Here is a 57671-nt window from a genome sequence, read left to right as displayed (position 1 = left end):
GTTTTGTGGATTTTGGATGTGGCAAGGGGAGATTTCCTTTTTACGTATATCACCATTTGCATGCCTCAGCAGTTGGGGTAGAAATGAATGGCCAACTTTATCAAGAGTCAATGGAGAACCTAGCTAGTTATATGGAGCGTGCCAAAAGCTCAAGAGCTACGATTCAGTTTGAACATTTATTTGCTGAAGGGTATAACATAGAAAAAGAAGACAATCGGTTTTATTTTTTTAATCCGTTTTCGCTACATATTTTTCAAAAGGTTATAGACAATATCCTTCGATCAGTTGAAGATTATCCTCGTTCTGTAGATGTCATTCTCTATTATCCAACCTCGGAATATAGTCACTTTCTTGAAGCTCAAACAGTGTTTGAATTATGGAAGGAGATTCGTCTTCCAGGTTTATATGAAGAAAATAATAATGAACGGTTTTTAGTTTTCCGATTGGAATAAGTAAAGCACTCCGCTGCTGCGGAGTGCTTTTGTATTCATGTGTACAATAGTTTGGAAAAATAACCCGTTCCGCAAGTAAATACAATCAAAGAGCAAGTAAGTACCTCTCGAGCGCAAGTATCGATCTTATGACCGCCAGTAGGTTTATAGACAGTGCATAGCTGCTTCCGCTTCATCCCAATAGACGGGATATCCTTTTCCTTTAGCACAAAAAATAGATGTGGACGAATATTCAGGGTCTGCTTCTTTATTATAGGCAAGCTTTTCGATAACTTCCTCCGTATTATGACAGCGATTGTATCCACCAAAAACTAAGCTAAGAGAGCCTTTGCCGTGTGTGAAGGATGCAAAAGTCGTGCTGTAATTCATAAATGTCGCCACTGGTACTCTTCCTTTTATGATAACTTTATCTCCAATGTTTTCTGGAGGTTCAAAGGTACCTGCTGCTTGTTGAATATCGGATAATACACGACCAATTAAGTCCATATGTACTTTAATCGAAAAGTCGTAAAATGGCTCGAGTAGGACATTATCTGCTTTTTCTAATCCTTGACGAAGTGCACGGTACGTTGCTTCTCTAAAATCACCGCCATGCGTATGTTCATTATGTCCGCGACCTGTGAGCAAAGTAATTTTCATATCAGTTAAGGCGGAACCTGTTAGTATACCGTGATGATCTCTTTCAAATAGGTGATGCCGAACTAAGTTTTGATTGCCAATGGACAGATCATTCGCATGGCATCTATTTTCAAATGTAATCCCGCTACTTCTTGCAGCAGGCTCGATTAATAAATGCACTTCTGCGTAATGTCTTAAAGGTTCAAAATGACCATAACCACGAACGGAGTTGTCAATAGTTTCTTTATAGAGAATTTTAGGCTCACCAAAAGACACGTGAAAACTAAAGCGCTCCAGAACAATTTGTTCAAGAACTTCTAGCTGGATAACTCCCATTACATGGACATGTATTTCTTGAAAATATTCATCCCAAAATACACGTAATGAGGGATCTTCTGCATCTAATAGTTTAAAATAACGCAATACTTCCTTTACATGGATAGAATCTTCAAAAAGAACATTGGACTTTAACGTAGGAATCATATCGAACTCTATTTTCCGGGAAATAACTCCGATTCCATCGCCAATGGAAGCATTCGTTAATCCCGTCACAGCAACGAGCTCACCAGCTGAAGCCTTATCTGCGGTTTTAAACTTGTTGCCGCTATACAAGCGGATCTGAGTTATTTTTTCCGTTTGGTCGTTGTAGGTAACACTATCGCGAACTTTTAAAGTTCCATTTACTAGTTTCAAAAAGGTCACACGGTTACCACTTTCGTCGTGCCGAATTTTATACACCTGCGCTGCAAATGCCTCATCTGATTGATAAGAGGTGGTGGTTAATAAATCTAGCTTGTCCAGAAATTCTACTATTCCTATATCCTTCAATGCTGATCCACTCGCACTAGGGAAGATTTTATTTTCCTTTATCATGCGCTGAAGTGCTTGTGTCCATATGTCCTTATCGAATCCGCTATCCATATATGTTTCTAGAAGGGCTTCATCACGCTCCGCAATAAATTCAATTAGTTCTTCGTCAAAAGTATTGGTTATATTGCATACATCCTCTGATAAGGTGGTGCGTAATTCAGCAAGAATACTTGTTGGATCAGTTCCTTCATAATCGATTTTATTGATAAAGAAAAAGGTTGGAACTTGGTGTTTTCGTAGTAATTGCCAAACAGTTTCTGTATGCCCTTCTATCCCGTCTACTGCACTGATAATGATGATGGCGTAGTCCATTACTTGAATAGCCCGCTCCATTTCTGGAGAAAAGTCAACATGCCCTGGAGTATCGATAATATAATAAGTTGAATTATTGTAGGAAAAGATTCCTTGATCAGCAAAGATGGTAATTCCTCTGTTTTTTTCTATCGTATGACTATCGAGAAATGAGTCTTGGTGGTCGACTCGTCCTCTTTGTCTAATAGTATTTGAATGATAAAGTAGCTGCTCCGAAAAGGTAGTTTTGCCAGCATCTACATGTGCAAGAATTCCAATGGTTTTGTGCATGGTGTCACCTCTGAACTTAATTATAGCAAATTACGGCGAAATGACCTGTATCGGTGTTATACTAGGTAGACTAAAACAACGTAGAAAGAGGGTACAAATCATGCAATATTCGAAATCTAAAATGGAAGAACTAGTAAAATATAGCCCAGATTTAAGCAAACGTCTAAAAGAGGTTATGAAGGAGCACGATTTAGAGAAAAGCTTTGCTTTAAAAGCTCTATATCATTCAGAAGTAAAAGACGGCGGTAAATATCAGAGGGATTATCAAGACCTATAAAACACAAAAGTGAACCGATGCAATATAAAATCGGTTCACTTTTTTATTTAATCTTCTATAATTCCTGAAATTTCACTTTTAATTTGTTTATATGCTTTTTGTAAATTGAGTGCATATATAGTTTTATCTTGTTCATGTTTTTCGGAGATAGTATCTATTTCTTTTCCGAAGGCTTCCATTATCAAATCAAGTGAGATGGATGAGCTTCCAATATGATTGGTCATCAATACATGTTTAAATCTATTTATATAATCTTCTTTCGTGCCAATAGTCATTTCCAAGTTCCTTTCTTCCACATAAAAAAGCATCCTCTTTTTAAAAAGAAGATGCTAGTAGGTATGATTGGTTGTTGTCGGGACGTTTGAAACGTAATAAAATCCACACTGAAAAAGAGTTAATTTCTCCAGGGGCTTCATTGCATTTTTTCGTACGACAGCAATTTTCAAGCATTTGCTTGTTCATAGCTGTACTTAACACCTCCTATCCGCGTAGGGTTTTGGTGTGTACTTGAAATAGGCAGGTCTCCTGGCTCATGATCGTAGCGTTTCTATCCTTCCCATAATAACTTACAGTGGATATAGTAGAATTGCTCCCATTTACAGTTGCGGGACAGCGTCGGATTTTCATCGACTTCCCTTTTAAGTTCATTTACGTTCGTAAAAGAACACCTAAATCTACACATTATTCAATTGTTCTTCTACTATAACATATAAAATTTACTATTCCGTCGGTAGAATATTTTTAACGGTGGTCTTATCATAATAATTCTATGAACGGTTTCATATAGTTTTAGTTAATGTAATATTCAAAAAAATACTGTATCCTATTATAAACAAATGGTTTTACTATAGGGGGAATGAATATTGAAGGAACTTGTGAACAAGGTTCAACAATTGATAGCACCGTCAAAAGGGATTTGGGGCATTGTTTTAGAGGATTTAGATTCAGGGGATAAATGGGAGCATAACGAACAGGAGCTTTTTTATGCGGCAAGTGTGATTAAGGTACCTATCATGGCCTCGGTTTATAGTGCAGTGGAACGGGGTGACCTGACTTTAACCGATTTAATCATTCTCGATGAAAAAGATTACGTAGGAGGCTCGGGTGTACTTCAACATTTTACTCCTGGGTCCTCTCTACCACTTCAAGACATCATTATGCTAATGATTATTCAAAGTGATAATACGGCTACGAATCTATTAATTGATCTTGTAGGAGTAGAGAATATCCGAACTACAATGAACGAAGCTGGCATGGTATATAGTACTTTTTATAACAAGCTTATGTTGAGTACCCCCAATCCGAAGGGGGCTAATCGTATAGCTGCAGGGGACATAGCTATACTTTTACATAAGATGGCTACAGGAGATTTAGTGAATGGTACAGCAAGCGTTCAAATGGTTGATGTGATGAAAAAACAACAAGTACGCGATTGTTTGCCAGAGAAATTGCCATCACCATATTCTGACTTTGATCATGGAATGACGCCATGGGAGTTAGCTAATAAGACTGGTTGGATTCCGGGAACTCGTCATGATATTGGAATTTTTTATGTTGGCAATCGGAAGTTTATTGCAACGGTTCTATCAAAGGATGAAGATGATTTACTGTCAAAACGAATTCTTTCTCAAATTGGAAATGAGATATATAAATATTTACAGTAAGGAGCATAATCATGATCACTTACAGAACTGCCAATGTTCTCCCAGAAAGTGATAGACCTAGGGCAAAAAATACAGATTAAAACACCTGTAAATGAACTATTCTTTCGTATTATTAAGAAACTAGAAAGCAATATAAAATGAGTAATTCCCAATACATCAAACCGGCCTCTAGTTAATACTATAGGTCTCTTTTTTATTTCTAATAAATTCTGCATTCTATCCACTTCTTGCAAAAATGATTTGAAAAGAAACACATGATATAATAGAGGTATTATTGGAGGGAATACATTGATAAACAACAGCCGACAATCGGCATTTATTTATACATACGCATATAACGAGGACGAACGCTCACTATGTCATCTAGAGATGCGGTCTTTTTTTGATATAGATACAGAAGCGAAAATATTAAAGAGTACTGTAAAAATAGATCCTAGTAGAAGTCCTTTTATGAAAGGGAGATTAGAGATTTTAGCAGAAGGCGACACAGTAGAAGAAATTATTACTCAAGCTCCAAGCTTTGGTTCGGAGGAAGAAACAAATAAAGTAATTTTCTTGAAAATTAATGACCGACAAGGCATTGATAAAATTGAGAATGCGGAAAGACTTCAAATAGAAAGAGCTATTGGAAGTGACATGCAAGGCGATTTCGATTTACATCATCCTGATCAATTATTTGCAGTAGTCCCTTTTGGAGGGCGTTGGTATTTTGGGTTATATACGAAAAGTGAACCTATTTGGTTTAATCATATAAAGAAACCGCGAGAGTATTCTACTGCCCTAAGCACAAGAGTAGCTAGAGCGGTGGCAAATATTGCAGTTCCTCATCCGAAAGGTGTTCAAGCTATAGATCCTTGCTGCGGAATTGGAACAGTACTTGTGGAAGCATTATCTATGGGTATAGATATTGTGGGAAGAGATATTAACCCACTTGTATGTGAGGGATCCAGAGAAAATATTGCCTACTTTGGATTAACTGGAGATGTTCGAAAGAGTGCCATTGAAGATATAGATGAGACATATGATGTAGCGATTATAGACTTGCCTTATAATTTGTATACACATTCATCCTGGGAGGAGCAATTTACTATTTTAAAGCATGCTCGTAGAATTGCTAAAAAAGTAGTTATCGTTACGATCGAATCAATGGATGACCGACTAGATACGGTAGGTTTACGAATTACAGACCGCTGTATAACGAAAAAACAACAATTTACACGCGAAATAGTAGTTTGCGATTAGGTTAACCGGGGAAGGAGGTGGAGGGGTGAAGGATTTATCCATAGTTTCCTTATTAGATGTTGTTGGAGAACTATTTTCAGATGAAGTGTCTATCGCTGTCACTGATACGGAAAAGTATATTTATTATCGACCAAGTAAGCGGATTGATTTGAAAATTACTCCAGGGGATTTGTTAAAAGAGGAGACTTTAGCTTATAAAGCACTGCAAAGTAGACAAAAGGTATCGGAATTTATCAATCGAGAGGTTTTTGGTGTCCCGTATCATGGGATGGCAGTCCCTTTTTTGCATCAAGGTGAATTAGAGGGCTGTGTGCTAGCTATCTACCCGGCATTTACAGATGGCAAATCGGTGATTACTGTAAAGACACAGGATGGGTGGATTCCCATCCCCTTTTCTGATGTAATTTATCTGGAGGCAAAAGATCGTAAAACTCATATTGTTACCAAGTCTTTCAAAGGGACACATACTAGCTCTCTTCAAGACTTTGAGTATATACTACCGCGGGAAATGTTCATCCGCTGTCATCGTTCTTTTATCGTCAATGTGCATCAAATTAAAGAGATATTCCCAGACACACATTCTACTTTTGTATTAGCAATGCTAAATGGAGAAAAAATATCTGTCAGTCAGTCTTATGCTAGTTATTTTCGAAAACTATTAGGATTTTAATATAAAACGCTTGAAAGGGGTAATTACTCCGACATTCAAGCGTTTTTTATATGTAATTTAAGTAATAAAGCTAGTAATAAAATCTATAAAATAATTTATGCTGTCCTAGTATATATATATTCTGCTTGGCGCAATTAAAAGGTGCCCTCAACAAATTTCAACAAAATTGTGACAAAAGACGGTAAAATAATTTAAATGTACTTTTTGAGGAGGATACTTATATGTGTAATAATTTAGATCGTATTAAAGATACTAGTTTACATAATTTGGTAGTAGGAGCAGAAGAAGCTGCCTCATGGATTCAACATGGTATGACATTGGGTTTAAGTGGTTTTACACGTGCAGGTGATGCGAAAGCGGTTCCATTAGCATTGGTAGAAAGAGCAGAACATGAATCTTTTAAGGTGAATATTTTTACAGGTGCTTCCTTAGGGTCTGATATTGATAAATTATTATCTGAAGCAGGAATTGTACACAAACGTTTACCATTCCAAGCAGATGCGTCAATGCGTAAGCATATTAATGCAGGAGATCATTTATTTGTCGATCAGCATTTGTCTCACACGTCGGAGTTAATTCGTTCGGGTGTATTACCAATTATTGACTTCGCAATTGTGGAAGCGATTTCAATCACTGCCGATGGGATGATTATTCCTACGACTTCTGTAGGTAATTCCACAACCTTCATCTCGCAAGCAAAGAATATAATTATAGAAATTAACGTAGAGCATTCTGAACTATTAGAAGGCATTCATGATATATATGAGCCTGCTGCGCAAGGTAGCAGACAGCCGATTCCATTAATGAGTGTTGACGATCGTATTGGTCAAAGAGGTATCCCTTTTGATGCATCCAAAGTAAAAGGAATCGTATTTACTAACTCCTCGGACTCACCATCTCCAATTGTTCCACCCGATGATGAAACAGAGGAAATGGCACAGCATTTAATCACGTTCCTTCGTCAAGAAGTGAGCGCTGGTAGATTAACTAACAAACTAGCTCCACTTCAATCGGGTATAGGTTCAGTTGCGAATGCAGTGCTTGGTGGCATGATTAACTCAGAATTTAAAGACCTACAAGTATACTCTGAAGTGCTTCAAGACTCTGTATTTGAACTAATAGATGCTGGTAAAGTAAACTTTGCTTCTGCATGCTCTATCACACTTTCACAAGAAATGATGGACAAAGTGTATGGTAACTTTGAACAATACCGAGATAAATTAGTGTTAAGACCACAAGAAATTACAAATCATCCAGAGATCATTCGTCGTTTAGGACTAATTTCTATTAACACAGCCCTAGAGTTTGATATTTATGGAAATGTTAACTCGACACATGTATCTGGTACTAAAATGATGAACGGAATTGGCGGTTCAGGGGATTTCGCTCGCAACTCTAGAATAGCAATTTTTGTAACGAAATCCATTGCTAAAGGTGGTAACATCTCTAGTATAGTTCCATTCGTAGCTCATGTGGATCACTCGGAACATGATGTGGATGTAGTCGTAACAGAGCAGGGCTATGCGGATCTTCGTGGTTTAGCACCTAGAGAACGTGCAGAACTAATCATTGAAAACTGTGTACATCCATTGTACAAAAAGCAATTACGTGATTATTATGCAGAAGCATTAACTAGAGGCGGACAAACTCCACATGTCCTAGAAAAAGCATTTTCATTCCATACGAACTTAGCAAGCAACGGAACAATGCTGGATAAAGAAATAGCATTAGTATAAAAAAGTCGACTCCATAATGGAGTCGACTTTTTCGTTATTTAGGAAATTATTGAATCTAAGATTTATACAATGATACTGCTGGTTTCCGTTTCAGGCGGAGTACAAAGGCTAAGAGGGCCACCTCGAGTGGCGACGCCTTAGTGACCAACATCCTGTTGGTCTCCGTGGGGAGAGTGATGAGCTATCACCGTCGCTAACGCGTCGTTTGTGATATCTCATCCGTCTATAGAATTAGGGCTACAATTCTGTAAGGAAGGATGAAGAAAGTAGATTCCCTTTCTTACTAGTGGAAATAAAGAGAAATAGTAAGTGTCTACTAAATAAAGAAGCGAAATAGCGAACGAAATTTCATCTTCGTGAGCTTACTCTACGAATAGGAAAGGATCTTTTCTCTAGTTATCCAGAAACGCACTAACCTGTTTCTAAGAGTTGCAGAAGGGTGACGGATAGACAAACGCCATAAGGTTATCTGAAAAAGGGAAGCCGGTAATAATATAGCAAAATGTCTGTCCAAGGCCATTTGAAAACTATAGAAACAGGTTTTAAACGTAAAGGACTGGGCGTCTTTATGCCGGATTTTTTCAAAAGATAAGAAAGTATATAAAAATACAGCATGAACACTTTCAGCTCGTGCTGTTCCCACAGAGTCCCACTTTCACTCCAATCAATTAAATGAGTAGTACTAAACTAGGGGATATTGCATAAACTCTCGCTTAGATAAGAAGAGTAGTAGGAGTTAATGTGGGGATAAAACCGTCTGTTGAATGTAGGAATGAAATTGTGTAAGGAAGGATGAAGATAGTAGATTTCCTTTTTTACTAGTGGAAATAAGGAAAAATAGTAAGTGTCTACCCAATAAAGAAGCGAAATAGCGAACGAAATTGCATCTTCGTGGGCCTCCTCAATTATTAGGATAGTATCTTTTCTCTAGTTACCCCAAAAATGAACTAACCCGTTTCTAAAAGCTGTAGAAGGGCGACGGACAGTTAATAGCCATAAGATTACCGAGAAAAAAAGATGCTGGTCGTGACTTCAGTCACGACCGGCATCTTTAAAAAATCAAATGGTAATTACATAGCAATAAATCTGTACAAAGCCCTTCGAAAACAGTAGAAACAGGTTTAGATCCTAGAGGACTGGGCGTCTTTTTGCCCGGTTTTTCTCATTAGTAGAATTAATGTATATCTTTCTTTTTAAAGCGTCCGCCTCGAACCTCGGCGATGTTGCCTACTGCTAAAAAGGCCTGGGTGTCTATTTCTTCCACAATAGATTTTAGTTTTGCTTCTTCTAATCGTGTAATGACTGTAAAGATAATTTTTTTGTTTTCTCCCGTATATGCACCTTCCCCGTGTAAATAAGTCACTCCGCGCCCCAACCGGTCCATAATAGCGTCACCAATGTCTTCTATATTTTCACTAATGATATAGACTGACTTTGACTCATCTAATCCTTGAATCACAATATCGATCGTTTTAAAGGCGATAAAATACGCTAAAAATGAATACATAGCTTGTTCCCAAGTAAATACAAAACCTGCAATTGTGAAGATGACGAGGTTTATAATCATGATGATTTCCCCAACTGAAAACGGAGTAGCCTTGTTGAACAAAATGGCAAGTATTTCTGAACCATCTAGGGACCCACCATAACGAATAACTAGACCAACACCTGTACCTAGTACGATACCGCCGAATACAGTAGCAAGTAGTAAATCAGGAGTAACAGCATCAATATTATGTAGAAAAGAAGTGCAAATCGATAGTATTGTAATGCCGAATAATGTGGATAAAGCAAAGGTTTTTCCAATTTGTTTATATCCGAGGAAAAAGAAAGGAATGTTCAGGGTGAATATAAAAATCCCTAAACGAACCCCAGTTAAGTGGGATAGGATGATGGATACACCTACAACACCACCATCTAATATCTGGTTAGGAACCAAAAATAGCTCTAATCCAATAGACATTAATATAGCACCAAAGGCAATCATGAGTAAACGGACAAACACTACATTTTTAGGGGTTCTTCTGTGGGGAGTCTTTTTGACAGGTTTCATTTCACTCGTAAAATCACTCAATGTTAATCACCTCTTTCTAGTACTCATATATGTAGTTTATAGAAAAGTTCTGTATATAGAAAGAAGGAATTAATGTGCAACGAAAGAAAAAGTAACTTAGTTGACAGAATAAATCAGTTGTAATTGTAATGGTTACATCGGAGGTGGGATAATATGAAAATAAGTAGTCGATTTACTGTAGCGATACATGTACTATCACTAATTTTATTGAATCAAAATATTGTTTCTACATTCGAATGGATTGCAGAAAGCGTAAATACCAATCCTGTTGTTATACGTAGAGTGCTGGGGAAACTGAAAAAAGCTGGTCTTGTAGATATCCGTCGTGTTCCTGCAGGCGCAACTCTTGTAAGGAACCTAGAGGACATTACCTTACTAGACGTGTATAGAGCGGCGGTTGAAGTGGTGGAGGATGGCGAACTCTTCCAAATGCATGAAAATCCTAATCCAAATTGTCCAGTAGGAGCTAATATACAAGATGTACTAGAGTTAATATTAGTACAAGTTCAGGATGCAATGGAAGCGTATTAAAAGAAATCACTATGGAAAAGCTAGTCAAAATATTAAGTAAAAAAATTACTTTAGATCCGGTTAGATTGTTTGAAGACTTTGCTACATTGGATCAGATTTCAGATGGTAGAGCAGAGATAATTGCAGGTAGGGGAGCTTTCGTTGAATCCTTTCCACTTTTCGGATATGAGTTGAATGAAGAAGAGAGACAAGTAAATAACTTTTATGAAAGTGGTTTGGGTACATGACTTATGTATTCAAACCGTTTTTATTTTTATAACCAACCGTCGTTATTGAAATATTTAGTATAATCTGTCAAAATGAAGTAGGGACTATTTTTTATTTTAATAGTTTTGAAAGCGCATACATAGTTCGAATCTAGCATACGATATGGAATGTGCTAATTAGATATGAAGGGGAGGAAATAAAAATGGTTTATGCATTTCCGAATACAGAAGGCTCGAAGGTTTCATTTAAGGACAAGTATGAAAACTATATTAATGGCGAGTGGACACCCCCGGTAAAAGGACAATACTTTGAAAACATTACACCAATTACAGGTAAAGTATTTACACAAGTTGCTCGTTCTACTTCAGAGGATATTGAGTTAGCGTTAGATGCAGCGCATGCAGCTAAAGATGCATGGGGTTCTACTTCAGTTGCGGAAAGAGCAAATATATTAAATAAAATTGCCAATAGAATAGAAGAAAACTTGGAATTAATAGCAGTGGCTGAAACTTGGGATAACGGAAAAGCTGTTAGAGAAACATTAAATGCCGATATTCCGCTCGCAATTGATCATTTCCGCTATTTTGCAGGTGCCATTCGTGCACAAGAAGGCGGCTTAAGTCAAATTGACAACGATACAGTTGCTTACCATTTTCATGAACCACTTGGGGTAGTAGGACAAATCATTCCTTGGAATTTCCCGATTCTAATGGCTGTATGGAAGCTGGCACCAGCACTTGCGGCAGGGAACTGTGTGGTCTTGAAACCAGCTGAACAAACACCAGCCTCTATCTTGGTGCTGATGGAACTCATTGGGGATCTATTACCTCCTGGAGTTGTGAATATTGTAAATGGTTTTGGGTTAGAGGCTGGGAAACCTTTAGCATCTAGTCCTCGAATTAGTAAAATTGCATTTACGGGTGAAACGACAACTGGTCGCTTAATCATGCAATATGCTTCTCAAAACTTAATTCCTGTAACATTAGAGCTTGGAGGGAAATCGCCAAATATTTTCTTCGAAGACATTATGGACGAAGATGATGCATTTTTAGATAAAGCGGTAGAAGGTTTTGTTATGTTCGCCTTGAACCAAGGAGAGGTATGTACTTGTCCGTCACGAGTTCTAATTCAAGAGTCTATCTATGATAAATTCATCGAACGCGTAATTGCACGTGTAGAAGCTATTAAAATAGGAAACCCATTAGATCCATCTGTCATGATGGGAGCACAAGCCTCCACTGAACAAATGGAGAAAATTCTTTCTTACTTAGATATCGGTAAGCAAGAAGGGGCAGAGTGTTTAATTGGCGGGGAGCAAAACAAATTAGATGGAGAACTAGCAGAAGGTTATTATATTAAACCAACTGTCTTCAAAGGAAATAACAAAATGCGTATTTTCCAAGAAGAGATTTTTGGGCCGGTCGTTTCGGTAACGACATTTAAAACAAAAGAAGAAGCACTGGAAATTGCCAATGATACATTATACGGTTTGGGGTCTGGTATTTGGACACGTGATATGAACACAGCATATCGTTTCGGACGTAAAATTCAAGCAGGTCGAGTATGGACAAATTGTTATCACCAGTATCCTGCGCACGCAGCATTTGGTGGATACAAAATGTCTGGTATTGGTCGTGAAAATCATCTGATGATGCTTAACCACTACCAACAAACTAAGAACCTTCTTGTCAGCTATAGTGAAAATAAGCAAGGATTCTTCTGAAAAAGTGAAACTTCAATCAGTGGGGGGTTCTTCATCCCCCGCTGATTGAAAAATTGAACTCAGGCAAATAACGCCGCGTCGTGCGGCAATGCCTGAGTGACCAACGTCCTGTTGGCCCGAACCATTCGGCTTTTAAGGGCAGTTAACTCCCACTTATGCCTTGGTGCTTAGACGAAGCCTTGATGTGGGAGTCTTACTGCCCGTTAATGCGGGATAATAGAAAGGGTGAGTGTAGATGGTTGAACGCGTAATTGCCACAGACGCTGCACTAGAACTCATTAAATTATTAAAAGGTAAGCATGGACCTCTTATGTTTCATCAATCAGGAGGTTGCTGCGATGGATCTTCTCCTATGTGCTATCCAGAAGGTGATTTAATCGTTGGTGATCAAGATGTACTTCTTGGAAAAATAGGGGAAGTTCCATTTTATATGCATAAAAGTCAATTTGACTATTGGAAGCATACGCAGCTTATCATCGATGTAGTGGTTGGTCGTGGTGGAATGTTTTCTTTAGAAGGTGTGGAGGGAAAACGATTTTTGACAAGATCCCGAGCATTTACATCAGAAGAAAACAACCAATTACAAGTATAAATGAAGCGAAGTAAAGAGTTTATAGCTCTCTACTTCGCTTTTTTCGGTTATACTAAAAATAATATTCCAATTGAAAGAGGGTTCTAACTTTGGTTCAAGAGTTATTAAGAAAGCATTCGTCTGTCAGAAAGTATAAAGATTATACATTAACAAAAGAGGAAGTTTACGAGCTTGTGGAGACTGCCCAACATGCTGCTAGTTCTCATTTTGTACAAGCATATAGTGTTATATGGGTAACTGATGAACAGAAAAAAGAAGAATTAGGCAGATTAGCCAAAAATCCAATACAATTTGAAACAGCTGGAGCAGCATTATTATTATGTGCTGATTTTCATCGTTTACAGGTAGCGGGAAAATTACAGCAGACAGAGATTGAGATAGATACAACTGAAAATGTGTTAGTAGGGGCTGTAGATGTAGCTCTTTTTGCACAAAATTTAGTCATTGCAGCAGAAGCTAAAGGATTTGGTATTTGTTATATCGGAGGAGTACGTAACGAACCTGCCGCTATTAGCGATTTGTTTGAGTTGCCAACAGGAGTTTTTCCTTTATTCGCCATTACTCTTGGTATTCCAGATCAGCAAAACGAAGTGAAACCTCGTTTACCAGTGGCGGCAATATTACATGAAAATAACTATGATAGTGTCAAATATGAAAAGCTTTTGCCGGAGTACGATCGAACAATGGAAAATTATTATACAAGTCGTGGATCCAATCAAAAAACAGCGAATTGGACTAAGTCAATGGCTGAATTTCTGGAGAAACCAAGAAGACCTCATATAGCTGATTTTTTAGCGAGTAAAGGCTTTCATCTCAAATGAAAAAAGATTGGACAATAAAACAAGTTAAAGGGTATTTGGAGCCTCATCGAAATGAAGAAAATGCCATTCCCATGGCTAAATATATGAAAAACCATTTTCCATTCCTCGGTATTAAAACACCAGAACGACGAATGCTTTTTAAACAGATGACGACAGAAATGGAACTTCCTCAATACGTAGATATGCAAAAAGAAGTGTGGGCTTTGTTCCAGTTAGATGAAAGAGAATATCACTACATAGCAATTGAATTATTGGCCAAATATAAAAGTCAATTAACAGTAGAGGATTTATCCTTCTGTCAACTTCTTATTGAAACAAAGTCTTGGTGGGATAGCGTAGATTCTATAGCACCTAAGATAGTAGGGGATATTGTCATGGCTGACAGAGTAGAAGGAGAAGCTGTGATGGTAGAGTGGGCAAAGGCATCGAATATGTGGACGAATAGAGCCGCTATTTTACATCAGTTAAAATACAAGGGAAAAACAAATGAAGAGCTATTATTTGCGACGATCGAGCGTCATTCAGCATCCAAGGAATTTTTTATTCAAAAATCAATTGGTTGGGTGCTGAGGGAGTACGCCAAAACACATCCGCAAGTAGTGCAAGAGTTTGTAGGAAGTCATACACTTGCTGCTTTAAGTAAGAGAGAGGCTTTAAAGCATTTCAAATGATTTACAAGAAAAGCGCAAGCGCTCAGAAGGTCAAAACCTGTTTCTATCGTTTTCGATAGGCTTTGGACAGGGCGTTTTGCTATATGATTACCGAGTGAATTTTTAGTGATATTGGTTGTGACTGACGTCACAACCAATATCACTTTTTTTCGGTAATCTTATGGCATTTGCCTATCCGTTCTTCATCCTTCATGACAGAATAGCATCCTAATTAAGCAGATGATTTTATCATTATATTAACTTTGACTACTATTATCATCTAAGCGATAGGATATGCACTATTTTAGAATGGAGTACTACACATTACATTGATTGAAGTGGAAAGCGTCCGCCTGAAACGGAAATCAGTAGTATCATTATTGCAGGTCTTATTCTTCAAAAGACCAGGATATCTGAGTTCAAGGCACAAAATTTTATACTTTCGTATCCTATATAAAAAAGAGGTTGTCACAAAAAATCAGTAAGCACTGACTTTTGGACAACCTCTTATTTTGTGAAGAAGTTCTCTGTGTAGTAAGGAGTAGATTTTTCATCAAAAGCCGTGCCAACTCCAAGATTTTCATAATGCACGCTTAGAATATTTTTCCGGTGTCCCATTGAATTCATCAACCCTTCATGAGCAAAGATACTACTAGTCTGTCCATATGCTAGATTTTCTCCAGCATACGTAAAGCTCAAACCATCTTCTTCCAATCGATTAAATGGAGATTTTCCCTCAAGGTTTTCATGACTAAAATAGTTGTGAATGGCCATATCCTCACTATGATTTCGAGCGGTATTGCTTACACTCTCATCGTAAGAGAGAACGGAAAGACCATGTACTACTCGAGCGGCATTGGTGAGATCGAAAAGTTGGAATTCAAATCCCTTTTTCAGTTCGTCCGATGGATTTCCGAAAGTTGATTCGTGATTTTTCTCAACCATTTTTTCGACTACTTGAATGGCTGTAATTGTATTATTTTCATGCAGATCATAGAAAAATGTTACGTAGTTATTATCGATTAAAAACAAATCATATTCACCTGCATTAGGTAGGAGATAGATGATATTACCTTTTTTCAGTTTCGTAATAGGCTCATCTAATTGAGTAAGTACCTCTTCCCTAGTACTATCCATTTGTAAACCTAGAAAGGAAGATTCAGAAGGTTGATTGGTAAACATGGCGTTTACCCTGTTGTTATTATCATAGGAAACCATCATGAAGTTTCGGTAATTTTCATGGTATGTATGCCATACTAAATTATATTCATTTAGACTAACTCGTTTAGCACTACCATGAATCTTCTCAATTTCACTTTTTTTCATTCCTATTTTTATTTGGTCTAACTCTATGCCTGTTCCAGTTTGTGTTTTTTGATCTGACGCAATATGGGTGGCTGGTTCATCTTTTATTTGCATCCAGTACGCTTTTGCTTCATCCCAATATTGTTCTACTTCCAGTGTATCAATCCATTCATCTACCGGCTCTAGAAATGAAAGATTAACGTATTCCACTGTATACTCTTCCCATAACGGTCTAGTAAAGAAAAGAGCTAAAATAAAAAGTAGTAACCAGCCTATTTTTCTCATGTCCAACCTCCAAACTACTTGCTAATTTCCCCACAAACAATTCGTTCTCCAGAATTTCCAGAAGGATCCGTTTTATAATCATCGGCATTTTCATGAATAATAAGCGCACTTCCGTCAGCATCTAATAAGGAATTGCTTTTCCCTGCGGCCAAAACCACTGCCGGAGAGACTGTTTCTAACTCTACTGTACCATCTTGTCCTACCTCAATGTTTGGTAAATCACCTAAATGATAACCTTTTGGGTTTTCAAAACCATGCTCTTTTCCAGTTGGATTAAAGTGAGCACCAGCTGATTTAAAAGTAGGTTTTTCGCAGCTTGCCTTTTCATGAAAATGGATAGCTTTAATTCCAGGAGTTAGACCCTCTGCTTTTAATAATATATGCACTCCTTTTGAATGCTCTGACAAAGTGGCTTTTCCTACTTCTTTACCTTCTGTGTTTAGTAATGAAACCTGTACTGCTTCTTTTAAATCAGCGTCTGCAGAAGGGAAATTACACCCTCCTAATGCTATAGCCGCTATTAGTAATGGAATTACGATTTTCTTTTTCATCTAATTGTCCTCCTTGAAATACTGTATTGGTTCAAGTATTACCAAATTAAGGACATATATATACGTGAAATAAGAAAAAGTTAATAATAAAATAACTAGGCATTAAGATTCCCGAAACTTTAAGATCAAGACTTGTTTCTATCGTTTTCGCTTTCTTTTAAAAAAGTACAATATCCCGACTAATCAGGAAGTTGTACTTTTTTTACTCGTAATATAAATAGAACAAGCGCAATCACAAGGAAAGTAATAGAGAATAGATATAAACTTTTATAGCCGAGTTGGGTGGCAACAAGTCCAAGGATGTAAGAACCTATTGCGAGACCCGTATCGAATAATGTAAAGAAAGTGGCAGTGGCATAACCACTCCGTTCATGTTTTGCAGACTGAATCGCTAGTGTTTGAAAACTCGGAACTACTGCTCCATATCCTAGTCCGATAAATGCACCGGAAAGTAGGAAAAGGAAAGGTGAATCCATAAAGGCTAACAATAAAAGTCCAATCATGAAAGAAACAAGACCAGGAATAACAATATATTTAGGTCCTCTTTCGTCGAAAATTCGACCTGTAAATGGTCTTGAAGCTAACATAACTATGGCAAACACCGCAAAGAAGCTGCTGGTTAAGTGAAGAACTCCTTTTTCTTGAGAGTAAATAGATAGGTACGAAAGTACACTGGCATAGGAAAAAGCAACTAAACTAGCGATTAATGCAATAGGTAAAGCTTTTTTCTCAAAGAGATCATTCCATGTAAATTTGGACCTTGGCAAAGATGTTCCTGATTTTTTATCTGAGGGTATTAATAATGCCGAAGCGGCACCTACTATCAGTAAAATAGTTAAAGATATAAACATGACATCGTAAGAGAAGTTTTGTAATAGGGTCAAAGCAACTAATGGACCGATTACAACAGCTAAATTCGTAGACATAGTAAAATAACCTAATCCAGCTCCACGCCTAGAGATCGGAATATTATCCGCAGCCATAGAACCACTTGCAGTGGTAGCAATACTAAAGAAAATACCTTGGATGAACCGCAGTACCAATAAAGCCCCAAAAGGTTCAACAAAATAATAAAGGCCTGTACATATTAAATACAGGAACAACGTAAGCCATAGGATCTTTCGTTTTCCAAATAGATCTAAAATTTTCCCGGAAAAAGGTCGGGTAATAATGGCAGATATTAAAAAGATTGTCATTAATAAACCGGCATCCTCGTCTGAACGCAACAATACATCTGTGGCGTAGAGTGGGAGTGCGGATACGAGTCCGTAAAAAATAATGAAAATAGAAAAGTTTGTAGTGAACAAACTTATAAAAGCTTTCGTCCATATAGGCTCTTTGATCTTCAAACGAATAATCCTCCCGTTTATTTAATTTTTTGTAAGAGTTCGAGCATTTGAGCTTCTTCATCATCTGACAAACTATCGACCATTCGATCCTCAAATTCCGTCATAGCTGCTTTGATAGCTGGAAACTGTTGTAATGCTTGTTCGGAAAGTTTTACAATTTTCTCTCGTTTATCTTTACTGGAGCATATGTCAATCCAGCCAAGTTCGGCTAATCTGTTTACAGTTCTTGTAATAGTGGGTGCTTCTACATTTAAGTATTTCCAGATCTGAGTCAATGTCATTTCTTTATGTCGTTGTATGCAGTAGAGAACCGACCACTGAGAAGCAAATAAATTATACTCTTTTAATGTATTATTAACTTCTTGTGATAAAAAACGAGATTTTTGAAAAAGCTCATGAATAAGTGGATTCATTGATGAAACTCTCCTTTGAATGTAAATGAATTTTATTTAGCTAGTTAAGTATATACTACTTTGTGGCATAACATTTGTAAATATTGCATTTTGTAGCATGCGAATTACTACACTTCTAATAATAAAAAAAACCGAGCAATACGCTCGGTAGATTTATCCTATTAAAAACATTGAAAAGAGGAAATTCTCTCTAAATCTGTTCCATAAAAAGTCCACCTGAATCCGTTCCATCTAAAACCAGAAGTGGATCTTCTGCCGACAAATGTTGGGTAAAACCAAAACGCATTACCATTATTCAACCATACATACGTATAGCGGAACAAGCATCCTCGAATTGCACCCGGATCTACAGCGAATACTCCAACACTTTGTCTTTGTGGAACGAAAGATGGTGGGGGACTAGTTGGGGCTCCCTGTTGTTGTTGTCCGCCTGATGGAAAACGCGGTGGCGATGGTGGTCCTGGTTGTTGCCCACCGGGTGGAAAACTAGGAGGGAATGATGGTCCTTGTTGTCCTCCAAATGGAGGGAACATATTCCCGGGAAACTGCTGTTGTCCGAACGGAGGCATCATACCTCCTGGAAACTGTTGAGATCCAAATTGTTGTTGCCCCTCAATGGAAGGAAATCCTTGAAAGTCTTGTGGATCTTGTTGAAAAGGAAATTGGTTCATTGCTAAATCCTCCTTTCATAAGTTATCAACTTAGTATATGTCAGGAGGATATTTGTGGAACGGTGCTTACTGAATATAGGATATTGCCTTTTCGAGTAATTGCTCACTTGTTAAATTTTTCTCTCCACCGCCTTGAGCCATACGCTCATTGCCACCGCCTTTACCGTTGATATAAAGCAGGACATGTTCTATTAGCTCTTTCATACTTTGCTCTACTTCGTCTCCTTTCGCAGCGACTATTTGTAACTTGTCCTGATTGTTGGAGACAAAGACACATATTGATTTTGGCGTTTGTTGGATTACTAATTTAGCTAGTTTTTGAAGCTCTTGCATGGATTTATGTTCAAATGTACTAGTGATCTTCGTTCCAATGGCATTCTTTATTAACTCTTGTGCTTTGTTTTCTAGTAGGGAATTTGATAAGTCTGCTATTTGTTTTTCTAAGGATTTATTTTGTACTAAAATATTTTTCGTTGCATCCACTATTTTGTTTTCAGGGGTGCTTAATGTGCTGACTAAATTTACTAGTACTTGGTGCTTCCTATGTAAATGTGTGAGGATTCTTTCTCCACAAATGAACTCTACTCGCACAAGTTTTTTTTGTTTTTCTGTTTGAAGAATTTTAATGGCTCTTACTTGTCCGGTAGATGCAGGATGAGTTCCGCCACATGCATTGTAATCGAAGTCAGGAATAATAACGAGTCTAATATTTTCTTTTAAAGATGTCGCTTTTCGGAGATTATAATTGGGTAATTCCTCTTCCGTTACCCACTTTGTTTCAATTGGACGATTCTCCAAAATAATTTCGTTTGCAAGCTGCTCAACTTCAGCTAATTGCATTTCAGACACATCGGAAATATGTAAGTCTATCGTGACAGTATCTGTTCCTAAATGAAAGCTAATCGTTTGTAGCCCAAATAATTGTTCAAAGGCTGCAGATAGAATATGCTGACCTGCATGCTGCTGCATATGATCGAAACGACGTTTCCAGTCAATCTGTCCAGTTACATCTGTCGTGTTTTCAGGTAAAGGTTTAGTAAGGAAATGTCTTATTTCTCCTTCTACTACTTCTACATTTGTCACTTCAAAACCATTTAAAAAACCAAGGTCATGTGGCTGACCACCTCCAGTAGGGTAGAAGGCAGTCTCGGAAAGTACAACATAATCATGTTGTTGTTCTATTACTTTGGCTTGAAAGGATTGGATGTTGGGATTTTCATAATAGAGTTTGTTAGTCATGCAAATGAGCTCCTTTAGGATTTGAAAGTTTTGAGCATTCTTTAAAGGCAAAATGCGTACAACCGATACAGGAATCATGATTAATGAGATTTAGTGCAAAGTCGATTGCTTCACCAGTTCTTGAGAAAAAGTGGTGCTCACCTATAAAGTCATAAATATCCGTCTTTTGGAAAGAATTTAGTAAGCTTGGTGAAGCCTCAGATACTAAAATAATTCCATTTTTGCTTTGGAAGTGTTTCATCACACTAAGTAAATTTTCCTCCGCAGTTGTATCGATAAAAGGAACATCTCCCATTCGAAGAATTAGTACAGTAGCATCGGAATGAATGGTTTCCATGATACGAGTTTCAAACAACTCGGCAGTCCCAAAAAATAGTGGGCCATTGATCGTAAACATATCAATTTGCGGGCAATCATGCCCCGTGTGAACAACGCCTTGGTGGACAGTTTGTCTTGGGCTAGAATGGTCAGGTAAAACCTTCGTCACAATTTCTGTATTAACCATTCTTTGTAAGAATAGAATAATAGATAATGCTAAACCAACGACAACAGCTGTGGTGATACTCGTAAATACAGTAAACACAAAGGTTAGTAATAAAACAAGAGATTCACCGTTTTTGATCTTTAAGATTTTATAAAAGGGTTTTCGTTCACTCATATTGAACGCAACCATCATCAGTACGGGTGCCATACTCGCAAGTGGAATTTGAGAAGCAAACGGTGCAAACAGGACGAGTGTAAGCAAGACGAAAAGCCCGTGAATAACTCCTGACGTTCTAGAAGTCGCACCGGATTGAATATTTGTAGCAGTTCGAGCAATTGCTCCTGTAGCCGGTATCCCGCCAAACAAAGGCGTTATGATATTAGCAAGCCCTTGACCTATCAATTCCTTATTACTATTATGTTTTGTGCCTGTCATCGAATCTGCAACAACTGCGGATAGTAATGATTCAATTCCCCCTAAAATAGCAATGGCAAATGCGGGAGCAATGAGCCGTTCCACACGTTCCCAAGTTATATCTGGAAATTGTAGTACGGGAAGGGAGCTAGTAATTCCGCCATATGCAGAGCCGATAGTTGCAACTTCTCCATGAAAAAAGAGACTTGCTGCGATAGTAGAGACAATTAGACCAATAATCGGTCCTGGAACTTTTGGCAATACTTTGGGAGTCCCAATTATAAAGAACAAACAAATAATGCCCACAATCAAGCTGTAAATATTGAATGTATTTATGTGAATACCAATCTCCGACATATTATCTATAAAACGCTCGTGTTTTTCAATATTTGTTAGGCCGAGTAAATTGGAGATTTGACCGGTAAATATTATAACTGCTATCCCAGAAGTAAAACCTATTGTAACAGGTCGAGGGATAAACTTAATGAGCGTACCGATTTTAAATAACCCCATTACTACTAACATGATTCCTGCAAGCAAGCCTGCTAATAATAAATCCTCGTAGCCATAGGCAATCACAATTCCTAATAGAATAGGCACAAAAGCTCCTGTAGGACCGCCTATTTGGAACTTAGATCCTCCAAAAATCGATATGATGATTCCTGCGATAATCGTCGTATAAATACCATATTCCGGTTTTACTCCTGAAGCAATTGCAAAAGCCATTGCTAATGGAATAGCAATGACCCCGACGATTAATCCAGAAAGTAAATCCTTTTGAAAATGCTGCATAGAATAATTTAATCTATTCCCTTTAAATAGAAATTTCACTGAAATCCCTTCTTCTTCCTTATTTTTGTCCTTCTAATTCCTCGTACATCGAAATTGTATCGATAAGATGATTATTAAAAAGATCACGGGCTACTTTTAATAATTCGATAATAGCTGGATCTCTCAGAGAATATAAAACTTTTTTTCCGTCTTTTCGACCAACGACAATATTTTTACCTCTAAGTACACTTAATTGTTGGGAAACGGTAGATCCCTCACTACTGAGGATCTGTTGGATATCATTGACACTTATCTCGCCCTCTGCGAGTACTTCCAATATTCGAATACGTAGTGGATGCGCTAAAGCTTTAAAAAAATCTGCTTTAAATTGCTGTAAATCATTCGACATGACTATCACTCCATTTTATACATATTCAAATATCTGAATATGTTAGTATGTGTAGTATAAGAATAAATCCACTTAATTGCAATAGTAATTAAAGGAATTGTCTAATATACTGAATTTAACGAAAAACAAAATGAATGAGGTTTTACAGATGAATGAATTAGCACAAAAGTATTGGGATACTTATTGGGAAGGAAAAGAAAAACCACTCTCAGTTACATCATGGCAGTTCGGTGGGATTCCCGACGAACTGGCTCAACTAGTTGTAAATGGGGTAAAATCTGCTACTTGCTCTTTGCATCTACTGTATGAATTAGAGAATGAGCAACTTCCAAAGACAGATGATTATAGTATTGTACTGAATAGTAAGGATGAACCGGTTTGTATAATTCGAACCTCTGATGTGAAAATAATGCCGATGAACGAAGTCGCACCGGAGTTTGCTTATGCAGAAGGCGAAGGAGATGGCACCTACGAACATTGGCGCAAGGTCCATATCGAATTTTTCACAAACGAGTTAAAAGGAACGGGTAGAGAGTTTTCACAAGAGATGCTACTAGTTTGTGAGCGTTTTGAACTGATAGACGAAAAGTAATGGAGGAGAGAATATGTTTAAGAGAGTAACTCTATATACAAATCAATTAAAACAATTGCAGGGCTTCTATGGAAATGTTTTAGAAATTCCTATTGATGAATCTACAGATGAATATTTTCAACTAACTATTGGAACTTCAACGCTTATTTTTCGACTTTCCGAATTACAGACTTCCTACCACTTTGCCATTAATATACCAGGCAATCAATTTACACTTGCTAAGCATTGGGCAAAAGAAAGAGTGTTATTAAATAGAGAAAACTCTTTAGATGAAACCTATTACGCTAGGTTTGAAGCAGATGCGATTTATTTTGAAGATCCAGCAGGTAATGTGATTGAACTAATTGCGAGACGAAACGTAGATAAATGGAGTGACTTCAGTATCGAGTCATTATTAAACCTAAGTGAGGTAAGTATTACTACCCCATTTGTAGAAGAAGCAGGAGAGAAGCTAAAAGAAATTGGTATTCCAGTTTACGGCCATGTCCAAATTGAACCGGAAGAATTAAACTTTCTAGGAAAAAAAGATACATTTATTTTATTAGTTCCTCCAAATAGACAATGGTATTTTTCTAGAAGAATGAGTGAGACTTCTCCATTAGAAATAGTGTTGGAAGATGGAAAAGAAATTCTAGTAAATAGAGAAGGTAAAATAGCGATTCAATAAAAGAAAGCGACAAATTATATCCACAGTGGAATAATAGTCGCTTTTTAGAGTTATCCACATGTGAGTAACTCTCTGAAAGTATTTTTGAAAGAGTTACAATTGTGGGTATCTTGTGGGTAACTTAAGAATTAGCTTTAAGTGCGTGCATTAATGTGGAATACGATTGCATACCGGAAAAGTTAATACCTAACGAAATCGCCGTTTGAGCAAGTTCAGGTCGAATGCCTGAGAAAATGGCATTTACACCAATAAGCTTTAGGGCAGCATGCAGCTGATGAAGTTTTTGGGCAACCGTAGTATCTAGTACTGGTACTGCGGAAAGATCAATAAAAATAGTAGTCAGCTTTTTAGCAGAACTCTGCTCTAACGTAGATTCTAAAATAGTTGTAGCACGTTCTGTATCAATATTTCCAACTAAAGGTAGTACTCCTATTCCTTCTTTAATAGGGATAACTGGACTACTTAACTCTGTGATAAGGGCTTGTTGGGTAGCAAGCAGTTTTAGGGTATACTCATGATGATATTTTCCGAAATTTTCTATGATGTAGTCAAATGCAGTATTCATTAGATTTGACCATTCAGCTACATTTTCCCCTGTAACAACCGTGGTAGACTGCTGGATGAATTTTTGAACAAAAATCCAATAGGCTATCCGGACATTGCGGAAACTGCGAATGCTTTCATACAAAGGATATTTTTCTTTTGCTCGTTTTTCTGCCACTTCTGCGGATTGAGTGTTGATATATTCTACATATTCAAATGAATCCTGGATATATACAGAAGAAATAGCCTCTATAAGAGCTCCATTTTCTTTCCTTAAATATGTATGATCTTGTAATACAGTATAAGTTGGATCATCTTTTGATTGTTGAGCTAACCATGCATCTGTTATTGCCGATTTATTCGATATAATAAAATCATATAATTCTTTGTTTAGATGACTCATTTTGTCTATCTCCTTCAATCGTTCTATTATTATTATTGTAAGGGTATAGGACAAATTATTCCAATTAAGTGGAATAATAGCTTATAAGATTACCATGAAAAATTGAAAATCGTTGTAGGAAAGTGAAGGTGAAATAGTTGAGTTGGTATAAAAAATCTCCAGAAGAAGTGTTAACAGACCTTCATCTTAAAAGTGATAAAGGAATTACGGAGCAGGAAGCACAAAAGCGATTGGAACAATACGGTCCTAATAGATTGGCTACTAATCGCAAGAAAACCTGGGTAGAGAGAATATTTGCTCAGCTTAACAATGTGCTCATTTATGTATTAATAATTGCGGCTGTGGTTTCGGCTTTTGTCGGAGAGATTGCGGATGCAATTATTATCGGACTAGTTGTCATAATTAACGCAGTTGTAGGAGTTATTCAAGAGTCCAAAGCAGAAGATGCACTTGAGGCTCTTAAAAATATGGCCACCCCTAAAGCGATTGTGCAAAGAGATGGAGAAATGAAAGAAATTGACTCAGCGGAAGTGGTGCCGGGAGACTTTATTGTGGTAAGCGCAGGCTCTTATATTCCATGTGATATACGGCTAATTGAATCTGCCAATCTGAAGGTCGAAGAAGCAGCACTTACCGGAGAGTCAGTTCCGGTCGATAAAGATGCATTTGCTCTTTTAGAAAAGGACAATCAGGATATTCCCCTTGGGGATCAGAAAAACATGTTATTTATGTCAACACTTGTAACGGTCGGACGAGGTACAGGAATAGCTGTAGCTACAGGAATGGATACGCAGATTGGTAAAATTGCTGGCATGTTAAATATGACAGTCGATGAGCAAACGCCACTACAAAAAAGCCTAGCGCAGGTCGGGAAATATCTAGGAATAGCAGCTTTGGTCATTTCACTTGTCATGTTTTTAATAGGAGTTTTACAAGGTCGAGATTTCCTGGAGATGTTCATGATTGCTATAAGCCTGGCGGTTGCTGCTATTCCGGAAGGGATGCCAGCTATAGTATCCATTGTTCTTGCTATCGGTGTTCAGAGAATGATTAAACAGCATGTCATTATTCGAAAACTACCAGCTGTTGAAGCATTAGGTTCGGTAAACGTTATTTGTTCCGATAAAACGGGAACACTCACACAAAACAAAATGACGGTAACAAAATTTTATGCCGATGGACAAATACAGGATATAACAGATTTTCAGTTAGAAAACGATATACATAATCGAATGATGAAAATTTTTGTATTGTGCAATGATGCAACGTATACAAAAGATGCGCAAACTGGTGATCCCACTGAAATAGCATTAGTGGCTGCAGGAGCTCATAATCGATTAAATAAAAGCGAATTAGAGAAAGAGTATCAACGCCTTCAAGAGATTCCGTTCGATTCGGACCGGAAATTAATGACCACAGTGCATATACACAAAAATGTATATTATCGCATGACAAAGGGCGCAATAGATCGATTACTAAATCGCTGTAACCGTATCATGACTAAAGAAGGCATAATTCCATTAACAGAGAAAATACAAACTGAAATCATGGACGCTTCTCATACTATGTCGCAATCAGCTCTTCGTGTATTAGCTGCTGCCTACCAAGTGGAGGGTCATGAAGGAGTAGAGGGAGCAGAGGAAGATTTAATATTTGTGGGGTTTGTTGGGATGATGGACCCACCAAGATTAGAAGTGAAGGAATCTATTGAGGTATGTAAAACAGCTGGTATTCGAACTGTAATGATAACAGGAGATCATAGAGATACAGCCTTTGCCATTGCTCATGAGTTAGGTATTGCAGCGCAAGAGTCGGAAGTTATGGAAGGCATAGAGCTGGATAGCTTAACGGACGAAGATATAAAAAATGCATGTAATGTGACTAACGTTTTTGCGCGAGTTTCTCCTGAACATAAGGTGAAAATCGTTCAAGCCTTAAAGGCTGTTGGTCATACTGTTTCGATGACAGGAGATGGTGTCAATGATGCACCATCACTGAAAGAAGCTGATATTGGAGTTGCAATGGGAATTACAGGAACCGATGTAGCAAAAGGTGCATCAGACATGGTATTGACCGATGATAACTTTGCCTCTATTGTAAAAGCAGTTGAGGAAGGCCGAAATATATATAAAAATATAAAAAAATCGGTTATCTTTTTGATTTCCTGTAATTTAGGTGAAATTATTGCACTATTTTTTGCGATTGCCGCTGGATGGCCCACTCCACTCCGTTCCATCCATATTCTTTGGGTGAACTTAGTAACGGATACATTTCCTGCATTGGCTCTTGGTGTAGATCCAGAGGAACCGGGTGTGATGAAAGAGAAGCCAAGAGGAAAAAAAGAGGGACTTTTTCATGGAATGCTACCATTCTTATTGTTGAACGGATTGTTAATCGGTGTAATTACACTTGCCGCTTTTGTCATAGGTTTAAATGGCGAAACATCGGATGTTCCAGAGAATGTATTAATGCATGCACAGACAATGGCATTTATTACACTTAGTTTTTCTCAGTTAATCCATTCGTTTAATTTTAGATCGATGAACCAATCAGTATTTAAGGTAGGTATATTCAAAAATAAATTTTTGTTAGCTTCTACGCTGGTTGGGATTATTATACAAGTATTAATAGTTTCCATTGGACCAATAGCCAAAATGTTTAGCGTTCAATCGTTAGGTTCTACGGATTGGATTATTGTAGCGGGACTTAGCTTATTGCCGTTAATCATTAATGAGTTGGTTAAGTTGTTTAAAGGGTCAGGGGGTAAGTAATTGCAAAAGACAATCGGTTTAGTAGTTGGCATCGCTTTTGTATTATTACTAGGAGTAGTTTCTGTGCTTAGTAATAATCAGAAACAAGTAGAGCAAGAAGATATGGAACAACTTTCTGTCGAGACTCACAACTTTAAAAAAGTACTAGCCTACGAAAATGAGTATATGGGCAATAACTCTAATATCACAAATCTATTTAATAATCTTCCTCTTTCCAATTATAGAGATTTAGTAGAATTGGAACCAGACTCACACACAGTCGTTGTCAATTACAATGCGAGTGGTGATGAAAAAACGGTTATATATAATGCGACAGCAGCTTTTGTTTTGATAAAAAATTTAGAACTAGTCGATATGCGTTTTTCGGACCAATCCTATGTAATAACGAGAGAGAATGTGGAGCAATGGTTTGGTGATGATTTTGAAAAATTAATAGACCCAGTGTTATTTAAGCAAAAACTTCAAAATCCGCTAATGGACAGCACAGTGACCGATTGGATTGATCAATATACAAAATAGGGGTGTATGGTTATGGATAATTTAACGAATCAATTAAAAAAGATTCAAACAGAAAATCAATTTTCAGGATCTATTTTTTTGAAACAAGATGAATCGGCGCATCTTCAGGCTAGTTTTGGATACGCTAATCGTGTAGACTCTATATTGAATGAAAAGCAAACTCGCTTTGGGATTGCTTCGGGGTGTAAATTATTTACTGCGGTTGCGATTGCGCAGCTTGTAGAAGCAGGGAATTTGAGTTTTGATACCCTTTTACGAGACGTATTAGACATTTCTTTTCCAGATTTCCATGAAGGTGTAACAGTTCATCATCTATTAACACATACTTCGGGTATTCCAGATTATTTTGATGAGGAAATAATGGATGACTTTGAAGAGTTATGGATAAAGACTCCGATGTACCATATCCGCCGACTGCATGATTTTTTACCTTTATTTCAAAAGGAGCAGCAAAAATTTAAACCCGGTGAGAAGTTTTATTATAATAATGCGGGATACATAGTTCTAGGTTTGATTGTAGAAAAAGTGAGTGGAATGGTATTCATAGACTATGTTCAACAGAATATTATGGACAAAGCAGGGATGAGAAACTCCGGTTATTTTGCATTAGATGCATTACCTACTAAAACAGCAATTGGTTATATAGATCATGAAGACGGTACATGGAAAACAAATATGTATTCACTTCCCGTACAGGGAGGATCAGATGGTGGAGCATTTGTCACTGCCGAGGATATGGTGTTGTTTTGGGAAGCATTTATACAAGATAAATTATTGAACGATAAAACAATACTATTGACTCCACAAGTTCATGAGGAAAATGATAGTTATTATGGGTATGGAATTTGGATAGAGAAACAAGAAAACGAAATCTATAAATATCATGTCATGGGATATGATCCTGGAGTGAGTTTTCACTCAGCCTATTATCCGCATAAGAATGTTATCGTAGCTGTATGCTCAAACAAATCTAAAGGAGCATATGCAATGATGCTAGAATTGGAAAAATCGTACTAAACAAATTTCAAAGTTATATAGCATATTGTATTAATAATGTGGAAAATGGATTATTATCTAGAAAAAATGATAAACTGTATATACGGAGGTGGACTTTTTGAAAATAACATCCTACGAGGTTGATAAGTTAAACGATCCAACAGGAATTATAACAGGCGATCGCTATGAATTTTTACTTGGTATGGAAGTACCTGAAGATGATGAACTTTTTGATGAAAATAACTCATTAGATTTACGTGTGCTTCTAGTAATAGAAGAAGCAGAAGCACGCATTGTACAATACCATTTCTTAAACCGAAGCAACGGAAAAGTATTAGATTTCGGTTTAGAAGAGGATGAAGAAGCTATTATTCTTGCTTTTTGTAAAGAACATTATAACAAAACCGTCTAGATAAAAACCAAGAAGACAAGCGCTTCTTGGTTTTTGTTTTTTAAAGAAGAATTCTGCTACTTAACAACAAAACACCGTATAAGAGTTTAATTCTTATCGTAATTGAGGTAAACTGATGGAGAAGATTTACTATAAAAGGTGGCCTTTTGATGGAAATTATAAATTTAATGAAGCATATACCTGTTTTAGAAACTAAAAATGCTGGACCAATAGATGTAACGGGACTTGCTTATAATTCACGCAAAGTGGAAAAAGGGCAGGTGTTCGTGTGTATAAAAGGATTTAAAACGGATGGACACCAATATGCAGGACAAGCTGTTGAGAATGGTGCAGTTGCTTTAGTGGTAGAAGACTTCATCGATCAAATTGAAGTACCACAATATAAAGTAGAGAATGGACGCGTGGCGCTTGCTACACTTGCCGACGCTTTCTATAATCATCCTACTCAGAAGTTGAAAACGATTGGGATCACCGCGACAAACGGAAAGACATCTACTTCGTTTATGACCAATGCCATTTTAGAAAACCATGGCTTGAAAACGGGGCTTATGGGAACTGTTGTTGTGAAGATTGGTGATTATGCAGAGCCTTCTGAACTAACAACACCTGAATCTCTAGATTTACAACGATTTTATGCGCAAATGGTGGATGAAAAGGTAAGCCATGCAACGATGGAAGTATCCTCTTCCGCTTTGGAATTAAATCGTATAGGTTGCGTAGACTTTGATATCGTCACACTAAATAATATTAGTCGTGAGCATATTGACTTGCATTCCTCTTTTGAAAACTATTTTCATCATAAATCTAGTTTAATTCGTAATGCTAGTGCTGATAAAGTTGCCATTTTAAACTTAGATGATTCATATTCAGCCTCCCTTGTGAATAAAACAAAAGCAAAGGTTATCACCATTGGCGTGGAAGAGCAATCGGCAGATGTTATTTGTACAAATTTAGACTTATCAACTGGTCGAGCAAAATTCACAGTGGAAATTCAACAAGATTTAGTGACACAGGATCTTGTTATCCCCCAGCAAAAGTTTACAGTTGAACTTTCTACTCCTGGTTTCCACTCTGTATATAACTCAATGGTCAGTATTGTCATTGGACTGTTATGTGAAATACCAGTAACTACTATCCAAAAGAGTTTGGCAGAGTTTGTAGGGGTAGAACGTCGTTTTGAAATTATTTTTGAAGATGATTTTAAAATTATTGATGACCACTTTGCAAATAGCGGGAATATAGACATTACGCTAGGTACTTTGGAAAAGATGGACTATAAACGCATCAAGCTTGTTTATGCTATTCGTGGAGATCGTGGTGTAACAGTGAACAGAGAAAATGCAGAAACAATTGCTAAATGGGCACCAAAGCTTGGTATACATGAAGTAATTGCTACATTAAGTCGTTCCCATGTGACTCAAAAAGATGTTGTTTCGAAGAGTGAGCTTGCAGTGTTCATGGAAGTTATGGAAGAGGCAGGTATCGAAGTTCAACTTTACGAGGAGTTACCGGAAGCGATAAAACGCAGTTTACATGATGTTGTAAATGGGGATTTACTGTTACTAGCTGGGTGCCAAGGAATGGATTATGGCGCAAAACTTGCACTAGAGCAATTAGAAGTTATTCGTCCGAATGTCGATAAAAAGAAATTATTCCAACCACTCGAAAAACGAGTAGCTGGAAACACATAATATATGAAAAAAGCAGTTCCATTATGAATGGAACTGCTTTTTTCAAAGTATAGAAATTTACCGTATTCTTCTGATGTACTATTACCGTTTGGGTGAATAGTTAAGCGTACGAAATAGTTCTGCTTTTTCAGTAGGTATAAGTTCTCTCCATTCCCCTATAGGAAGACCTTCAATAGATATGTTCATGATTCGTATTCGTTGTAGTCTTTTCACTGAAAAATCTAATGCTGAACACATTCTACGGATTTGACGATTTAAGCCTTGTGTTAAGACAATGTTGAACGTTTTTGGTCCAATCTTTTTTACTTTACATGGCAAAGTTGTTGTACCAAGTATGTTTACCCCAGCAGCCATCTTTTCTATAAATGTATCGGTGATTTTCTCGTTGACTGTCACTATATATTCTTTATCGTGGCTATTTTCTGCACGAAGAATTTCATTTACAATATCGCCGTCATTTGTCAGAAGTATTAAACCATCGGAATCTTTATCTAAACGACCAATATGGAAAATACGTAGTGGATGGTTAACAAAATCAACGATATTACCTTTTACATGAGTTTCTGTAGTACTAGTAATACCTACAGGTTTATTTAATACTAGATAAACGAGTGGCTGTTCAACGACAATTTGCTGACCGTCTACGTGAACATCGTCCCCAGCTTCTACTTTACTACCGAGTTCTGCCTTTTTTCCGTTAATCATTACTCTACCATCCGTAATCCATTTGTCGGCACCGCGTCTAGAAATGATCCCTGCTTCACTTAGAAATTTATTAATCCGCATATAGACACCTACTTTTCTTGTTGCATTAATTATACCAAAAGTTGAAACTAATTTAGAGTAATACCGTATAAAATAGAAAGGAGTGATTTACATGGTCGTTGAACAAAAATTAGAACAAACATTTAATGCACTGAAAAAAACAGTAGGTTGGACGGTTGATAAACGCATAACATTATCTCTTGCAGGGTATTATGTAACGTTGGAGAAGGAATTCGATGAAACTCGATATCAAGAAATCGCTACCCATTTGAAAAAAAGAGCAGGAATCTTTTCTGCTTTACGCTCCCATTTACACCCTCTTTTTGTTGCAACTTTAGATGTTTCCGGAGTAGACTCAGAACAAGCAGTAAATCTGTTAATGGAAAAAGCTGATGCTTTAAAACAGTTTGGTTTTAAAATGAATAGCTATACGTATTTAGCAGCACTTATGATGTCGGATCAAAAAGATCAATGGCCATTTGAAATGAAAATGGCACATAAATTGATGGATGATATGAAGGGACATCATCGCTTTTTAACTTCTACGGATGATTATCCATATGCCATGTTTCTCGGCAAAATGGAAGGCGATACAGCTGTTCGAGCTGAAACGATGAATCGCTATTACAAAGAATTAAAGCAACATAAATTTTACACAGGAAATGAACTACAGTGGATGTCGCAAGTTCTTACGTATTCTAACCCAGTATATGAAGAAAATATGGTGAGTAGAGCAGTAATTATTCGTAATGGATTAAAAAGCGTTAAAATAAAAACATCTCAAGCACAATACCCGATTATAGGATTTATGGCAGCATTAAAATTAGAAGAAGAACAATTAAACGAGGTTGTAGCATCCTATGAATCCATTGCTAATATGAAATTATTTTCATGGTATAAAGACTCAGCCCTCCCAATTGCTTTTGGATTGTCTTTAAGATCCTCAAAGGAAGCCTATGCAACTGCCGCAATTTCCATGGCCACTTCCCTAGAGCTTATATTACAAGCACAACAAGCGATTATGATTTCGACTATCGCAGCGACTAGTGTAGCATCAGCAAATTCTGGCTCTAATTAATGAACATGTTATACTAAACATAGATTATCTATATAAGAGGAGTTAGAGTAATGAACACCAATCCAATGAATCAATCCAGGACAATTCAAACGCATTTAATTTTGCCTCCTGATACAAATCACCACGAAACAATCTTTGGTGGGAGAGTGCTTGCGTTTATCGATGAAATTGCAGCTATTTCCTCCATGAAGCATGCACAAGGTGCCGTAGTAACAGCTTCTATAGATTCTGTAGACTTTCTTTCATCTGCAAAAGTAGGAGACGTACTGGAGCTAGAGGCAGTTGTTTCATCTACAGGCCGTTCTTCCATGGAAGTTTATGTTCAGGTAACATCCATGAACCTTATTACAGGGGAAGAAAAACTTACAACGGAGTCATATGTCACGATGGTCGCAGTCGATGGAAATGGGAAATCTGTACCTGTTCCAGGAATACATCCGGAAACGGAAGATGAAAAACGTCTATTTGAAACAGGGCCAGCTAGGCGCGCACATCGAAAGCAACGCTTAGAAATGAAGTACTAATAGAGTAGGAAGTGGCTAAGTGCTAAAACAAATTGATGATCTATACAAATATTTGATGATTATGTTGCTCGTCATATATTTAATCAATTCTATTTATCTTCAAGAAATCACCATCACTTTCACAGCAATTGTGCTCGTGATTCTCTTGGAATTCATTAAGCATCGTCACCAGATAAACCAACTAACCTATTCGCAGCTATCTATTATTGGTATCGTTTTACTAGCAGGTATTGCAGGTATCATTTATCTATTAGTTACGATCCAAATATTCATAGAGCCTATAGGTCTACCAGAAAAAATGGAAAGTGTCCTGTTCTTTGTATGTATCGTACTAGGTATATATATATTGTGGTATTTTATCGGCAAGCTATTTGGAAGAGCTTTAGAGAAACAATGAAAACCTGTACAGACTCTAGATTGTCTTTACAGGTTTTTCTGTTCAGAATTTTGGTGAAACCATTTATCAAACTCTTCGTATAGACTATTAGAGGTGAAAAATGTGAAGCATATTTACGAAAAGACAGCTAAATATACAAAATATGGATCTTTATTCTTAGTAGGTATATACATAGTTTTACTTATAGTTTTTAGAGATCTTATGTGGAACGACTATGAAAACCATATTGCTGTTGGTCTTACGTTTTTTATTTTATATTGTTCTTCCTTTTTCTTTCAACAAGTAGCGAAAAAATTACCGGACGAGCAGCAAGTAGATAGTAACTATTATTCAGCAGATTTTCCGGTTCAAGAACTTAATTTTCAACGAGATGTCTCGCTAATCCCTCTTACCTATTTAGTATCCGGTACAGGTGAACGTTTATATAAAGTCACTCCTACTGACGAACAGCCTTTTCGAATGAAACTAACCACACTAAGTATTTTCAAAATGGGAATGTTCTTTCCAATTACTTATCAATTAAAAACAATGGACGAGAAGGTAGTTTCTACATTCACCATTCAAAATAAGCTCAAATTTATGCAAATTAAAGTGTTTGAGCATAATCATACTCATGTATCTACTATTGTGATGTCGACGATATCGATTAAGAATAGAGCGATTATATTTGATGCAAATAACGAAAAGTTACTTCAAATGGAAGCGAAAAGTATGTATGGAGATATTGACGTCAAGGATATAGATGGCCATCTATTAGCAGCGTATCGTTTTGGCATATTTCCATACGCTACGCATCCCGTCTTTGAAGTGCAGGCGATGAACGTCCATGTCTCACTTGCACATAATTTAACGCACACAGAAAGACTTACTTTTACAGCACTGTTTTACTATTGGACAGCCAATCAATAAAAACGAGCAAATTCTATGTGAATTTGCTCGTTTTTATTAATTTTTAAACAGATTAAACCATCCTTTATATTTGAACCAACCAAGCATGGAAAACGCAATGAGAACCATAGCACCGAGTACCACAAAATAACTATATTTCCACTCAAGCTCGGGCATATTTGCAAAGTTCATCCCATATACGCCAACGATGAATGTCAAAGGGATGAAAATAGTCGAAACAATCGTTAAAATCATCATAATTCGGTTCATCCTACTAGAGTTTATGGACATATGACTATCTCGGATATCAGCGGTAAGCTCCCGATTAGATTCAATCATTTCCGTCAATCGTATTAAATGATCGTAAATGTCTGCAAAGTAAGTGTGCTCTTTTTGTTGTAAATTTACTCGTTCTGAATTCAAAATGCGATAAAGCAAATCTCTCATAGGAATAACTGTACGTCTTAAACGTAACAAATCTCCTCGAAGATCAAACACTGAATCCAAAGAAAAATGGCGCATATCATAAGTGAGCTTGTCCTCTACAGCATTTAAATAGCCCTCAATTTTGAAGATAATTGGAAAATAGGCATCCACCACTTTATCGATAATATGATAGGTTGCATGAATAGCACCTCTACTCCAACCTTGGGAATTTTGTCTAATATGTTCTCTTGCCTGCTCCATTTCATGCATTGGATGAAAATGAAATGATACTACATAATCCTGACCAACAAATATGTCTACCTCTTCTGCCTCTAGTGTTTCTTCGTTAAACGAATGTAAAACAAAGAAGTTATATCCATCATAATAGTCCACCTTAGGGCGCTGGAGTCTTTGTAGGCAGTCTTCGATAGCGAGTGGGTGAAAATGAAAAAAAGAACTAAGTAAAAGTTCTTCATCTTTGGTTGGTTCGGTGATATCAATCCAGTACCATTCAAACTTTTTTTGCTTTATATCCTCTAAAGGAAAGTCGCTGACTATTTTATGATCGGTTGTTATGCCAATTGTTTGAATCACAGGAATCCCACACTTTCATCACAATCTCTTTTCTTATTATCTCATAGTCTTACTCTAAAAATGTAACTAAAATACAGGAAGTGAGGAAAAGAAAAGTTATGAGCAACAAGATTTCAAAAAAATATATTCTAAATAAACGCAATATTGTAGTTGACTTATATAATTTCTATTTGTATACTAGGTATTAATCAAATAAAACAACTTTCTTATCAAGAGAGGTAGAGGGACTGGCCCTATGATACCTCAGCAACAGGCAATTTTGCACTGTGCTAATTCCAGAAGCGTGAGCTTGAAGATAAGAAGAGTATAATCACTGGTGCCGTGTAAACCTCTTCTTGTTTCTAAGAAGGGGTTTTATTTTGGTTTTAACTATAAAAATAGGAGGAGAAATCAAATATGTCATCAGAATTATTAAAAGCTTTCAACATAATAAAAGAAAAGCAGTGGGTAGATTTAACACACACTTTTGGAGCTAATTCACCACATTTTTCAGCTTTTAAAGCAGCTGAAATAGAAACGTTGTTTAATCATGACGATGGATTCTTTGCACAAAGCTTTCAATTTGCAGGACAATACGGAACGCATATAGATGCACCTATACATTTTGTGAGAGATACGCGTTACTTAGAAGAACTAGAATTGAAAGAACTCGCATTACCATTAGTTGTCATTGATCGGTCAAAGGAAGCGGCGGAAGATAACGATTTTACCTTATCGGTGGAGGACATTTTCACATTTGAAAAAGCACATGGAAAAATCGAAGAAGGCTCATTTGTCGCACTTCGAACCGATTGGAGTAAACGTTGGCCTGACGAAAAAGCATTTAACAATAAAGATGCAGATGGTAATAATCACGCACCAGGTTGGGGATTAGAAGCTTTAAAGTTTTTATTTCAAGAAAGAAAGGTTAAAGCTATAGGACATGAAACATTTGACACTGATTCAAGTGTTGATTATCTAAAAAATGGTGCATTACACGGGGAGTATTATGTGCTTGAACAAGATACTTATCAAATAGAATTATTAACAAACTTAGATAAGCTCCCTCCAAAAGGAGCCATTATATTCAACATTGTTCCGAAGCCAGAAAAAGCCTCTGGATTCCCTGTTCGATCATTTGCGATTTTACCATAAAAAGGAGAGAGATAAATTGACAGTTAAAACAGCTATTCAAGCACCATTCAGAGCGGACCATGTAGGAAGTTTGTTAAGACCTGAAAGTTTACTAACGGCAAGAAAAGAGTATAAGGCAGGAACAATCACAAGAGAACAATTAAAGGCAGTAGAAACAAAAGAAATAAATAGAATTGTTGATAAGCAAATTGAGGTGGGTCTAGAGCTTGTGACAGATGGAGAATTTCGTCGTGACTGGTGGCATTTGGACTTCTTAGAACATCTAAATGGTTTTGAAGGATATGTACCGGAAAAAGGATATAAATTTGAAGGAATAGAAACAGACAAATATGAAGTTCGCAATATCGGCAAGATCTCTTTCAACCCAGACCATCCATTTATCCAAGATTTTATTGATTTCAATGAGATTGTAGCAGGTCGTGCAGTTGCTAAACAAACGATTCCAAGTCCTAACCAATTGTTCCATTCTGGAATCCGAGATGAACATATCTATCCAGATGTAGAAGACTTTGCAAAAGACGTAATTGCGGCTTATCAAAAAACCATTCAAGCGTTTTATGAAGCTGGAGTGAGATATTTACAAATTGATGATGTCTATATTGCAGGTCTGTCTTCCCCAGATATTCCGTATAAGGAAGGGGAGAGAGAAGACTTAATCGATCTTGCTCTACGTGTCATAAATGGGATTTTGGAAAACAAACCAGAAGATTTAGTAATCACAACGCATCTTTGCCGTGGAAATTATCAATCTACGTGGGCTTTCGGCGGAAGTTATGCTTTAATAGCACCAACTTTGTTTGCAAAAGGAAAAGTGGATGGGTTCTTCTTGGAGTATGACGACGACCGCTCAGGCGATTTTCAGCCACTTGCTCATATTCCAAACGGAGGAGCAAAAGTGGTGTTAGGTATTTTCACCTCTAAAAAAGGTGAGTTAGAAAACAAAGAAAACATTCTTGCTCGTATTGAGGAAGCAACTCAATACGTTCCGCTTGAGCAATTGAGCATCAGCCCACAATGCGGCTTTGCTTCTACACATCATGGTAATAAGCTTACCGAAGAACAGCAATGGGAAAAACTAAAATACATCGTTGATATCTCTAAAGAAGTTTGGGGTTAATCTGTGTAACATCTCGACTACTTTCCATACTCATTTGTAGAAGGCTGTAGACGAGTAAAATATAACTTACTTTCCCGCATCTCATTTGATAGCGGGAAAAAAGTATTTAATTGCAAAGATAAATAATAAATGAAATGCCAAGGGAATAAAATCCCTTGGCATTTTATTTATTTTTTCATTATTTTAGCTTCTGCTTTTAATGCCTTCATAAGAGAAATAATCATAAGCAGCATGACAAATGAAAATGGTATGGAGGCAATAATTATTGTATTTTGCAATGCGGTTAATCCATTAACGGACAACAAAATAATAGCGATAACAGATAATGTGATTCCCCAAGCGAGCTTCACTCTGTTCGGCGGTGTCAATGACCCATGTGTCGACTGCATACCGAGAACGAAAGTGGCAGAATCTGCTGAAGTAATGAAAAAGCAAGCAATCAATATGACAGCAAAAAAAGAAATAAATGTGGAAAAAGGCATCAAGTTGAACATTTCAAAAATAGTCAATTCAGTAGAGGCTTGTGCTAAGTCTGCAACACCTCTCTTTTGAAAATCGATTGCTGTCGTACCAAAAGCTGAAAACCAAAAAGCTCCTAGTATAGTAGGAGCTACTAGAACACCGGTAACAAACTCGCGAATGGTGCGCCCTTTAGAAACTCTAGCGATAAACATACTTACAAATGGTGCCCAAGAAATCCACCATGCCCAATAGAAGATAGTCCAACTGTTTAGCCATTCTCGGTTTTGGTCATTTAATGGAGATGTACGGAAACTCATTTCTACAATATTTCCTAAATAGCCACCAAAAGAGTCGGTTAACATTTCGAAAATAAGTAAGGTAGGTCCAAAAATAATGACAAAACCAAGTAAAGCAAGAGCTAATATCAAATTTATATTGGATAAATATTTAATCCCTTTACTTAATCCAGACCAAGCGGATGCTACGAATAGGACAGTGACAACTGCTATAATGATGATTTGAGACGTAATCCCAATTGTAAAGCCGAATAGGTAATTTAATCCTGCGTTAATTTGAACAGCACCAAAGCCGAGAGAAGTAGCAATCCCAAATGCTGTTGCAAAGACAGCGAGTACATCCACGAGAGTGCCCCATGGACCTTCCATCTTATTTCCGAAAATAGGCTTCAATGTGGAGGAGATTAAGCCTGGTTCTCCCTTACGGAACTGGAAGAATGCAAGGGATAAAGCAACAACCCCATACATAGCCCAAACATGGAATCCCCAGTGAAAGAAAGTTTGACGGAGGGATTCTTTAAAAGCTGCATCGGTATTTGGCTCTGCTGTCGCAGGTTGGATAGCATAATGTGATAAAGGTTCAGCTGCTCCATAGAACACAAGGCCGATTCCCATACCAGCAGAAAATAGCATAGAAATCCAAGTAACAGTTGAAAATTGTGGACGATCTGTATCTTTTCCAAGGCGGATTTTTCCGTATGGGCTAAAGATGAAGAAGATGCTTAACGCTAACATAAACGACATAAGTAGCATGTAGTACCAACCAAATGACGAAGCAACAAAAGTCTTAATAGTAGTGGTAATGGCTTCAAAACTAGCGGGTTCTAATGCTCCGTATCCGACAGCTAAAACTATTAAAATCATTGTAATATAAAATACCTTTGATAATTTTTTCATGTTTCCCCCTAAATAATAGAAGTTAAACCAGTAGCTATACTAATAAAATGAATACGAACCAATCAATACACTTGTATATAGTTCCCTTAAAAAAAGTATTTCCATTTTCCACGATATTGAAACTTCTTCTTCCCCAATAAAGCCCCAAAAGCTATTTTTATTTTCATCCAATGGAGATGTTTGTCTAGTTTGCCTCATGTACTCTTGCATTTACTAATAGTAGTGCAAGAAGGAGGTGAATTAACCATGAATCAACATCGACAACCCTGCTCCTGTAAATCCTGTCACCAAACGCCGTGGCATCAACCAGCTGCGCAACCAGTTGTTTGTCCCCCGCAATACCGAGTGCGTGATTCTTTCTTACCAAGAATGCAACCAGTTATCCATCCAATTGTAAATGTGAATAGAGAACACATCGTAAACGTCCCTCAGCACTTTTACACTGTGACTAATGAAAATATAATGGCACCTGGAAGTCAACAAGCATTTCCTATGCAACCAGGAATGCAACCAGGCCAGTTTCCACAACAGCCTTACGGACAACAATTCGGACAACAGCAATTCGGACAGCAACCATGGGGACAACAACAGTTCTTTCCAGGTCAGAATAGGTAATTCATCAATTTTGTAGTTTTTCTGTGTTATGTAGAAAACACGAGCAAATGCCTTTCGTTTCTGAGTGCATTTGCTTTTTAATTTAGTTTTAAGTTTTATTCTAGCTAATTCTCCTGTAAGAAGAAATCAATTTATTTAGATATATTGTAATCTTCTGTATATTCTGATAGAGTTTATTAATATTTCGGTTTTTAAAAGATAAGAGAATAGTAGAAGGACATGGGGGAATATTATGAAGCTGTTTTTATCGGTCGATATGGAAGGGGTTACAGGTTTACCAGACTACACTTTTGTAGAGTCTGATCAGCATAATTACGAACGGGCGAGACGTATAATGACCCAAGAGGCAAATGCCATCGTAGAAGGTGCTTTATCAAAAGGTGTAAAAGAAGTATTAGTCAATGACAGTCATTCTAAGATGAATAATCTCCTTGTAGAAGAATTACATCCAGATGCTACCCTAATCACAGGGGATTTTAAGCCATATTCAATGGTTCATGCACTAGATGAAACGTATTTAGGAGCAGTGTTTGCTGGTTATCATTCCCGTGCTGGACAACCGGGTGTAATGAGTCACTCGATGATTTTTGGTGTTCGAAATATGTACATAAATGATGTAGTAATTGGAGAACTTGGATTAAATGCCTATGTGGCAGGACATTATGGTGTGCCTGTAATTATGGTGGCAGGTGACGACGGTGCGTGTAGGGAAGCGCAGGCCCTTCTACCAGGCGTGGTGACTGCCGTGGTAAAAGAGTCTATTTCTCGTTCAGCTGTAAAGACGTTACATCCTTTAAAATCACAGGCTTTACTTAGAGAAAAAGTAGTGGAGGCTATAGAAAAAAGAGATCAAATAATGCCTCTTACCCCACCGGAAAAACCTGTTTTGCGAATTGAGTTTGTTAACTATGGTCAAGCGGAATGGGCGGCTTTAATGCCAGGTTGTGAAATTATAGAAGGAACTACAACCGTTAAATTTGAAGCAAAAGATATATTAGAGGCATATCGAGCAATGCTCGTTATGGTGGAATTAGCGTTACAGGCTAAATTCTGTTAGGGGGCTTTTGAATGGGGAAATATATTGTTAAGCGTTTTATCATGATGATTGCAACGATTCTAATCATTGCCTCATTAACTTTTGTATTGATGCACTTAATACCAGGATCTCCATTTGATGGAGAACGAACGACCAATCCTACTATTCAAGCAAACTTAGAAAAGTTTTATAAATTAGACCAACCTCTTCATATTCAATATTTAAGTTATTTAAAATCTATTGTCACATTTGACTTTGGACCATCTATTAAGAAGCCAAATGAATCCGTAAATGAATTGTTGGCACGTGGTTTCCCTATTTCCTTTGAGCTTGGGATGGCTACTATTTTAGTAGCTTTGCTATCAGGAATCATACTAGGTACGATTGCTTCACTTCGACATAATGGTCTGGTAGATTATTTTGCTATGACATTTGCCGTTGTTGGTATATCTGTTCCTAACTTCGTACTGGCAACCTTACTTATTCAACAACTTGCTGTGAAATGGGACTTGCTACCGGCGGCAACCTGGTCTAGTCCATTACATATGATATTGCCTATAATAGCTCTTGCAACTGGACCTACTGCTATCATTGCTCGTTTAACTAGATCTAGCATGTTAGAGGTGTTAACACAGGATTATATTAAAATGGCTCGAGCAAAAGGATTATCTCCAGCAAGGATAATTGTCCGCCATGCATTAAGAAATGCACTTATGCCAGTAGTGACAATTCTGGGAACAATGCTAGCTGGAATACTAACTGGAACATTTGTAATCGAGCGTATTTTCGCTATTCCAGGAATGGGGAAATATTTCGTGGAAAGTATTAATAATAGAGATTACCCAGTTATTATGGGGACAACAGTCTTTTATAGTGCATTTTTGGTGTTTATGCTTTTCATTGTAGATATCGCCTATGGCTTACTGGACCCACGTATAAAATTACACCGTAAAGAGGGGGATGCCTAATGACAAATTCACAAGAAGTAGCGTCCCCGCAGCATGTAAAAGATGAGTGGTTTAGACCTCTTCCGAAAGGACATGTAAATGCAGAATCCGTTGTAAGACCTTCTTTGTCTTACTGGAAAGACGCTTGGCGTCGATTACGAAAAAATAAATTGGCAATGGGCGGATTAATCTTTCTTGTTTTGTTGATGCTTTTCGCTATTTTTGGGCCTATTTTTTCTCCGTATTCGGTGATAGCTACTGATTATCCCAACCAAAATCAATCTCCATCTGCCGCTCATTGGTTTGGGACCGATGAAGCAGGAAGAGATGTATTTACTAGAACCTGGTATGGTGCCCGTATTTCCATATTTGTTGGAGTAATGGCTGCGCTTATTGATTTCTTCATTGGCATTATTTACGGTGGTATTAGTGGTTATAAAGGTGGCCGTACGGATTCCATCATGATGCGTATAGTAGAAGTACTTTATGGATTACCCCATTTGTTAGTTGTTATTTTATTAATGGTTATCATGGGAGCAAGCTTAACGACCATTATAGTAGCTCTTACAGTTACTGGATGGGTTGGAATGGCCCGTATTGTTCGGGGGCAAGTATTACAAATAAAAAACTATGAGTTCGTCACAGCTTCCAAATCTTTTGGTGCTAAGAGCTCTAGAATTATCCGAAAAAATTTATTACCAAATACAATGGGTCCTATTATAGTTCAGATGACGCTTACAGTACCTAGTGCTATTTTTGCAGAGGCGTTTCTAAGTTTTCTAGGTTTAGGGATAGCGGCACCATTTGCGAGCTGGGGTGTAATGGCAAATGATGCGCTACCTGTAATTTTATCCGGTCATTGGTGGCGTTTATTCTTCCCTGCATTGTTTATTTCTTTAACAATGTTTGCGTTTAATGTGCTAGGGGATGGACTGCAGGATGCATTGGATCCGAAGCTTAGGAGGTAGATTGGATGAACAAACATCAGTTAGATCATGCAAAGGAACAAATAAAAGAGCGAATGGATGAAGTAGATAAGTCTCTTCCGGTAGGTACTTCTGTGATGCAAAAAAACAGAAAGAAAACCAAGAAGGTTAGGTCAGATATTAAAGTACTTCAGGTAAATAATCTTCAAGTTTCATTTCGAACGTATGGTGGAGAGGTTGAAGCAGTTAGAGGTGTTAGTTTCAATCTACATCAAGGGGAGACACTTGCGATAGTAGGAGAATCTGGATGTGGAAAAAGCGTAACTTCTAATGCCATTATGGGCTTAATACCACAGCCAGCTGGAATTATTAAGAATGGCAGCGTTCTCTTTAAAGGGAAAGAGTTGACGAGTATGTCGAAGTCGCAATTGCGGAAAATTCAAGGGGTCGACATATCAATGATTTTCCAAGATCCTATGACAGCCCTAAACCCAACGCTCACGATTGGGGAGCAGTTAACCGAAGGACTACGAACACATAAAAGAGTAAGTAAACAGGAGGCGAAGCAAAAAGCGATAGAGATGTTGGAACTAGTAGGAATACCCAATCCTACAGAGCGTTTAAAGCAATTTCCACACCAATTTTCTGGAGGCATGCGTCAACGAATTGTGATTGCTATTGCACTTATTTGTGAACCTGAGCTATTAATTGCGGATGAACCAACAACGGCTCTGGATGTAACGATCCAAGCGCAAATTTTAGAGCTATTTGAGGAGATTCAGCAGAAAACGAATATATCCATTATATTAATTACGCATGATTTAGGGGTCGTCGCAAAAATAGCTGATCGAATAGCTGTCATGTATGCAGGGAAAATAGTAGAAATCGGAGATAAGCGTGCAATATTTTACACGCCAGAGCATCCGTATACAAAAGGACTGTTAAATTCAGTTCCTCGTCTAGATTTGGTTGGGGAAGAGTTACAACCAATTGAAGGTACCCCACCCGATCTGTTTTCTCCTCCGAAAGGATGTCCTTTCACAGCGAGATGTCCGTATGCGATGGAAGTATGCGAACATGTATATCCTTTTACGAAAGCAATATCTGAATCCCATGCGGTTGATTGTTGGCTTCAAGACGAACGTGCAAAAGCATTACAAGAGTTATCTTGAATAGGATGAGCGCGCGTAAGTGCATTCACATATATATTACAAAGGGGGAACTAAGATGAAGAAGTGGTTATCATTATTTGTAGTCGCGTTATTTGTTCTTGTGTTAAGTGCTTGTACAGCTACAAAAGATGCGGGTGAAAAAGCACCGGAAACTAATACTGAAAAAGAAGGGGAAGAGAAGGAAACAGTAGTAGAAACTGAAACAGAAAAAGTACTCACATTAAATAATGGGAATGAGCCGACATCATTTGATCCATCAGTAGCATTTGATGCGGTTTCTTGGAATGCATTGAATAATATAATGGAAGGTCTAGTAAGACTTTCAAAGGATCATTTGGCAGAACCTGCAACAGCTGAAAAGATTGATGTAGCAGAAGATGGTCTAACATATACATTTACCATTCGCGAAGATGCGAAATGGTCTAATGGTGACCCTGTATTAGCGAGCGATTTCGTTTATGGATGGTTGCATATGTTAAGTCCAGAAACAGCTTCTCCGGCAGCATTTTTAGCGTATTTCATTGATGGAGCAGAAGCCTATAATAGTGGGGAAGGCGCAGCTGAAGATGTTGCTATTAAAGCTTTAGAGGAAAAAGTATTCGAAGTGAAGTTGAATGCTCCAACAGAAGCATTCTTAAATATCATTACAAACCCGAGTTTCTTCCCAGTCAATGAGAAAGTGGCTACAGAGAATGCAACTTGGTTCACAGAAGCAGATACATTCGTAGGAAATGGTCCGTTTAAGTTAACTACATGGGAACATGATGTAAGCTTTACATTTGCAAAAAATGAAAATTATTGGGATGCCGACACTGTAAAGCTTGATAAAGTAGAATGGGCTATGATAAACGATTCCAATACGGAATACCAAATGTACGAAACAGGTGAATTAGATGTATCTGGTGTACCAGCGGAATTGGCTGATCAGTTAATGGATTCTCCTGAACTTAAAAATGAAGACCAAGCGGGGTTATACTTCTACCGTTTCAATGTTTCACAAGAGCCTTTTACAAATAAAAAGATCCGTCAAGCTTTTGCTTTAGCGGTTGATCAACAAGAAATCGTAGAGTTTGTAACGAAGAATGGTGAAAAACCAGCAGAAGGATTTATTCCATACGGATTTGTAGGACCGGATGGCAAAGAATTCAGAGAAACAGCAGGTAAGCTAGTAGGTTTCGATGCAGAAAAAGCAAAAACACTTTTAGCTGAAGGTATGGCAGAAGAGGGATACACAGATTTACCGGAAGTAACATTAACTTATTCTACAAGTGATACACATAAGAAAATAGCAGAAGCACTTCAAAGTAAATTTAAAGAAGTGTTAGCAGTAGATGTCACATTACAAAATGTAGAAGCAAGTGTGTTTGCGACCGAGCAAAAAGAATTTAAATACCAATTATCGCGTTCTTCCTTCTTATTTGACTATGCAGATCCAGTGAATGCATTAGAAAGTTTCATCACAGGTTCTTCTATGAACCGTACGACTTGGTCAAATGCAGAGTTTGATAAACTAATTGCAGACATCAAAAACGAAACAGACGAAGCAAAACGTTGGGAAATGCTTATCCAAGCAGATACGTTATTAATGGCTGAAATGCCTATTTTCCCAGTTCACTATTACAACCAAGTAATACTTGAAAAACCAACAGTCTCAGGAATCGTAAGACATCCAGTTGGATACATGGATTTAAAATGGGCTGACAAAGAATAAAAGCGCAAGCGCTATGCAGTTCCTGGAGCTGTACAATAAGAATAAAGATTAGTTATAGAAAGGCTGCGGTGCCTATTTTGGTACCGCCCTTTTACTTCATGTAGCTATGTTAAACTTTGTTTGTAAGTTGCTTTATCAAGGCTTTCATCATAAAGGAGAAATTACATATGAAAATTCGTCCAAAAAGACTGCAAAAAGGGGATACTATTGGAATTATTGCTCCTTCCAGTCCACCAAATTTAGAAAACCTAAAGCGTTCCTTTTCCTTTTTAGAGGAGCTTGGCTTGTCTTATCAACTAGGCAAAAGTGTAGAAAATGTACATGGTTACTTAGCTGGTACCGATGAGGAACGTTTAGAAGATTTACACGACATGTTCGCTAACCCGAATATCGCAGGAATTATATGTGCGGGTGGAGGCTATGGTTCTGCGCGTTATACAGATCAAATTGATTTTCAATTGATGCGTGAGAATCCAAAAGTTTTTTGGGGCTACTCCGATATAACCTTTTTACATACAGGGATGAACCTGTATTCCGATATCGTTACCTTCCATGGACCAATGTTAGCTTCAGATGTGGGCAAAGATACGTTCTCCGAGCTATCCCAAAAAATGTTTCAGCAGTTGTTTAATCCGATGGAGCTATATTATTCCGAAGCGATCTCTCCATTGACTCAAGTATCACCAGGCACCGTAAGAGGAGAGCTTACAGGAGGTAACTTATCACTACTTGCTAATGGTGTAGGTACGAAATATGAGGTAAACACAAAAGGAAAACTTCTCTTCTTAGAAGATGTGGGAGAAGAGCCTTACAAAGTGGACGGTATGCTTAACCAACTTCGTCAAGCTGGTATTTTAGATGCAGCGGCTGGCTTTGTCATTGGAGACTTTAGTGATGCTGAACCTAAGAAAAGAAAGGTTACTTTATCTTTAGATGAAGTGTTTGATCACTATATTGGTAAATTAGGTAAGCCTGCGGTGAAAGGATTTAAAATAGGGCATTGCGAGCCTCATTTTGCTTTTCCGCTTGGAATGGAAGCAGAATTGGATGCGAATAACTTATCTCTAACAATATTACCTGGAGTGGAATAAGGGGGAGAGAATATTGTATATAAAATCGATTGAAACATTTGATGTGGCGATTCCTCTGACTAAACCCTTTAAAACCGCTCTACGAACGGTGACAACGGCTTACTCGGTGTATGTGACTATTACGACAAGTGATGGAAAAGTTGGTTATGGTGAGGCTCCTCCGACACATGTGATTACTGGAGAGTCAATGGAAAGTATCCGATACGCTATTAACGAAATAATTGCTCCTCAGTTAATTGGTATGAACATTTTACAAAGTGAGCAGGTGTTTCAGAAACTAAACACAGCCTTAGTAAGAAATACGAGTGCGAAAGCGGCAGTAGACATGGCTATTCATGACATACTCGCTAAATATGCGGGTGTTCCTTTATATCAGTTTCTTGGAGGTTTCCGAGAAACGTTAGAGACTGATTTTACAGTTAGTGTGAATGACCCCACCGAGATGGCGGATGATGCGGAACGCTATATAAAGGATGGATTTAACGTTCTAAAGGTCAAGGTAGGTATTGGTGAAATAAAAGATGATATCCAGCGTATTCGTGCAATTCGAGAACGCGTGGGAATGACGCCAAAGTTAAGGCTTGATGCCAACCAAGGGTGGAATGCGAAAGAGGCGGTCAAAGCGATTAGTTTGATGGAGGATGCGGGTTTATCCATCCAATTTGTAGAGCAGCCAGTTCCAGCTTGGGATTTAGATGGGCTAAAGTATGTTACCGACCATACGTATACTCCAATTATGGCGGATGAAAGTGTTTTTTCTGTGCACGATGCTAAACAAGTTCTAAAAATGCGAGCTGCTGATTTGATTAACATAAAGCTAATGAAATCTGGTGGCATTTATCACGCCCTAAAAATAAATACGCTTGCCGAGGCGAGTGGCGTGGAATGTATGGTAGGCAGCATGATTGAAACGAAATTAGGCATTACAGCCGCTGCTCACTTTGCAGCTAGCCAGCCGAATATTCGCTACTTTGATTTTGACGCACCGTTAATGCTGGAAAATGATTTAATAGTCGGTGGAGTGATTTATGAAAAAAGTAATATGACATTTTCCGTTGAACCAGGATTAGGGATTGTACATGTGAATTTGGATTAGGAGGCTAAAAGATGCCAGTCGATCAAACGAAAGAGTGGGTTTGCGCTGTAAAGGTAGGAACTATTTGGACTGAACCAAATTCTGCTAGAGAGATAGATAATCCAGGAATCTCCAATCCCGTGTTATTGGTGGAATGGCTTGAGGCACTACCATTCAAAGAAAGACTAGCATTATGTAATGAAGACCGTGTGCAAACACAACTTTTATACGGAGAACCAGTACTTGTGGAAGAGATAAAGGGGGAATGGGCAAAAGTAGTTGCTATTTGGCAGCCCTCCAAAAAAGATAGTCGTGGTTATCCAGGGTGGATTCCACTTGCCCAAATAATGCCTGCTGAACAAATGGACTTCAAAGGTACTGCAAGGGTTTCTTCTGTAAAGGCTCAACTATGGGATTTACAGCATAATCCGCTACTTGTTTTACCATTTAATACTATTCTGCCGATATTGTCAGAGGATGGAATTTATTATACTGTTCAAACGCCACACGGCAAAGCATTACTATCGAAAGCAAATGCCCAATTTGCAACTTCTGTAGACCAGATTTCAAAGAGGTGTGCAGATGATGCGGTTACTCTAGGGGAAAACTATTTAGATTTGCCTTACCTATGGGGTGGTATGTCACCGTATGGCTATGATTGTTCAGGTTTTTCGTACAATATGTTAAAGGCTTGTGGATATCTAATTCCACGAGATGCAGGTGACCAAGCTTTAATGGGAGAAGAAATATCTATAGATGATTCCTCTCTTTGGAAAAAAGGGGACTTATTATTTTTTGCTAATGATGAAGGGACTGGACCAGTGAGGCATGTTGGATTTTATTATGGGAATGGACAGCTTTTACATTCGCATTCAACTGGGAAAACAGTAGAAATTTTAGTGCTAGTAGGATCTAAGTTAGAAAAGGAAATTTGTGCAGTTAGAAGATATGCCGTTTAGGGGGAATGTATATGACGGAAAAAGTTCTATTATCTGTTCAAGATTTGAAACGCCATTTTGACATTGGACATGGACAGACGTTAAAGGCTGTTGATGGGATAAGTTTTGATATCGTCAAAGGGGAAACATTTGGTCTAGTAGGAGAATCCGGTTGTGGTAAATCCACCGCTGGCCGCACTATTTTAGGATTATATAATAGAACAGACGGAAAAGTTCTATTTGAAGATAAAGATGTGCATGAGATGAGTGACAAAGAACGAACAGGTTATTTGAAAAAGATGCAAATGATCTTTCAAGATCCATATGCATCCTTAAATCCACGTTCGACTGTGTTTGAAATTATTGCTGAACCGATGGAAATACATAAATTATATAAAAAGGAAGAATTAAAGTCTAGAGTGTATGAATTACTCGAGGATGTTGGGCTTAACAGAGATCACGCTAATCGCTATCCTCATGAATTTTCTGGAGGTCAACGCCAACGAATTGGCATAGCTCGAGCTCTTGCGTTAGACCCTGAGTTTATCATTGCTGATGAGCCCATTTCTGCTTTAGACGTGTCGGTTCAAGCGCAGGTAGTAAAGTTGCTCCAACGGCTACAAAAGGAAAAAAATCTTACCTATTTGTTTATCGCGCATGATTTATCGATGGTTAAGTACATCTCAGACCGGATAGGGGTCATGTACCTCGGGCATATGGTAGAGCTGACCACAAGTAACCAATTATATGAAGATCCGCTACATCCGTATACACAGGCTTTGTTATCTGCAATTCCGATTCCAGACCCTGATATAGAGGAATCACGGGAACGTATTCTATTGCAAGGAGAGCTTCCAAGCCCTATTAACCCACCTTCAGGCTGCGTGTTCCGTACAAGATGTGCACATGCTATGTCTATTTGTGCGGAAAAAAAGCCAGTTTGGAAGGAGCAGGAGCCTGGTCATTTTGTAGGGTGTCATCTTTATAACTAAAAGGTTTTTTTATATCAAATGTTGAAGTGAAAATCATCTTTATATAAGATTTGTTCATTTGTGTAAAGGACTTAAGGCTTCTATTTATGTATTTTTCTATTTAATAAAGACTAAGTTTTTTGTCGATTTCTACTCATTCAGTTGTCTTAAGGTGGATAGGTCTGTATATGACCTTGCATATTCATTGTGTTTAATAGGATTCTTTTATTCTAATTAATGATTATTTACTACTCATTTTATTGATTGGAGTGGAATGCGGCGACTAGAGCGGGATAAACGAGAAAGTCGAGACCCCACAGGGAGCGATCATAGGAACGAAGGCTAAGTATTCCAATGCGTAGGTCGACAATTTATAATTAGAGCATCATACTGGCCCGATGAGGCTCGACCTCGCCCGCTGAAAGCGTCCGCATGAAACGAAAATCAGCAGTATAATAAAGTACCCATATACAAAATAGCAATTTACATAAATATGTATTGACTGATTGCCAATACTTGTAGTATTCTGAAAACAACTTAAAGAAAGGAGTGAGGCATTATGACAAATGTATATACGTATCCACGAATCAGTAAGTTCATGATGTCCCACTCCGTATATCTCTAACCAGATATATGCTTCTTTACTAATGACCGGGAAACCATGACTGCTGATTCGTGCAGTCATGGTTTTTTTATTGTCTAAGCTATTGCAGCATTCATGTGTAGCTCGTGCTTTTATTCACAGGGAAATTAGGAGGAAGTTAAATTGAATTTAATCGAACAATATGGTTGGAATAATAAGTGGGAAGCAAAAATGACAGGTAGTGGAATTGCGGGTCGCGTGCTACTAGAGCATAAAAATTTATATAGAGTTATGACCAATGAAGGAGAGTTACTAAGCTCGCTTTCTGGAAAATTTAAGTTTGAGCATAATAAGGAAGCATTCCCGGCAGTTGGAGACTGGGTAGTGCTGGAACAGATGCCTGGTGAGGAAAAAGGAATTATTCACGAAGTACTCCCTCGTAGCTCACAATTCTCGAGGAAAACGGCGGGATTGACAACAGAAATTCAACTAATTGCAGTAAACATAGATTTCGTATTTCTAGTAATGTCGCTTAATCATGACTTCAATGTCCGTAGATTAGAGAGATATTTATTGGCGGCATGGGATTCAGGGGCGACACCTGTTGTGGTGTTAACGAAAAAAGACGCCTGCGATGACCTAGAATATTATATTAAAGAAGTTGAGGCCATTGCTTTTGGTGTAGACATACTTGCTGTGAGTAGTGTTACAGGAGAGGGTATTGACCAACTAGGAAGTCTGTTGGCTGCCCATAAAACAGGTGCACTTTTAGGATCCTCAGGAGTAGGGAAATCTTCTTTGATTAACGCCATTTCAGGTGTTGAAGTAATGGCTGTGAATGATATAAGAGATGACGATAGCAAGGGACGACATACGACCACGCATAGAGAACTGACGCTATTACCAGCAGGTGGCTTATTAATCGATACGCCTGGTATGAGGGAATTTCAGCTTTGGGATACGAGTGATGGTATTAGTGCTAGCTTTCAGGATATCGAAGAGCTAGCATTAGCATGCCGATTCCGTGATTGCCAGCATGTAAAAGAGCCAGGCTGTGCTATTCAAGAGGCTATTAACACGGGAACGCTTAAACAAGAACGCTATACAAGTTATATAAAACTAATGAGAGAGCTTGCGCATATCGATCGCAAAAATGATGCGGTAGCTAAAAAAGCAGAAACAAATAAATGGAAGCAAATTACGAAGTCCCAACGAAATAATTACAAAAAGAAAATCTAGTCAGTCACGACTATGAAAAAGATTTAATGTATATGAATATTCATTGTTATATATCCTAAACTACAAACGACTGTTTGTAGTTTTATTTCTTTTTAAGAGCAAATCGTATCAATTGCACATGAGAAAGTTTCTCGATATAATATAGTCAAAGATAGTCAAAGTCAGTTTTTGAGAAGAGGTGAGAAGATGAAAAATATATCTGACATAATTGAAGGGTATTTGAAGGCAATTATAGAAGAAGGAAGTAAGGAACAAATTGAAATAAAGCGAAGTGAAATTGCTGAAAAATTTCAGTGTGTTCCATCTCAAATAAATTATGTGATCAATACTCGATTTACCCAAGATCGCGGCTACTTAGTAGAAAGTAAACGGGGTGGAGGTGGATATATTCGAATCCTCCGCGTTCGAGCTCATACGAAAGCTGACTTAATAGAGCATATTATACAAACACTTGAAAATGGGGCTTCTGAAACTGTAACGGAAGATATTGTTTTTCGGTTAATAGATGAGGATGTTATTTCTAAACGTGAAGCAAAACTCATTTTAGCAGCTTTAAATCGAACGACTTTAGTTATCCCGCTACCAGCAAGAGATGAACTACGATCACGTATTTTATGTGCCATGCTCTTAACAATAAAATATGAAAAAAGTGAAAAATGAACGGGGTGTGATAAAAAGGTGATTTGTGAAAATTGTAAGCAAAGACCAGCGAAAGTAACGGTTACCCAAGTGCATAACGGTGAACACTTAGAAAGACATTATTGCGAGGTCTGTGCAAATAGCCTCCACCCGTTTTATGTTGAGTACAAACAAGATCCATTATCTCTTCATCAATTATTATCGAATTGGTTTAGTCAAACAGAACAACAACCAATGCAACAAAAACAACAAAAAAACATGATAGTATGCGATGAATGTGGTTGGTCAATTCAGCGCTTTTTAGACGAAGGGAAATTTGGTTGTGCAAATTGTTACACCAGTTTCCGTCCGCAGTTACCTAATGTATTTAAGAGACTTCATAATGGCAATACAACGCATATTGGAAAGGCTCCAGGTGCGTTAGGGGAAAAAATTGCTTTAAAAAAACGCATAGATTCTATTCGCTCTCAAATGAAAGAAGCGATTGACACGGAAAGTTTTGAGGAAGCCGCAAAGCTGAGAGATGAAGTCAGAGACTTGGAAAGTCAACTTTCTACAGGAGGTGATCGAACAGATGTCAATTGAACATTTTTTAGACAACTCCATTTCTAGTTGGATGGCCGGAGAAGGAAAGCATTCGGATATTGTGATGAGCACAAGAATACGTTTAGCTAGAAATCTGAATGGCTATCGTTTTCCTTTAGCATTTACAGAAGACGAGGCGCATAAAATTGACCAATCCGTTTCCGCCACTTTGCTAGATGCAAGTGATGAATTGCAGATGAAATTCTCTTCCATTCATATAAAGGATGTATCTGAACTCAGTCGTCAGGTGTTGGTGGAAAAACATTTAATCAGTCCTAAGCTTGCTAACTCACCTATGACTGGATCGGTTTTATTGTCAGATGATGAATCTGTCAGTGTGATGGTCAACGAAGAGGATCATATTCGTATTCAATGCCTTTTTCCAGGGCTTCAAGTTCAAGAAGCCTATGACCAGGCAGATGAGTTAGATCGTGTATTAGATAAGGAATTACCATATGCATTCGACGAGCAGTTCGGGTATTTAACCAGCTGTCCTACTAACACAGGTACTGGTTTACGTGCATCTGTCATGATGCATTTACCGGCATTAACAATGACAAAGCAAATGAACAGAATTGTTACGATTATTTCAAGACTAGGAATGGTTGTTAGAGGGATTTATGGAGAGGGTAGTGAAGCGCTCGGCAATGTTTACCAAGTGTCCAATCAAACCACACTTGGTAAGTCAGAAGAAGACATACTTGCTGATCTTCAGAGTATTACCGAACAAATTATCCAAAAAGAAAGAGAAGCGCGGGATGCACTTCTAAAGCATTCAGCCAATACACTAGAAGACCGACTATATCGATCTTTAGGAACTTTATCATTTGCTCGTATCATGGCAACAGATGAAGCGGCAAGATGCCTATCAGATGTGCGATTAGGAATAGATATGGGACTCATAGAAGATATTGATGTGTCTATCTTGAATGAATGCATGGTGTTTATGCAACCAGGCTTTCTACAAAAGTATGCAGGAACTTCATTGAATACTTCTGAGCGGGATATGTTTCGCGCAAAGCTGTTAAGGGAACGATTGCAAAAAGAAGAAAAACAGAAAGCAAAAGGAGAGGAATCTGAATGATGTTTAATCGTTTTACACAAAGATCCCAAAAAGTATTACAACTAGCACAAGAAGAAGCTATACGCTTAAAGCATGAATCTATTGGAACAGAACATATACTACTTGGTCTTATCCGAGAAGGTAGCGGAATTGCTGCAAAAGCATTAGAAGCAATAGAAGTAGACCTTAAAGTAATCGAAGCAGGAATCGAGGAACTAGTAGGTGCAGGTAAAGAAGAAGTTGGACCAATTGTTAACTACACACCTCGTGCGAAAAAAGTGATTGAACTTTCAGTAGATGAGTCTCGAAAATTAGGGCATTCATATATTGGAACAGAGCATCTATTACTTGCGCTAATCCGTGAAGGAGAAGGTGTAGCGGCTCGTGTTCTAAACAATGCGGGAGTAAGTTTAAACAAAGCTCGTCAACAAGTACTTCAATTACTAGGAAGCACAGAGCAAGCACATGGTAATGGAAATAACGGTGCTGCTCCGGCTAGTACACCAACACTAGATGGCTTAGCTCGCGATTTAACACAAATTGCAAGAGAAGGCACACTGGATCCTGTAATTGGTCGTAGTAAAGAAATTACAAGAGTAATTGAAATCCTAGCTCGTCGTACAAAAAACAATCCAGTTCTAATTGGAGAGCCGGGTGTTGGTAAAACAGCTATTGCAGAAGGACTTGCACAACAAATCGTACAAAATGAAGTGCCAGAAATCCTACGCGATAAACGAGTAATGACACTTGATATGGGTACAGTTGTTGCTGGTACAAAATATCGTGGGGAATTTGAGGATCGTTTGAAAAAAGTGATGGATGAAATTCGCCAAGCAGGCAATGTTATCTTATTCATTGATGAACTCCATACGTTAATAGGTGCTGGTGGAGCAGAGGGTGCTATTGATGCTTCGAATATTTTGAAGCCAGCTCTTGCTCGTGGAGAAATTCAATGTATTGGTGCGACAACACTGGATGAATATCGAAAATATATTGAAAAAGATGCTGCACTTGAGCGTCGTTTCCAACCAATTCAAGTAGATGAGCCTTCAGTAGATGAAGCTATCCAAATTATTTACGGTCTACGTGATCGTTATGAAGCACATCATCGTGTGAAAATTACGGACGCGGCAGTAGAAGCAGCTGTGAAAATGTCAGAGCGTTATATTTCTGATCGTTTCTTGCCAGATAAAGCTATTGACTTAATAGATGAAGCAGGTTCTAAAGTACGATTACGTTCATATACTACACCTCCTAATCTAAAAGAATTAGAAGCAAAACTAGAAGCTATCCGATCGGAGAAAAATGCTTCCGTTCAGAGTCAGGAATTTGAAAAAGCCGCATCATTCCGCGACAAGGAGCAAAAGCTTAAAGATGAACTCGAAAAAATGAAAAACAATTGGAAAGAAAAGCAAGGAAAAGAAGAGTCTGAAGTAACAGTAGAAGACATTGCTGCTGTAGTGTCTATGTGGACTGGGGTACCAGTTTCTAAACTGACACAAACAGAATCTGGGAAGTTATTAAAACTGGAAGATAAATTACATGAAAGAGTTATTGGTCAAAGTGAAGCGGTGGACGCAATATCAAGAGCTATTCGTCGTGCTCGTGCAGGATTGAAAGATCCAAAACGTCCTATTGGCTCCTTTATCTTCTTAGGACCTACTGGTGTAGGGAAAACAGAGCTTGCTCGTGCTTTAGCGGAAGTGATGTTCGGAGATGAGGAAGCGATGATTCGGGTAGACATGTCTGAATATATGGAGAAACATTCAACTTCTCGTCTAGTTGGTTCACCTCCAGGATATGTAGGATTTGAAGACGGTGGACAATTGACAGAAAAAGTTCGTCGTAAACCATACTCAGTTATCCTATTAGATGAAATTGAAAAAGCGCATCCTGACGTCTTTAATATTCTTCTTCAAGTGTTAGAGGATGGACGATTAACGGACTCTAAAGGACGCACAGTAGATTTCCGTAACACGGTAGTCATCATGACATCCAATGTCGGTGCAGATGCACTAAAATTCAATAAATACGTTGGATTTAACCTAACGGAAGGCGGCAAGACAGACTATAAAGACATGAAAGGCAAAATGCTAGTAGAATTGAAAAAAGCATTCCGCCCAGAATTCTTAAACCGTCTAGACGAAATGATTGTGTTCCATTCCCTAGAAAGAGAACATTTAAAACAAATTGTTTCACTTATGACAGAGCAGTTAGCAAAACGTTTGAAAGGGCAAGGTATTGAATTAGAAATTACCGAAGCAGCACAAGATAAAATTACAACCGAAGGATATGAACCAGAATATGGTGCGCGTCCTTTACGCCGAGCAATACAAAAACATGTTGAAGATCGACTTTCCGAAGAGTTGTTAAAAGGGGAAGTATTAGATGGGCAACATGTAATATTTGATGTAGAAGACAATGAATTCGTAGTTCGCACGAAAGCTTTAGTTACAGAAGGTTAATATAGCGGGCATTCCGAAAATAATTCCGGAATGCCCTTTTATACATAGTAGGAGGTATTATGGCTAAAAAGAAAACGAAATTTATGTGTAACTCATGCGGTTATGAATCTGCAAAATGGATGGGAAGATGTCCAGGATGCGGGGAATGGAACACCCTAGTTGAGGAAATCGAAATAGTTTCCAAAGGTCCGAGACGTTCCTTTCAGCATTCGGATGGAGTAGTGCAGAAGGCTACCCCAATTATTTCTGTTGTAACAGCTGATGAACCACGGGTAACAACAGACTTTGCTGAATTTAACCGTGTTCTAGGTGGAGGTATTGTACCGGGGTCGCTCATATTAATAGGGGGAGATCCGGGTATAGGGAAGTCTACTCTTCTTTTACAGGTCTCTGCCTTACTTGCCAATAAAGGAGAGCGAGTATTATATATTTCTGGGGAGGAATCCATCCGTCAGACGAAGCTACGTGCAGAACGTTTAGGGGTAACCTCGGCTGAGCTTTATGTTTATGCTGAAACTAATTTAGAACTAATAAACGAAACAATCGACAGCGTGGCACCTAAATTTGTCGTAGTGGATTCTATTCAAACTGTTCATCATCCAGAAGTAACTAGTGCACCTGGTAGTGTATCGCAAGTTCGAGAATGTACAGCAGAGCTGATGCGAATAGCCAAAACAAAAAATGTAGCAATCTTCTTAGTGGGACATGTGACAAAAGAAGGTCAAATTGCAGGTCCACGTATACTAGAACATATGGTAGACACCGTTTTGTACTTTGAAGGAGAACGTCACCATACGTATCGTATTTTAAGATCTCAGAAGAACCGTTTTGGCTCTACGAATG

54 protein-coding genes, 2 pseudogenes and 2 riboswitches (2 of these 58 only partly in view) are annotated in these 57671 nt (G+C 37.9%); of the genes and pseudogenes, 41 read left to right on the top strand and 15 right to left on the bottom strand.

Annotation, left to right across the window (positions count from 1 at the left end; all coding sequences use genetic code 11):
- Positions 1–452, top strand: the 3' portion of a protein-coding gene (locus tag LDK52_RS00635; protein ID WP_277584015.1) for a class I SAM-dependent methyltransferase. It extends 154 nt beyond the left edge of the window; only the last 452 of its 606 coding nucleotides appear in the window; the start codon falls outside the window, past its left edge; the stop codon is at positions 450–452.
- A gap of 144 nt (positions 453–596) precedes the next feature.
- Here the strand turns inward: LDK52_RS00635 and LDK52_RS00630 are convergent, their stop codons facing one another.
- Positions 597–2522 (bottom strand): GTP-binding protein, encoded by a 1926-nt coding sequence (locus tag LDK52_RS00630; RefSeq protein WP_277584014.1) that lies wholly within the window; start codon positions 2520–2522, stop codon positions 597–599.
- Positions 2523–2622: 100 nt separating this feature from the next.
- Here LDK52_RS00630 and LDK52_RS00625 point away from each other — a divergent pair, with 100 nt between their 5' ends.
- Entirely contained in the window at positions 2623–2799 is a 177-nt protein-coding gene (locus LDK52_RS00625) for a hypothetical protein (protein ID WP_277584013.1), read from the top strand.
- Positions 2800–2846: 47 nt separating this feature from the next.
- Here LDK52_RS00625 and LDK52_RS00620 read toward each other — a convergent pair whose 3' ends face one another.
- A complete protein-coding gene (locus LDK52_RS00620) occupies positions 2847–3095 on the bottom strand; it encodes a hypothetical protein (protein WP_277584012.1) in 249 nt (82 codons plus the stop codon).
- Between the two features lie 202 nt (positions 3096–3297).
- A riboswitch (cobalamin riboswitch) is annotated at positions 3298–3486 on the bottom strand.
- Positions 3487–3662: 176 nt separating this feature from the next.
- Here LDK52_RS00620 and LDK52_RS00615 point away from each other — a divergent pair.
- From LDK52_RS00615 to LDK52_RS00600, 4 genes are all read left to right on the top strand, one after another.
- Entirely contained in the window at positions 3663–4463 is an 801-nt protein-coding gene (locus tag LDK52_RS00615; RefSeq protein ID WP_277584011.1) for a serine hydrolase, read from the top strand.
- A 291-nt stretch (positions 4464–4754) separates the two neighbouring features.
- On the top strand, positions 4755–5705 hold the full coding sequence (locus tag LDK52_RS00610; protein WP_277584100.1) for a TRM11 family SAM-dependent methyltransferase: 951 nt from the start codon (positions 4755–4757) through the stop codon (positions 5703–5705).
- Between the two features lie 25 nt (positions 5706–5730).
- Positions 5731–6375 (top strand): LytTR family DNA-binding domain-containing protein, encoded by a 645-nt coding sequence (locus LDK52_RS00605; RefSeq protein WP_277584010.1) that lies wholly within the window; start codon positions 5731–5733, stop codon positions 6373–6375.
- Positions 6376–6596: 221 nt separating this feature from the next.
- On the top strand, positions 6597–8111 hold the full coding sequence (locus LDK52_RS00600) for an acetyl-CoA hydrolase/transferase family protein (RefSeq protein WP_277584009.1): 1515 nt from the start codon (positions 6597–6599) through the stop codon (positions 8109–8111).
- 1174 nt (positions 8112–9285) lie between these two features.
- Here LDK52_RS00600 and LDK52_RS00595 read toward each other — a convergent pair.
- Complete coding sequence (locus LDK52_RS00595) at positions 9286–10098, bottom strand: YitT family protein (protein ID WP_277584099.1); 813 nt, start codon at positions 10096–10098, stop codon at positions 9286–9288.
- 240 nt (positions 10099–10338) lie between these two features.
- Between LDK52_RS00595 and LDK52_RS00590 the strand changes: the two are divergent.
- The 6 genes and pseudogenes from LDK52_RS00590 to LDK52_RS00565 form a co-directional block, all read left to right on the top strand.
- Positions 10339–10769: pseudogene (locus tag LDK52_RS00590) on the top strand (Rrf2 family transcriptional regulator); the annotation flags it as partial.
- A pseudogene (locus LDK52_RS00585) lies at positions 10764–10889 on the top strand (LLM class flavin-dependent oxidoreductase); the annotation flags it as partial. The pseudogenes LDK52_RS00590 and LDK52_RS00585, both read left to right, overlap by 6 nt.
- Before the next feature lie 236 nt (positions 10890–11125).
- Positions 11126–12646, top strand: coding sequence for an aldehyde dehydrogenase (adh, locus tag LDK52_RS00580; protein WP_277584008.1), 1521 nt, complete (start codon positions 11126–11128; stop codon positions 12644–12646).
- A gap of 235 nt (positions 12647–12881) precedes the next feature.
- Positions 12882–13238 carry a DUF779 domain-containing protein gene (locus LDK52_RS00575; RefSeq protein WP_277584007.1) on the top strand — a complete coding sequence of 119 codons (357 nt, stop codon included), beginning with the start codon at positions 12882–12884 and terminating at the stop codon, positions 13236–13238.
- A gap of 89 nt (positions 13239–13327) precedes the next feature.
- Positions 13328–14059 (top strand): oxygen-insensitive NADPH nitroreductase, encoded by a 732-nt coding sequence (gene nfsA / locus LDK52_RS00570; RefSeq protein WP_277584006.1) that lies wholly within the window; start codon positions 13328–13330, stop codon positions 14057–14059.
- Positions 14056–14730, top strand: coding sequence for a DNA alkylation repair protein (locus LDK52_RS00565; protein WP_277584005.1), 675 nt, complete (start codon positions 14056–14058; stop codon positions 14728–14730). Before nfsA ends, LDK52_RS00565 begins: the two co-directional genes overlap by 4 nt.
- Positions 14731–15216: 486 nt before the next feature.
- On the opposite strand, the gene LDK52_RS00560 is transcribed toward LDK52_RS00565, so the two are convergent.
- The 8 genes from LDK52_RS00560 to LDK52_RS00525 all read right to left on the bottom strand — a co-directional run bounded on the left by LDK52_RS00560 (position 15217) and on the right by LDK52_RS00525 (position 22600).
- The gene (locus tag LDK52_RS00560) at positions 15217–16299 is read right to left on the bottom strand and encodes a CAP domain-containing protein (protein ID WP_277584004.1); all 1083 of its coding nucleotides are present in this window, start codon (positions 16297–16299) and stop codon (positions 15217–15219) included.
- Between the two features lie 14 nt (positions 16300–16313).
- Positions 16314–16850 carry a superoxide dismutase family protein gene (locus LDK52_RS00555; protein ID WP_277584003.1) on the bottom strand — a complete coding sequence of 179 codons (537 nt, stop codon included), beginning with the start codon at positions 16848–16850 and terminating at the stop codon, positions 16314–16316.
- Positions 16851–17029: 179 nt separating this feature from the next.
- Positions 17030–18199 carry an MFS transporter gene (locus LDK52_RS00550; protein WP_277584002.1) on the bottom strand — a complete coding sequence of 390 codons (1170 nt, stop codon included), beginning with the start codon at positions 18197–18199 and terminating at the stop codon, positions 17030–17032.
- Positions 18200–18216: 17 nt separating this feature from the next.
- Complete coding sequence (locus tag LDK52_RS00545; RefSeq protein ID WP_277584001.1) at positions 18217–18612, bottom strand: MarR family winged helix-turn-helix transcriptional regulator; 396 nt, start codon at positions 18610–18612, stop codon at positions 18217–18219.
- A gap of 161 nt (positions 18613–18773) precedes the next feature.
- The gene (locus tag LDK52_RS00540) at positions 18774–19283 is read right to left on the bottom strand and encodes a transporter (RefSeq protein WP_277584000.1); all 510 of its coding nucleotides are present in this window, start codon (positions 19281–19283) and stop codon (positions 18774–18776) included.
- Between the two features lie 66 nt (positions 19284–19349).
- Positions 19350–20522: an alanyl-tRNA editing protein gene (locus LDK52_RS00535; protein WP_277583999.1), complete on the bottom strand. Its 1173-nt coding sequence runs from the start codon at positions 20520–20522 to the stop codon at positions 19350–19352.
- On the bottom strand, positions 20515–22251 hold the full coding sequence (locus LDK52_RS00530) for a SulP family inorganic anion transporter (RefSeq protein WP_407081772.1): 1737 nt from the start codon (positions 22249–22251) through the stop codon (positions 20515–20517). Before LDK52_RS00530 ends, LDK52_RS00535 begins: the two co-directional genes overlap by 8 nt.
- Positions 22252–22270: 19 nt before the next feature.
- Positions 22271–22600, bottom strand: a complete 330-nt coding sequence (locus tag LDK52_RS00525) for an ArsR/SmtB family transcription factor (protein WP_277583998.1) — start codon at positions 22598–22600, stop codon at positions 22271–22273.
- A gap of 148 nt (positions 22601–22748) precedes the next feature.
- On the opposite strand from LDK52_RS00525, the gene LDK52_RS00520 reads away from it, so the two are divergent.
- Together LDK52_RS00520 and LDK52_RS00515 are read left to right on the top strand one after the other, a co-directional pair.
- Positions 22749–23192: an ASCH domain-containing protein gene (locus LDK52_RS00520; protein WP_277583997.1), complete on the top strand. Its 444-nt coding sequence runs from the start codon at positions 22749–22751 to the stop codon at positions 23190–23192.
- A gap of 13 nt (positions 23193–23205) precedes the next feature.
- A complete protein-coding gene (locus tag LDK52_RS00515) occupies positions 23206–23859 on the top strand; it encodes a glyoxalase (protein ID WP_277583996.1) in 654 nt (217 codons plus the stop codon).
- A 121-nt stretch (positions 23860–23980) separates the two neighbouring features.
- Here the strand turns inward: LDK52_RS00515 and LDK52_RS00510 are convergent, their stop codons facing one another.
- The gene (locus LDK52_RS00510) at positions 23981–24805 is read right to left on the bottom strand and encodes an STAS domain-containing protein (protein ID WP_277583995.1); all 825 of its coding nucleotides are present in this window, start codon (positions 24803–24805) and stop codon (positions 23981–23983) included.
- 137 nt (positions 24806–24942) lie between these two features.
- Here LDK52_RS00510 and LDK52_RS00505 point away from each other — a divergent pair, with 137 nt between their 5' ends.
- The 5 genes from LDK52_RS00505 (at position 24943) to LDK52_RS00485 (ending at position 31194) form a co-directional block, all read left to right on the top strand.
- Entirely contained in the window at positions 24943–27576 is a 2634-nt protein-coding gene (locus tag LDK52_RS00505; protein ID WP_277583994.1) for a cation-translocating P-type ATPase, read from the top strand.
- The gene (locus LDK52_RS00500; RefSeq protein ID WP_277583993.1) at positions 27577–28095 is read left to right on the top strand and encodes a DUF4825 domain-containing protein; all 519 of its coding nucleotides are present in this window, start codon (positions 27577–27579) and stop codon (positions 28093–28095) included.
- Between the two features lie 6 nt (positions 28096–28101).
- Positions 28102–29112 carry a serine hydrolase domain-containing protein gene (locus LDK52_RS00495; RefSeq protein ID WP_407081771.1) on the top strand — a complete coding sequence of 337 codons (1011 nt, stop codon included), beginning with the start codon at positions 28102–28104 and terminating at the stop codon, positions 29110–29112.
- Between the two features lie 97 nt (positions 29113–29209).
- The gene (locus LDK52_RS00490) at positions 29210–29503 is read left to right on the top strand and encodes a DUF6509 family protein (RefSeq protein ID WP_277583991.1); all 294 of its coding nucleotides are present in this window, start codon (positions 29210–29212) and stop codon (positions 29501–29503) included.
- A gap of 149 nt (positions 29504–29652) precedes the next feature.
- Entirely contained in the window at positions 29653–31194 is a 1542-nt protein-coding gene (locus tag LDK52_RS00485) for a Mur ligase family protein (RefSeq protein ID WP_277583990.1), read from the top strand.
- An 81-nt stretch (positions 31195–31275) separates the two neighbouring features.
- Here LDK52_RS00485 and rluF read toward each other — a convergent pair whose 3' ends face one another.
- Positions 31276–31980 carry a 23S rRNA pseudouridine(2604) synthase RluF gene (gene rluF / locus LDK52_RS00480; protein ID WP_277583989.1) on the bottom strand — a complete coding sequence of 235 codons (705 nt, stop codon included), beginning with the start codon at positions 31978–31980 and terminating at the stop codon, positions 31276–31278.
- 91 nt (positions 31981–32071) lie between these two features.
- On the opposite strand from rluF, the gene LDK52_RS00475 reads away from it, so the two are divergent.
- The 4 genes from LDK52_RS00475 to LDK52_RS00460 all read left to right on the top strand — a co-directional run bounded on the left by LDK52_RS00475 (position 32072) and on the right by LDK52_RS00460 (position 34867).
- The gene (locus tag LDK52_RS00475) at positions 32072–33037 is read left to right on the top strand and encodes a DUF4003 family protein (protein ID WP_277583988.1); all 966 of its coding nucleotides are present in this window, start codon (positions 32072–32074) and stop codon (positions 33035–33037) included.
- Between the two features lie 50 nt (positions 33038–33087).
- Positions 33088–33561, top strand: a complete 474-nt coding sequence (locus LDK52_RS00470) for an acyl-CoA thioesterase (protein ID WP_277583987.1) — start codon at positions 33088–33090, stop codon at positions 33559–33561.
- A gap of 19 nt (positions 33562–33580) precedes the next feature.
- Complete coding sequence (locus LDK52_RS00465; protein ID WP_277583986.1) at positions 33581–33958, top strand: hypothetical protein; 378 nt, start codon at positions 33581–33583, stop codon at positions 33956–33958.
- A 102-nt stretch (positions 33959–34060) separates the two neighbouring features.
- Positions 34061–34867, top strand: a complete 807-nt coding sequence (locus LDK52_RS00460; protein WP_277583985.1) for a hypothetical protein — start codon at positions 34061–34063, stop codon at positions 34865–34867.
- Between the two features lie 36 nt (positions 34868–34903).
- On the opposite strand, the gene corA is transcribed toward LDK52_RS00460, so the two are convergent.
- A complete protein-coding gene (gene corA / locus LDK52_RS00455; RefSeq protein WP_277583984.1) occupies positions 34904–35866 on the bottom strand; it encodes a magnesium/cobalt transporter CorA in 963 nt (320 codons plus the stop codon).
- Positions 35867–36069: 203 nt separating this feature from the next.
- Positions 36070–36168: riboswitch (SAM riboswitch) on the top strand.
- A 94-nt stretch (positions 36169–36262) separates the two neighbouring features.
- Between corA and LDK52_RS00450 the strand changes: the two genes are divergently transcribed.
- Together LDK52_RS00450 and LDK52_RS00445 are read left to right on the top strand one after the other, a co-directional pair.
- On the top strand, positions 36263–37000 hold the full coding sequence (locus LDK52_RS00450) for a cyclase family protein (protein WP_277583983.1): 738 nt from the start codon (positions 36263–36265) through the stop codon (positions 36998–37000).
- A gap of 16 nt (positions 37001–37016) precedes the next feature.
- Complete coding sequence (locus LDK52_RS00445; protein ID WP_277583982.1) at positions 37017–38117, top strand: 5-methyltetrahydropteroyltriglutamate--homocysteine S-methyltransferase; 1101 nt, start codon at positions 37017–37019, stop codon at positions 38115–38117.
- Positions 38118–38284: 167 nt separating this feature from the next.
- Here the strand turns inward: LDK52_RS00445 and LDK52_RS00440 are convergent, their stop codons facing one another.
- Positions 38285–39772 carry a BCCT family transporter gene (locus LDK52_RS00440; RefSeq protein WP_277583981.1) on the bottom strand — a complete coding sequence of 496 codons (1488 nt, stop codon included), beginning with the start codon at positions 39770–39772 and terminating at the stop codon, positions 38285–38287.
- 246 nt (positions 39773–40018) lie between these two features.
- Between LDK52_RS00440 and LDK52_RS00435 the strand changes: the two genes are divergently transcribed.
- The 16 genes from LDK52_RS00435 to radA form a co-directional block, all read left to right on the top strand.
- A complete protein-coding gene (locus tag LDK52_RS00435) occupies positions 40019–40387 on the top strand; it encodes a hypothetical protein (protein WP_277583980.1) in 369 nt (122 codons plus the stop codon).
- 232 nt (positions 40388–40619) lie between these two features.
- Positions 40620–41444 carry a M55 family metallopeptidase gene (locus LDK52_RS00430; RefSeq protein ID WP_277583979.1) on the top strand — a complete coding sequence of 275 codons (825 nt, stop codon included), beginning with the start codon at positions 40620–40622 and terminating at the stop codon, positions 41442–41444.
- Between the two features lie 11 nt (positions 41445–41455).
- Complete coding sequence (locus LDK52_RS00425; RefSeq protein ID WP_277583978.1) at positions 41456–42391, top strand: ABC transporter permease; 936 nt, start codon at positions 41456–41458, stop codon at positions 42389–42391.
- A complete protein-coding gene (locus tag LDK52_RS00420; protein ID WP_277583977.1) occupies positions 42391–43338 on the top strand; it encodes an ABC transporter permease in 948 nt (315 codons plus the stop codon). Before LDK52_RS00425 ends, LDK52_RS00420 begins: the two co-directional genes overlap by 1 nt.
- 95 nt (positions 43339–43433) lie before the next feature.
- On the top strand, positions 43434–44468 hold the full coding sequence (locus LDK52_RS00415) for an ABC transporter ATP-binding protein (protein ID WP_277584097.1): 1035 nt from the start codon (positions 43434–43436) through the stop codon (positions 44466–44468).
- Positions 44469–44523: 55 nt separating this feature from the next.
- Complete coding sequence (locus tag LDK52_RS00410) at positions 44524–46179, top strand: peptide ABC transporter substrate-binding protein (protein WP_277583976.1); 1656 nt, start codon at positions 44524–44526, stop codon at positions 46177–46179.
- A 167-nt stretch (positions 46180–46346) separates the two neighbouring features.
- The gene (locus tag LDK52_RS00405; RefSeq protein WP_277583975.1) at positions 46347–47270 is read left to right on the top strand and encodes a S66 peptidase family protein; all 924 of its coding nucleotides are present in this window, start codon (positions 46347–46349) and stop codon (positions 47268–47270) included.
- Between the two features lie 13 nt (positions 47271–47283).
- Positions 47284–48366, top strand: a complete 1083-nt coding sequence (locus LDK52_RS00400) for a dipeptide epimerase (RefSeq protein ID WP_277583974.1) — start codon at positions 47284–47286, stop codon at positions 48364–48366.
- An 11-nt stretch (positions 48367–48377) separates the two neighbouring features.
- Positions 48378–49304, top strand: coding sequence for a C40 family peptidase (locus LDK52_RS00395; RefSeq protein ID WP_277583973.1), 927 nt, complete (start codon positions 48378–48380; stop codon positions 49302–49304).
- A gap of 11 nt (positions 49305–49315) precedes the next feature.
- Positions 49316–50275 carry an ABC transporter ATP-binding protein gene (locus LDK52_RS00390; RefSeq protein WP_277583972.1) on the top strand — a complete coding sequence of 320 codons (960 nt, stop codon included), beginning with the start codon at positions 49316–49318 and terminating at the stop codon, positions 50273–50275.
- Between the two features lie 793 nt (positions 50276–51068).
- Positions 51069–52076: a ribosome small subunit-dependent GTPase A gene (gene rsgA / locus LDK52_RS00385; RefSeq protein ID WP_320415324.1), complete on the top strand. Its 1008-nt coding sequence runs from the start codon at positions 51069–51071 to the stop codon at positions 52074–52076.
- Positions 52077–52262: 186 nt separating this feature from the next.
- Positions 52263–52736, top strand: coding sequence for a CtsR family transcriptional regulator (locus tag LDK52_RS00380; RefSeq protein WP_277583970.1), 474 nt, complete (start codon positions 52263–52265; stop codon positions 52734–52736).
- A gap of 18 nt (positions 52737–52754) precedes the next feature.
- Positions 52755–53300, top strand: coding sequence for a UvrB/UvrC motif-containing protein (locus LDK52_RS00375; RefSeq protein ID WP_277583969.1), 546 nt, complete (start codon positions 52755–52757; stop codon positions 53298–53300).
- Complete coding sequence (locus LDK52_RS00370) at positions 53290–54384, top strand: protein-arginine kinase McsB (protein ID WP_277583968.1); 1095 nt, start codon at positions 53290–53292, stop codon at positions 54382–54384. The genes LDK52_RS00375 and LDK52_RS00370 overlap by 11 nt, the downstream gene beginning before the upstream one ends.
- On the top strand, positions 54381–56828 hold the full coding sequence (locus LDK52_RS00365; RefSeq protein WP_277583967.1) for an ATP-dependent Clp protease ATP-binding subunit: 2448 nt from the start codon (positions 54381–54383) through the stop codon (positions 56826–56828). Before LDK52_RS00370 ends, LDK52_RS00365 begins: the two co-directional genes overlap by 4 nt.
- A gap of 59 nt (positions 56829–56887) precedes the next feature.
- A protein-coding gene (gene radA / locus LDK52_RS00360; protein ID WP_277583966.1) for a DNA repair protein RadA crosses the window boundary here: on the top strand, positions 56888–57671 show its 5' portion. Its footprint extends 587 nt past the window's final position; the window shows 784 of its 1371 coding nt (coding positions 1–784); it begins with the start codon at positions 56888–56890; the stop codon falls past the right edge of the window.

This window comes from Psychrobacillus antarcticus, assembly GCF_029533155.1.
GTDB lineage: Bacteria > Bacillota > Bacilli > Bacillales_A > Planococcaceae > Psychrobacillus > Psychrobacillus antarcticus.
Note: the sequence above shows the minus strand (reverse complement) of the source record. Positions and strands in the feature narration are given on the sequence as shown.

Bases quoted from the DNA above. Each gene is read 5' to 3' on its own strand.
- LDK52_RS00430 (WP_277583979.1), top strand. From the start codon at position 40,620: ATGAAGCTGTTTTTATCGGTCGATATGGAAGGGGTTACAGGTTTACCA.
- LDK52_RS00420 (WP_277583977.1), top strand. From the start codon at position 42,391: ATGACAAATTCACAAGAAGTAGCGTCCCCGCAGCATGTAAAAGATGAG.
- LDK52_RS00575 (WP_277584007.1), top strand. From the start codon at position 12,882: ATGGTTGAACGCGTAATTGCCACAGACGCTGCACTAGAACTCATTAAA.
- LDK52_RS00545 (WP_277584001.1), bottom strand. From the start codon at position 18,612: ATGAATCCACTTATTCATGAGCTTTTTCAAAAATCTCGTTTTTTATCA.
- adh (WP_277584008.1), top strand. From the start codon at position 11,126: ATGGTTTATGCATTTCCGAATACAGAAGGCTCGAAGGTTTCATTTAAG.
- LDK52_RS00440 (WP_277583981.1), bottom strand. From the start codon at position 39,772: ATGAAAAAATTATCAAAGGTATTTTATATTACAATGATTTTAATAGTT.
- LDK52_RS00560 (WP_277584004.1), bottom strand. From the start codon at position 16,299: ATGAGAAAAATAGGCTGGTTACTACTTTTTATTTTAGCTCTTTTCTTT.
- LDK52_RS00435 (WP_277583980.1), top strand. From the start codon at position 40,019: ATGAATCAACATCGACAACCCTGCTCCTGTAAATCCTGTCACCAAACG.
- LDK52_RS00525 (WP_277583998.1), bottom strand. From the start codon at position 22,600: ATGTCGAATGATTTACAGCAATTTAAAGCAGATTTTTTTAAAGCTTTA.
- LDK52_RS00475 (WP_277583988.1), top strand. From the start codon at position 32,072: ATGGTCGTTGAACAAAAATTAGAACAAACATTTAATGCACTGAAAAAA.
- LDK52_RS00485 (WP_277583990.1), top strand. From the start codon at position 29,653: ATGGAAATTATAAATTTAATGAAGCATATACCTGTTTTAGAAACTAAA.
- LDK52_RS00600 (WP_277584009.1), top strand. From the start codon at position 6,597: ATGTGTAATAATTTAGATCGTATTAAAGATACTAGTTTACATAATTTG.
- LDK52_RS00425 (WP_277583978.1), top strand. From the start codon at position 41,456: ATGGGGAAATATATTGTTAAGCGTTTTATCATGATGATTGCAACGATT.
- LDK52_RS00410 (WP_277583976.1), top strand. From the start codon at position 44,524: ATGAAGAAGTGGTTATCATTATTTGTAGTCGCGTTATTTGTTCTTGTG.
- LDK52_RS00540 (WP_277584000.1), bottom strand. From the start codon at position 19,283: ATGAACCAATTTCCTTTTCAACAAGATCCACAAGACTTTCAAGGATTT.
- LDK52_RS00565 (WP_277584005.1), top strand. From the start codon at position 14,056: ATGAAAAAAGATTGGACAATAAAACAAGTTAAAGGGTATTTGGAGCCT.
- LDK52_RS00595 (WP_277584099.1), bottom strand. From the start codon at position 10,098: ATGATTGCCTTTGGTGCTATATTAATGTCTATTGGATTAGAGCTATTT.
- LDK52_RS00380 (WP_277583970.1), top strand. From the start codon at position 52,263: ATGAAAAATATATCTGACATAATTGAAGGGTATTTGAAGGCAATTATA.
- LDK52_RS00625 (WP_277584013.1), top strand. From the start codon at position 2,623: ATGCAATATTCGAAATCTAAAATGGAAGAACTAGTAAAATATAGCCCA.
- LDK52_RS00450 (WP_277583983.1), top strand. From the start codon at position 36,263: ATGTCATCAGAATTATTAAAAGCTTTCAACATAATAAAAGAAAAGCAG.
- LDK52_RS00415 (WP_277584097.1), top strand. From the start codon at position 43,434: ATGCAAAAAAACAGAAAGAAAACCAAGAAGGTTAGGTCAGATATTAAA.
- LDK52_RS00630 (WP_277584014.1), bottom strand. From the start codon at position 2,522: ATGCACAAAACCATTGGAATTCTTGCACATGTAGATGCTGGCAAAACT.
- LDK52_RS00515 (WP_277583996.1), top strand. From the start codon at position 23,206: ATGTTTAAGAGAGTAACTCTATATACAAATCAATTAAAACAATTGCAG.
- LDK52_RS00510 (WP_277583995.1), bottom strand. From the start codon at position 24,805: ATGAGTCATCTAAACAAAGAATTATATGATTTTATTATATCGAATAAA.
- LDK52_RS00365 (WP_277583967.1), top strand. From the start codon at position 54,381: ATGATGTTTAATCGTTTTACACAAAGATCCCAAAAAGTATTACAACTA.
- LDK52_RS00370 (WP_277583968.1), top strand. From the start codon at position 53,290: ATGTCAATTGAACATTTTTTAGACAACTCCATTTCTAGTTGGATGGCC.
- LDK52_RS00535 (WP_277583999.1), bottom strand. From the start codon at position 20,522: ATGACTAACAAACTCTATTATGAAAATCCCAACATCCAATCCTTTCAA.
- LDK52_RS00395 (WP_277583973.1), top strand. From the start codon at position 48,378: ATGCCAGTCGATCAAACGAAAGAGTGGGTTTGCGCTGTAAAGGTAGGA.
- rsgA (WP_320415324.1), top strand. From the start codon at position 51,069: ATGACAGGTAGTGGAATTGCGGGTCGCGTGCTACTAGAGCATAAAAAT.
- LDK52_RS00405 (WP_277583975.1), top strand. From the start codon at position 46,347: ATGAAAATTCGTCCAAAAAGACTGCAAAAAGGGGATACTATTGGAATT.
- LDK52_RS00390 (WP_277583972.1), top strand. From the start codon at position 49,316: ATGACGGAAAAAGTTCTATTATCTGTTCAAGATTTGAAACGCCATTTT.
- LDK52_RS00555 (WP_277584003.1), bottom strand. From the start codon at position 16,850: ATGAAAAAGAAAATCGTAATTCCATTACTAATAGCGGCTATAGCATTA.
- LDK52_RS00520 (WP_277583997.1), top strand. From the start codon at position 22,749: ATGAATGAATTAGCACAAAAGTATTGGGATACTTATTGGGAAGGAAAA.
- rluF (WP_277583989.1), bottom strand. From the start codon at position 31,980: ATGCGGATTAATAAATTTCTAAGTGAAGCAGGGATCATTTCTAGACGC.
- LDK52_RS00470 (WP_277583987.1), top strand. From the start codon at position 33,088: ATGAACACCAATCCAATGAATCAATCCAGGACAATTCAAACGCATTTA.
- LDK52_RS00495 (WP_407081771.1), top strand. From the start codon at position 28,102: ATGGTTATGGATAATTTAACGAATCAATTAAAAAAGATTCAAACAGAA.